Consider the following 57671-nt stretch of genomic DNA (forward strand, 5'->3'; position numbering starts at 1 on the left):
GCGAGCTTTGGCGTGAACGTCGCAGCACGCTGCAACATGGCTGGCGTTACCTGGCATTGGGCACCTTGGGCATGCTCATTTGTGGGGCCTGGGTCTACGAAGGCGCACAAACCACATCGGCCATGAACATCGCCCTGATTTATTCGGCCTCACCCGTGTTGATCGCGCTGGGTGCCGTGTTGTGGCTGGGTGAACGGTTTTCGTGGCGGCAAGGCCTGGGTGTGCTCATCGCCATGGCGGGGGTGTTCCATGTGGTGGTCAAAGGCCAATGGTTGTCGCTGAGCCAAGTGCAATGGGTGGCAGGCGACGGCTGGATTGTGATGGCCATGGTGTCCTGGGCTGGATTTGCCTTGCTGCAAAAAAAGTGGCCCACGCCTTTGGGATCAACAGCCCGCCTGGCTGCCATTTGTATGGGGGGTGTGGTGGTCTTGCTGCCCTTCAGCATCTGGGAGTACTGGCAGGCCGATCGCCCAGCCTGGAGCCTGCAGGCCACGGTGCTGGTGGTGGCTGCGGGCTTGTTGCCGGGCATTGGTGCCTATTGGGCTTATGGCTTTAGCCAAAAAGTCTTGGGCGCCAGCCGCGTGGCCGCCAGTCTGTACCTGGGCCCCTTGTATGGCGGCCTGGCCGCCTGGCTGGTGCTCGGTGAAGCCATGGGTTGGCACCACCTCATGGGCGCGGCGCTGATCTTGCCGGGGATTTACATGGCTTCGCGTCGCTGAGCTTTAGAGCTGGAAGCCTATTGCTTCAACGCCTGAAAATGCGCGTAGACTCCCGCACCACCAACTCCGCCTCTACCAAACGCGAAGGTGGATTTCTTTTGTTCAACAAGTCAAACATGGCTTTTGCAGCCGATGTCCCGATTTCATAAACAGACTGCCTGACAGAAGTCAGCGGTGGCAAGGAGAAAGCCGAATGAGGCAGGTCATCAAAACCCAGCAGTGAGACATCTTCGGGCACACGCAAACCCGCACGGTGCAAGGCCAAACGGGCTCCGTAGGCCATCTGGTCGTTGGCTGCGATCACGGCAGTGAACTGAACACTGGCGGACAACAAATCATTCATGGCCCGGAAACCACCAGACTCTTGGTAATCGCTGTAGACCACCAAACTGTCATCCAAAGCCATGTCTTTGCGCTGCGCCTCTTCGCGGTAGCCCTGTAAACGCTGCGTGGCGTCTGGATGATCTAAAGGCCCCGAAATGAACGCCACACGGCGGTGCCCCAAGGCATGCAAGTGACGCACAGCCAAACAAGCGCCCTCGGTGTTGTCAAAGTCAATGCTGAACAAATTGGGGGCACTCAGTCGACGGCCCGTGACCACAACGGGAATGTTGGCGGCCATGTCGACCAAGGTTTCATCGGACAATTTTCCCGTCAGCACAATGATGCCGTCCACCTTGCGCTCTTGCAGCATGAAAAGTCGGTTTTTCTCTTCATCTTCATTCCAGTGACCGCTGACAAACAAGGGCACATAGTTGGCCTTGTGCAACTCGTCCTCGATGCCGCGCAAGGCCTCACCGTAATAGGGGCTGTCGATGAACTGCGTGAGCACACCAATGCTCATGGTGCGGCCACCCGCCAAGCTCCGGGCCGCAGGATCGGGACGGAAACCCAACTCCTCGATGACCGCCTTGACCAACGCCTGCTTTTCTTCGCTCACCTGCGCAGTGCCGTTCAGGATCCGTGAGACGGTGCTGGGAGAGACACCTGCACGCTCGGCCACCATCGTCAGTGTGGCACGCGCAGCGCGTGGCGCAATGTGTTTTGGTTTCTTGACTGATGCGGCAATTGAGTCTGTTTTTTTAGGCATCATTTGGCTTACTGTGTGACTTTTCAATTATTTAATTATCATGCCAACGCTTCTTTGACCCAATAACTTGCTATTTATCTTCGTTTATTTTGACCAATAGACGCTGTCCAACTCTATGGGAACTTGACTGCTTGAAGTTTTCCCCGTCTTACCGAACCGGTCTGCGATCACAAATGGATTTGTCACTTTGGTCAAGTCCAGAACTGCCGCAGGTGAGTTTTCCATCCCAAATGCCTTAGCCCCTGATGCTTTGATCTGTTGGATTGGTATGGAAACCTGCTGCCATTGCCCATTGTTTTCATAGCCATACTGACCCGATTCGAGCACCAAATAAACATCGTACAAACTGCTGTCGGCTGCAGTACCCGTTAAAAAACCCACTTCAATTTTCCCAGGATAGGTTGTCTTGATGCTGAAGTTCAAACGAGCAGTTTCTGAATCAAATTGGCTCAAATCATCTGGATTTTCACTGATGGCGAATGTCATCCCCCAACCCCAAACCAAAGGCTTAGGTTTTATTTGTAGGCTGTTTGGGCCATCGTTGCTGCCTGCGTTATTGACGCTTACAGCTTCTGCTGTTGTTCCACTCTCCCAAGCATTCAGCACCGGCCCAACCCTTGGCCGAGCCTCGCCACTGGTTACAGCATCGGCATAGACGGTGTAACGATTTGAAGTGATCGTGCCGTTGTTTTCTACCGGCGTGTAATAAGTGGCCAACGCCAAATCGCAGCTTCCGGCTTCCGCTACAAAATCTGAACTTAACCCTTGCACAGCACATCTTGCTTGCCTGTTGACATTGAACAAGCCCCACTTGTCATCGGCACCTTTCCAAGGCTCGTCGAATGCCTCAAAGTAAACCAGCGTAGCTGGTCCTTCGCCACTCTGCTTCCAGGCTTTCAAACGATCTACATACATCTTTTGATTCACCGGGTGTGCTCTTTGAGTTTCATTTCCAGATGCAACGGCTTTCCATCCTGTCTCTCCCACTACCACCGGCATACGAGAAAGCCCGAGCGCATTGAGTTGGCTTTTCACCGCGTTGTATTCAAATTTTGCTCGTTTTATGGCCGCATCCATCATGGCTTGTGCTCTGTTCTCTGCGGCGACTTCCGTTTGCCTCCAGTTCCATAAGTTAGGGTTGTATACGGTATCAATCAATGGATAAGTGTGCATGGCCACAAAGTCTATGGATCTGATGACCTCTGTGGCATCTTGCTCACTTGATTGTTTGGCCAACACAGCCCAGTTTTCATCGGTTGTCACGGGCTGAGTGACAGCCGTTCTGACAGTTTGAATGTAGCGCGCCAACTGCGCGGCCTGCTGAGGGTGAGCGGTCCACGACACCAGCGTTTCATTGCCAACGCTTACTGCCAATACGGTGGACGTGTATGCCTTTGCCAAGGCGATGCCCCGTGCAATTTCGGCCTGATTGCTGCTGTCTGCATCCGTGGCAATCCACATGCCCAACATGACTTTCAGATCCAGATTTTTATCTCTGATCACCTCCAGAACCTGCTCGGCGACAGCATCCGAACTGTCAAACAAACGGATCAAACCAATACCAGCCTTGATCAGAAGGCTCAAGTCCTCCTCAATCATGGCTTTGGTGATGGTCTCGGTATCTCTGCTACTGGTTCTATAGGGCGAATACGCTACCGCCTCACGGACCTTGAACGCCTCCGGCAATGGCCTCAGTTGCTGCCCTGCGTCTGTGGTTTGGGGGATGCCACCACCGCCACACGCCACCAGACTGATGGCCAGCAACACCATACTGGCCGCCCGTTTTACACGGCTGATGCTTTTTTTTATTGCCGAAGATGCGTTCATTGTTTACTTTTTTAAAACGTGTAAACCAGGCCTGCACCCATCCAATTGCCAGATTTGGCAACGCGTGAATCCACCCCCGTAAATGCTGCATGACCTGGCATGCTCAAAGGTGCCAACCCCTTCTTGCCAAAGTTAACGATGCCCGCAAAACCATAAACGGCGAATCCAGGCTGAATCTCATAGCCAACGCCAACGGTGTTGAGCAGCATGGTGTTGGATTGACCACGCTCAACTGGATTTTTTGTTTTGGCTTTGCTCAGATAAACCATGCCCGTATTGACATTCCACTTTGGAGCAAATCTGTATACCGCGCCCAAACTGATGTCTGTTGAACTGGATGCGTAGGCCTTATTAGAGGGCTCCACACCATCGACGTTAAACATATCGTTCCACAAGGCGTTCGGGTGTACATAGCCGGTAATCACCGCTTTGGTACCACTCCAACGGTTATGACGAATGCCGCCATACAAGTCGGTCTTGGCATTGAGTTGGTATCGTGCCATCAGCATGGCAATGGATTGTTTGTTGCCATCAACCAAAAAAACTTGATTATTTTGGCCAACAAACGGTTCCGTGGTCGTTGCGGCCACAAATGGTGCATGTCCCCAGGCCACCGCTTGTCCATTGGTGCCTGTTTGTGCAATCGCATCCAAGGTCAATGGACCTTTGACGTATTTCGCATACAACTCAAAAAACTGAGGCTTGCGTACCTTGTAATTTGAATCGCCCGCGTCGTATGTCAACTCCACATGAAAGTCTCCTTGGGCCACATCCATCAAGGGCAATCCCAATCGGACTGCGCGCTGCAACAAACCATAACCCGCACCGCTCGAGGCCCATGAGTCTGCAATGCCTACATTCGTGCCATAGGGGTAATCCGCCACGCTCCAGCTTCTTGTTGGAAACGCACCCACCTGAATGCTGCCGTAATCTTCATGCGACAAGGTGGCATTTTTTTCGTACAGAATGCCCGGAATGTCCTCTTTGCCATCCCGCCAACGTTGGCTCAGTAAACCTTTAACCCTGAAGCCTTGGCCCAAGTCAAAGTCTTTGGTAGCCAGAAACGGTTGGAACAATGTGACTTTGCCACCCTTGCTGCCGAACTCTTTACCTTCTGCCAGGGCGTCTGCCCAAGGACGATGTCTTGACTCACCAAGATTCAGTTGACAGTCAGCGCATTGGTTACTGGCTCTGGAGACTTCTGCCTTAGCAAAGCCAGTCAGTGTGAAAGGACCAAAGTCCACTGCACCGGCGTTTTGGCCAGCCAACAACCCCAGGCTCAGTAGCCAATATGCATTAGTTTGGCGAAGTGATGGCGATTTTTTGAAGTCATGTTTCATTTTATATTTCCTTTGTGAAAGCGCTTTCAATAGCGTATCCGTACATTTTGTCCCTGTCAACGCAATTGTGTTTGGGTTTTCCCTAGTTTTTGCACCATCGTTTTGACGCACTTAATGGAAAACCCCTAAACAATTTGAAAGCGCTTTCATTATTATCGAAACCAATCGCAAGCCACACTTCCACGCCAATCATCCATGCAACATGTTCCTCGCTTTTTAATGCTCGCCATCTCAGGCTTGGTCTTGTCCACTTCTGTCATAGCTCAGGCCACTGCTCCTGTCGGCGCTGGTCAGGTGTTGCTGTCGCCACGCGCCACAGACAACAAACCTCCACCGGCCATCGGACTGACCGATGCCATGAAGGGGCAAGCTGTAGCGACCAACCAGTGGTATTCGGGATTGGTCTTTAGTCCCAAACCTGAAGTTCTGTTTGCACAGCCCTACACCATCAAAGCACCGGCCACGGGTTTTGAGTTGGCTTTACCCACGCGCCAAGTTCTTGCCACGGAGCGCAAAGACACCGAAATTCATTACCCCCACCGCTCCCCCTTGGTCATCTCCCCGGTCGCTTTCAAAGCCTCACAAGGCAAATTGGCCAAAGCGAGCGACTGGTCGATTGACATCGCCATGGGCACCAGCACAGACCGCTTCGACTTGACTGTTGCGCACGGCAGCCCCTATGTTTTTGGCCGCATCAGCCAAGGCCCGGTGGCCTTCGCAACCACCTCCCAAGCGCAACGCACACAGCTTTCTTCAGACCCTCGTGTGCTGACCTTGAGCAGTGGTGGTCAAACTTTTGCCATCTTCGGCCCCAACGGCGTGCGCTGGGAACAAAATGGCAATCAGTGGATGGCTCATTTGCCCGAAGGCAAAGGCTACTTCTCGGCGGCAGTTTTGCCAGATGTGTCGCCAGAAACGCTCGCGCTCTTTACACGCCACGCTTATGCATTCGTCACTCAAACACAAGTGAGCTGGCGTTATGGCGAAACAAACAACGCGCTCACAACCGATTACCAGGTCAGCACCCAGGTCATGGAAGGCACCGAAACGCAGACCCTGCAAGGCCTTTATCCACACCATTGGCACCAAAACGCCCAAGTCGCTGGAAAACTGATCGGCCAATACGACACCATTCGTGGGGCCATTCGCTTGCTGCCAAGCAACCAGTTTTCAACAGTTTTGACCTACCGGGGGTTTGTTCCATACTGGCCAAGCGTGAAAAACAACCCACGCAGCGATGAGCTTAAAGCTGTGATGAAAGCCGATGTGCGCAACGCCCGTCGAAACATGCTGCAAATTGGCAATGGCCCTTATTGGCAAGGCAAAGGTCTGCAACGCATCAGCAAAGTCATGGATGTGGCCGAACAACAGGGCGATGCCGATGCCGCTGCTCGCCTGCAAAGCCTGCTCAAAGGCCGCATAGAACAATGGTTTTCTGGCAAAGACCGCAACACTTACTTCCACCTGGACAAAACATTGGGCACTGTGCTGGCCTATCCAGAAGAGTATTTTGCAGTCGAGCAAATGAACGACCACCATTTTCATTACGGCTACTGGATTCGTACCATGGCTGACTTGGCGCTGCGCGATCCAGAATGGACATCTGACGCGCAGTGGGGCGCCATGACTGAGTTGCTGATCAAGGACATTGCCACGGCAGAGCGTGGTCGTGCAGACTTTCCTTTCCTTCGCACCTTTGACATCTATGAAGGCCACTCCTGGGCATCCGGCATTGGTCTGGGTGATCTTGGCAACAACCAGGAATCGTCTTCAGAGGCCATCAACGCTTGGTCTGCATTGATTTTGTGGGCCGAAATACGCGGGAACAAGGCCCTGCGCGATCTAGGCATCTACCTCTACACCACAGAAATCGAAGCCATCCGCCACTACTGGTTTGACGTGCACAACCTGGTTTTTGCACCCGAATACAAAAACAAAGAAGTCAGCATGTTGTTTGGTGGTGCCTACAAGCACAACACCTGGTGGACCGACGAGCCCCGGCAGATCAAAGGCATCAACTTGTTGCCGATCTCCACCTCATCCACCTACCTGGGTCTGGACCCCGAGCACACCCGCCGCAGCCTGGCCACCTTGCCAGAAGACACGCGCATCTATGAATCGCGCGGCAAACGTGCCAACCCCACCGACATGTGGCAAGACCTGTTTGCCAAATACATGGGGCTGACCGATCCCGCAGAGGGTCTGAAGATGTGGGACCGATGGGGTGCCGTGGAGTTGGGTGATACCCGCACCCACACCCTGCACTTTTTGCTCAGCCTCGAAACCATGGGCCCACCCGATTTCAGCGTGACCGCTGACCATGTGCTGCACTCGGTCTTCAAACGCGCAGACGGGCAAAGAACTTACCTCGCCTACAACACCAGCAAGACCCCACGCACTGTGAAATTCAGTGATGGCCAGGTGTTGGAGGTGCCACCTCGCAGTCTGGCTCAGTCCAGCAAAAAAGTTTCCCCTTAAACCAATGTTTTCTTCACGACAACATTTTCTTCACCAAATCTGAAACCGCTTTCATTTTTTACCACCCCAAGGAGACAGACATGACTAAATTCAACTCTCGACTTTCCGCTTGCGCTATTGCAGCGTCGGCTTTGCTCGCCGCCTGTGGCGGCGGCGGAACCACGCCAGGAACAGACAACAACACCTCTGCAGTGAGTGGCGACACAGGCACTTGCACGGCAGCACCTTGCATCAACTTTGGCGAATCGACCCTAGGCATGGTCGACTTTGGCGGATTAGGCATCGAAGTAGCCAATGATCCAGCAGATGCCAGCAACAAAGTTGCCAAACTGACCAAGGCCACGGACGATGAAAAATGGGCAGGCGTGACAGTCCATTTGGGTGGAACAGGCAACTCAGTGACACGCATAGATCCTGCACAGGGCATCACCTTGCGTGTTTATTCCCCAGCGGCTGGCCTCCCCATCATGGTGAAAATTGAAAATGCTTCTAATTCAGATGCCTTTGTTGAAGCAACCGCCTCCACCACAAAAGCAGGTGAGTGGGAAACATTGACCTTCACATACGCCGCGGCAAACACGGCCACCACTTATAACAAAGTCAACGTTTTCCCGGGCTTTGGTACGCAATTTGACGAGGTCTATTACATTGACGAATTGAAATACACAGCAAAAGCAACAACAACTCCGACAGAACCAACAACGGGCGGATTGACCCTTGTCAGTTTCGATGAGACACCAGCAGCTACCTTAGACGCGTTTGAAGGCGCCAGTTTTGCTGAAGACACCGATGGCACCAACAAGATAGCAAAATTTACCAAGCCTACAACTGCTCAGCCATGGGGCGGCGCAACTTTCACCTCATGTCCAACTGGCACTCTTGGAGCAATGCCTCCTATTCCCTTCACCAGCAACTTGCAAACCATCAGCGTTCGCGTGAAAGCACCCCGCGCAGGCGTGATGTTCTCTCTGGAAGTCAAAGACAAGTTCAATCCGGGTAACCTGGTGTTTGCGCAAACGAGCAACGTGGGCACCGACTGGGAAACTTTGTCCTTCAACTTCACCAACAAAACCTTTGGCAATGCCCTAGATACAAGCACGACTTATAACCTGCTCAGCATTTTCCCTAATTTCGATAAAGCGAACGAGAGCAGTGCAGCAAGAGAAACAACTGACAGCGTTTATTACTTTGATGATGTGAAATTGGTGGGCTCTACTGCGACTTTAGGAACTTGCCCTGCGGCACCTGTGTCAACCAGCCCAACAAATGCACCCGCTGCGCCGACGGAAAATGCAGCCAATGTCATCTCCATTTACAGCGACGCTTACACAGCAACGCCGGGGGTCGAGCTCAACCCCAATTGGGGACAAAACACAGTTCAATCTGTAGAAACCATCGCTGACAATGAAGTGATGAAGCTGGCAACGTTTAATTATCAAGGCATTGATTTTGATAGCAATCGGATTGACGTCAGCGGCAAAACATCGCTTCATGTAGACATGTGGTCTGCGGATGCCACTACTGTTAATGTTTTTCTAATTGGCCCAGGCGCAGGTAACGAGCAAGCCTACCCCGTAACATTGAACGCCAACGCATGGACAAGTGTGGACATTCCACTGTCCAGTTACAGCAACGTAACAGGAAAAAATGCCATACGTCAACTCAAACTCGTGTCCGATCCAGCGAACACGACCGTGTTTGTGGACAACGTTTACTTTAAGTAAGTAATCAGCAAAGCAAAAAGGGGGCTTGGCCCCCTTTTTTCATAGCTTTGTAGTCATTTTGTTCTTTTTTTCATAAAAATTCAAATTGGCACGAACTGATTTTATAAAGATTAAATTTCTTTATATATCTAAATATTTTTAATTTTGTGAAATTTATTTATGCATGCCCAAGCCTATATTTCAGACACATCAAAGTCCAAAGCATTTTTATCTTTGATCGGATTATCGATTTCGTTTTTTATTGCTGGATGTGGTGGTGGCTCTGACACAACAACCACTGGGAATAACAATAGCACCATAGAAGGCTTGCTGAGCAACTTTGATGAAGCAAGCCCGCTCGCATTCATGACCATTGGTGGCTCCAATGCACTGATCACAACAAGCCCTTCCGGTGGAACAGGGCAAAGTCTCCAGATCACCCGCAATGGTGGTGAAAAATATGCCGGCGCATGGCTACCGGTATCACCTATTCCCAGCAACCAAGGTCCTCAAAAAGTCTCTGCGCGTGTTTACTCACCCACCGCAGGCATTCAGATGGCCATCAAATTAGAGTACGGGCAAGACGGTTTTGGCACTGGCGATGTGTTGGCCAACGAAGTCGTTCAAGTGGGCTGGCAAACGCTGACATGGACCTTCAAATCTTTGGATGCCTCCAAGATTTACAACCGATTGGTGCTTCTGCCAAACTTAGGCAAATTGGGCAGCGGCCAAGTTTATTATTTTGACGATATGGCCGTTGAAGATGCCAGCCAAAACGACATGGCTGCTTTCACAGCGTCGCCTGGTGGCAACCCCAGCGCCTTGATGGGCTCTGGCGGGGCGCAGACCATGCCCAGAGAAGTCACCAATGATTTGCACGACTTTATTTCGGCTGGGGATGCTGTCTTCGCCGCTGACTACATTGGCACCTTGGACGGCAACAACCGCCATGCTTCTTGGGTCAACGCTTCTTCCAGAGGAGTGGCGAAAAACGGCAACATTGGATTCTTTCAAGATGCACTCTTGGATGGACCGAACGCGCAAATCACCACAACCACGGGTTGGGTTTCTGGCAGGATCGACGGGCCAGCCTCTGTGCCCAATTTCTTCCGTGTTTTTGTCTTTAAAAAGCCTGATTCTGCCTTCTCCAATTCTTACATGGGCATGTACGTCAATGCCCCAAACAATGGCCACATCGATGCGAGCAGTTTCGGAGGTATCAAGTTTAAATTGTGGGGACCAGCTGAGATGTACCAAAAATCTTTTTCACCCAACCTTCAAATGATCTTGTCTGGCCCTCGCATTCAAGGCTGCACAACACTGTCGGGTGGCACTGAGTTGATTCAGGATTTCTCGGCCAATCAGAAACTGGGGGCTGGTTCCAGTTACCAACTTGGACTGAATAATTTCAGAGTCAATGGACTTTGCGGAAATGACACGAATGAAACGGCGATCACGAATGTCCTTTCGCAACTCGCCCGCGTCGCAGTCAAAGTCTCAGGGGACAACTTCAATTTCCAAGAGCCTTTGCCGTCGGATTCATCGCAGTTTGCGACCGGGATTAACTTTGGTGGTGTTGCTTTCTCGAACTGACCGCTCAAAGTCTTTCGACACAATAAAAAAGGGCCATCGGCCCCTTTTTAGTTTTTCCGATAGACCCTCACGTAATCCACTTCCATGGCGGCTGGCAAATTGGCGTTGTCCACGGCACCGCCCAACACACCGCCAACAGCCACATTCAGCAGCAAGTATTGATCTTTGTTGAAAGGCCATTGCGCAAGGTTGCCATTGCCGGGGTTGTTGTAAGTAAAGTAATCCCGGCCATTCACGCCCACAACCACCTTGTCAGCGTCCCAGGTCATTTGATAGGTATTGAAGTCGGTGCAGGCTGTGGGCAAGTCGGTGGTTTGGCCAATGCTGTTGCCGCCGTTGTTGGCTTCCGTGTGCACGGTACCTAACACTTGGCGCTTGTGCGTGATTGAAAAACCTTTTTGCTCCATGATGTCAATCTCGCCATCCTGAGGCCATGCGCCCCCCGTACCCAACATCCATATTGCGGGCCAAGTACCCAAGGTGCAGGGTAATTTGGCACGGATTTCAAAACGGCCATAGGTCCAGCTGGCTTTGCCACGCGTCATGAGTCGGGCCGAGGTGTAGTTTTGGTTGCCGTAGTCCGATGCACTGGTCAATCGTTCTTGGCGGGCGGTGATGAGGAGTTTGCCATCGGCTACGCGGGCGTTTTCAAGGCGGTTTGCGCTGTAGTACTGCAGCTCCCCATTCCACCAACCGCGTTGGTTGTATTCCGTGTCATAAACCCATTTGCTGCCGTCAGGCAGGCCAGGCGTGTTGAACTCGTCTTGCCACACCAGGGTCCAACCGGGCAAGTTGGCGTCAACCGATGGAGCGGGTGTCTGTGACTCGGTGTTTAGCGGAGTTTGAAGCCCCCCACCGCAAGCGCTCAATGTGGCAAGGAAGGCCCCACACAACAAAGTGTTTGAGAATTTCAATGCACTTGATTTTGTAAATTTTGGAAAAGTAGAGGGCTTCACGTGATGACCGTTTTAATGGCAAGGAGCTTGCCAAAGAGATAAGCAAATCGCTGTTTGCGTTTTGCCGGATGCGCACGATTTCAGGCGCAGGTGAGGCGCTGTTTGTGTGCGTCAAACACCAGCACCTGCTCAGGGTCCAGTTGCAGGCCCACGGTTTCGCCCATGCGGTAGCTTGATTGCTGCTGACTGAGTTTGACGGTGACCAAGTCGGCATGCCACGGCAAGCGCACGTAAACGATAGTGGAGTCGCCCAGTTGCTCGGTGAACTCGATCACCCCTTGCAGGCCCGCACCAGGAGCACACAGGCGGATGGACTCTGGCCGAACAGCAAAGACCACGCCACCCAAAAGGTCGCTGGTTTTCCAACCCAGGTCAGCGCAGGCGATGCTGGTGGTGGCGTCAAATTGAACACGGTGGTTGAGGGCGTCCACGGTGTAGGGCAAAACGTTAATTTTAGGAGAGCCTAAAAACTGCGCCACAAAGGTGTTGGCCGGTGAGCGGTACAAGTCCATGGGGGTGCCGACTTGTTCAATGCGCCCTTGGTTGAACACCGCGATCCGGTTGCCCAGCGTCATGGCTTCGGTTTGGTCGTGCGTGACGTAGATCATGGTGGTTTTCAGGTCAGCATGCATTTTGGCCAGTTCGATGCGCATTTGCACACGCAGCGAAGCGTCCAAGTTGGACAGGGGCTCGTCAAACAAGAAAACTTTCGGTCTGCGCACGATGGCGCGACCAATGGCGACTCGTTGCCGTTGGCCACCGGACAACTGTTTCGGGTAGCGCTGCAACAAAGGTGTCAACTGCAGCCGTTCGGCCGTCTCGTTCACCAGTTTGGCCGTGTCGCTTTTAGAGGTGCCCGACATGCGCAGGCCAAAGCCCATGTTTTCTGCCACGGTCATGTGCGGGTACAGCGCATAGCTTTGGAACACCATGGCCGCACCACGCTCCGACGGCCCTTTGGCACTGACATCCTCACCGCCAATGCTGATCTGGCCGTCCGTCATGGTTTCCAGACCGGCAATCATGCGCAACATGGTTGATTTGCCGCAACCCGATGGGCCGACAAAGACCATGAATTCACCGTCTTGAACCTCTAAGTCCAGACCCGGAATAACCACGGTTTCACCAAAATGCTTGGTGACGCCTTTCAAATTGATCGCTGCCACTTTATTTCTCACTCAAAAATTTTTGATACCAAAGGGCACTGTTTTTGAGCGTCCGTTTTTGTGTATCGAAATCGACATGCACCAGACCGAATCGTTTGGCATAGCCACTGGCCCATTCGAAGTTGTCCATCAGGCTCCAAGCAAAGTAAGCACCAACCGGTACGCCTTTTGCCATTGCGTCGTGTGTCGCCGCAATGTGGTCACGGATATAGGCCAAACGCTGAGCATCATCGACCACGCCTTCGACACATTGGTCTTTGAATGCCGCGCCGTTTTCGGTTACCCAAAGGCACTCAGCCTGGTAGTCGGCATGAAGGCGACACAGCAGTTCGGTCAGTCCTTGAGGGTAGACCTCCCACCCCATGTCGGTAACTTGGTTGCCCGTGCTGGTCACATCCCATGGGTTGCCGCTCGATGAGAAATTGCGTGTGTAATAGTTCACACCCAGGAAATCATTTTTCTGAGCAATGGTGTCCATATCGCCCGCCATCACTTGAGGCGCATCATGGCCCAAATGGTCAATCACATCTTGCGGGTAAGTCGCTTTGAACAGCGCATCCATGTACAGGCGCAAATTCAAGCCATCGTCCAAGTGGGCTTTGGCCACATCCTTCGGGTCGTCACTGGCGGGGTAAATGGGCGACAGGTTCAGCACAATGCCCATGGGCGTTGTCAGGCCCAAACCGCGCATGGCTTGCAAAGCCATGCCGTGGCTCAGCAACAAATGGTGAACCGCCTGCATGGCCTGCGATCGCGATTGGATACCGGGGGCAAAAATGCCTTGCTCATAACCGAGGATCGCGATGACCCATGGCTCGTTGTGGGTGCAGATGCTGTGCACCCGATGACCAAAACGGCGTGCCACTTCGGTGGCGTAGCGCGTGAAATGCGCACAAACTTCTCGATTGGCCCAACCACCCTGGTCTTGTAACGCTTGAGGCAGGTCCCAATGGTTCAGGGTCACATGCAATTCAATGCCGCGTTGCGCCAGTGCCGTGATCAGCTTGTCATAAAAGGCAAAGCCCGCTTCATTCCACGCGCCTTGCCCATTGGGCTGAACCCGTGGCCACGAGATGGAGAACCGGTAGGCATTGACTCCTAATTGCGCTATCAATTCGACGTCCTCTGCCCACCGCTGATAGTGTTCGCAGGCAACGTGTCCATTGCTAGCATCTGCAATTTTTCCTTCGATGTTGCAAAAGGTATCCCAGATAGACGGACCTTTGCCATCGCTGTCATGTCCACCTTCAATTTGGAAGGACGATGTTGCAACGCCCCATTTGAAGTCTTTGGGAAACTGTGATCGTGTTGTAGGAGTAATACTCATTTTTTGTTTTGTGTTTAGCCGCGTACTGCGCCAGCGGTCAGGCCTTCAATCAATCGACGGGACGAGAAAATAAAGATGATCAGCAGTGGAATCACCGCCACGGCTGACCCCGCCATCAAGGCGCCCCACTCGGTGTCTACTGGGCTTTGCACACTGCGCAAGGCCAATGGAAAGGTGTACATCTCAGGCGATCGCATCACGACCAGTGGACCAATGAAGTTGTTCCAGGAGGCGATGAATGCAATCAGCCCCAAGGTGCCAAAAGCGGGCCCCAAAAGGGGCACCACCACACTCCAATAGATCCGGAATTCACCACAGTTGTCCATACGGGCTGCCTCAATCAGCTCTTTGGGTATGGCGGAGCTGATGTATTGACGCATCAAGAAAATGCCCATCGCAGGTGCAGCACCAGGCAAGTACAGGGCTCGAGGTTGGTCGATCCAACTCAGCGCGTCCATGATGAGGAACGTGGGAATCATGCCCAGAAATGACGGCACCAGCATGGTGCCCATGACCAACGCGAACAGGGCTTTCTTGTATCGGAACTCATAGACGGCGAATGCGAAACCCGCCATAGAGCAAAACAACAAGGTCAGTGCAGTGCCCATGAATCCTACATACAAGGACCATCCCAAATTTCGCCAAAATGGGATTTTCCCCATGAGGATCTTCATGTTTTCAAAAAAATGGTCCCCGAAAAACAATGGTGGCGGCACACTGAAAATTTCACTGCGTGGCTGCGTGGCAAACACAAACATGAAATAAAAGGGGCCGAGCATCAGCAGTGCGCCGACGAGCACAAAAAACCAGCCCACCACACCAAGAGACGATTTGCTGTCAGACATGGGCTGGGTCATGATTGCCCCTCCTTGCTTTTAAATGCCTTGTTCGTGATCAAGGTCATCACCAAAATGATCACAAAGAGCATCCATGAAATGGCACTGGCCAAACCAAAGTCATTGAAGTCAAACGCCGTGCGGTACATGTACATGGCGGTGGTCATGCCCGCGTATTCGGGTCCGCCTTTTCCACCCGTCAAAATGAAGGGCTCTTCAAAAAGCTGCAACCCACCAATCACGGTCAGGGTCACACCAAAAAACATGATGGGCTTGAGTTGTGGCAAAGTGATGAAGACAAATTGTTGCCAGCTTTTGGCCCCATCCATCCGGGCTGCTTCGTACAAGTCGCGTGGAATACTTTGCATGGCAGCCACATACAAAATCACGTTGAAGCCCAGGTATCGCCAAAAAACCACGGCCGACACCACGGGCTTGATGGCTTCTGGACTGCCCAACCAATCAATGTTCTCGGCGGGCAAAACTGCCGTGAGCAACGGCCATTTCGCCATCTCTGCCAGCGCTGCGTTGACCATGCCGTAATCGGTCGAAAACAAGGTGCTGAACATGATGGCGATGGCCACCGTGGATGTGATGTACGGCAAAAAATAGGCACCCATGGCGGCATTGCGCCAGCGACCCATTTTTTCATTGATCAAATAGGCCAGTGGTATGGCCACCAAGTGCTGTGGCATGCCCGACGCCAAAGCCATCCACAAGGTGTTGCCCAGCGATGTCCAAACCAATGGATCCTCGAACGCAAAAATCAGGTTTTCCAATCCCACATATTCCATTGAGGCCAATCCCTGAACGGGATCCCACATGTGAAACATGAGGATGAAGGAAAAGACGATCGGGAACAGCCCAAAAACCAGGAACAGCAATAGAAACGGACTGATCAGCACATAAGGTGCCAAGGCTGGTTTCAATATCGGTTTCATCAACGACTGGCCCTTCTTTGCACCAGCCGGTGTGCGTCTTTTAAGGCCTGATCAATGGGTTTGTTTTTATTCAAAACCAAGTCTAGTTCGGCGTTCACGATCTCTTCAGCAACGCTGTCGTTTTTAAAAACCATGGTGGGCTTGATTTGTGATGCTGTCTGTTTCCATTCGAGTCGGGCCTTTTGCCCCCCGAGGAAGCTCACCGGTTGGTTGAAGAATTCGCCGTTTTGTGCGTCGATCAATGCGGGGAACGCATTGAATTTTTCAAAAGCCATTTGCTGCTGGCGACTGTTCAAGGTGAGGTGCTGCACCAAACTCCAGGCGAGGTCTTTGTGAACAGCTTTCTTGGGGATGGCGTAAAAAGTCCCACCCCATGATGTTGCAATGCGTTCTGGCAAAGCCGTGGAGCGCCAGAGTCCACTGGTGTTGGGCGCTAACCAATTTTGCAAGTGGCCACCCAACCAAGCCCCCATCATTTGGACCGTGACTGTCCCTCGTTTGAGTGACTCACCCCATTCGTTGGACCACGCGTTGATCTTGCCATCCAGGCCCTGTGCTCTGATCTTTTGAGCAATCTCGAATCCTCGTTTGAACCTTGGCGATGACTCAATGACGGACTTGCCCTGTGCATCAAAGTACACCCCTTCACCTGCGGGTATGCCGGTCCTGATCACGATGTCTTTGACATCTCGCGCATGCGCGACCAAATGCGCGCCCGTACTTTGTTTGATCTTCAGACCACTTTCAACAAAGCTTTCCCAAGACTGGGTCAAATCAGATTCTTTGACCTTGGCTTTGGCCAACAAGTCATGGCGATAAAACATAGCCCCCGGCCCAATGTCGGTGGGAATGGCCACCTGCCCGTGACTGGCCGATCGCCCTTGGGCCATGGCGTACGGCACCATCTTCGATGCGTGTTGACTCAGTTTGTAGGGTGATTTATCCAGGTCCTCAAGACCACCGCTTTGCGCAAACCTGCCTAAATAACCATATTCAATGGTCATGACATCCGGCAGTCCAGTGGACGTAGCCAACGCTGTGGTCATGGCCGTGTGATGATCTGCGTATTCACGCCCAACCACTTTCACTTCCACATTGGGATTCTGTTTTTGCCACTCTTGCAGCGATGCTTTGACAATTTCATCCACAGCTGGAAAAGCTGCAACTGTAATGGTCGTTTTTTGGGCCATGACCGAGTGCCATGACACGGCACACACCACCAACAATGCTATTTTTTTCACGAAAGTCCCTTTTCTTGAAAGCGCTTTCATTGTTCAATACACCTGTCACCGTGTCAACCCATCCAAGGGTTTTTCCCAGTTCAGTGCCGAACCGCAATTTCAGCCATAACCAACCTCTTGCAGGACGGGTCTGCTTGATTCCCTTTGACTTTCCTTTTCCTTGAGGAAAAGGTGTCAACCTCTGGCAGGATGGGTCAACATCATGAAAAAGGCCGCCCAATGGGCGGCCTTTCTCAAGAGCAAGCCGTGTTTCAGCGCAAAGATTTCGCTCAGATGTAGTACATCCGGTCACGCACCAGTCGGGCGGCGCGGCGGTTCATCAAGGTTTCCAAGTCGCGCACCGGGGTTTGGGCTTCGCTGGCGCGGTCCATGGCCACTTGCAGGTCGCTCATCAGGCGCGGGTCAGATTGCGCCATGGACCACAAGCGCTCGTCGGCGCGGCTGCGGGCCACATGGGCCGACCAGGCGTCCAGGCCGCTCATCAGGTTTTGCGCCAAGTGACGCGTCAGGCCTCGCAGCACCACAATGGCCAGCACGGCCACGGCCCACAGCGCCAGCCAGGCGGCCACAACATGGGATTCAGCCCAGCTGTCGATCAGCTGATCAGCGCCCACAACCAGTGCCGCCACGCCTGCAGCGAGCAACAAGTTCGCGAGGGTTTTGCTGGACGAGCTGGCCGCCACAACGGCAGCGGGGCCCATCGGCAATTGGTTTAAAACAGATTTGACGGTGGTATTCATTTTTAATTCCCTTGTTTCGTTTTTTTGGTCTTTGACAGTAAAACTGCCAATCCAACAACCCGAATCATAGGGTTTTCACTAGTGTTGCTCAACTTTATATTCTTAATGTCCCTCATTCATAATGGTGATAGTTAAAGACTTTCTCATGCCCACCGCGATTCCCCACTCTTTTCGTACCCTCGACCTGAACTTGCTGCGGGTGTTTGACGAGGTCATGGCCGAGCGCAGCCTGACGCGGGCCGCGCACAACTTGTCACTGACCCAACCGGCCGTGAGCAACGCCTTGCGCCGCTTGCGCGAGGCCTTGGGCGATGAGCTGGTGCGCCGCCACGGCCACGGGATCGAGCCCACACCTCGGGCCTTGGCCCTGTGGCCCAGCGTGCGCGAGGCCTTGCGCCAATTGCAGGCGGCCATCGTGCCCAGCGCTTTCGAGCCGCAGCAGGCCAACAGCACCTTTGTGTTGGCCATGGCCGACGCCACCGCTGCCGAACTCATGGGCGGGCTGGCGCGCGAATTGGAGCTGCAGGCCCCCGGGGTGTCCTTGCGTGTGCTGCCCCTGACCACGCGCGACCCGCGCAAACTGCTGAGCGAAGACAGCGCCGACATCGCCTTGGGCTACTTTCCAGCGGTGCTGGCCGACCTCACGGCGCGCGCCCAGTCTGGCGAGGCCATTCCTTTTGAACACCAGCGCCTGTATTCGGGCGAATACGTGTGTGTGATGCGCAAAGGCCATCCGCTGGCCAAGCAGCCCATCAGCTTGGACGCCTACTGCGCAGCCCGGCATTTGCTGGTCAGCTTTTCCGGGCGGGCCTACGGCTTTGTGGACGAAGCCCTGGCCGCCATCGGACAGCAAAGGCGGATCGTGCTCACGGTGAACCAGTTTTTCACGGCCGGGCGGGTGGTGGTGAACTCCGATTTGCTCACCGTGCTGCCGCGCCACTTTGTACCCACCACCGGCATGGCCCATGAACTGGTGCTGCACGATTTGCCTTTTGACGTGCCGCCCGTGCAAGTGCATGCCATTTGGCACCGAAAACGCCATCAAGACAGCCCGCACCAATGGCTGCGCACACAACTGCAACAAGTAGCCCGGCAGGCATTTGACAACCCTGCGCCGACCAGCGACATCCCCACATGAACATCCAACTCCTATCCGACCTGCACCTGGAGTCCAACCCCGACTTCATGCCCAGCCCGGCCCCCGGTGCCGATGTGCTGGTGCTGGCGGGTGACATTGGCTCCTACCAAACTGGCTCGGCCCTCACTGCGGCAGGCGACGGCGACTTTGGACTGGCGCGGTTTTCGCCACTGGACAGCTGGCCCACCCCCGTTCTGTTTGTGCCTGGCAACCACGAGTACGACGGGCTGGACTTTGACTCGGCCCACGCCCGGCTGCGCCAAACCTGCGAGCGACTGGGCATCACCTGGCTGGAGCGCGAGGTGCAGCAAATGGGCGGCGTGCGCTTTGTGGGCACCACGCTGTGGACCGACTTTGACGCCCTGGGGCCGCTGGCCGGACAGCCCATCCCCGACCCGCTGACCGACGAAATTCCGGCGCACTTCAGCCACCCCAACAGCCAGTTCACGCGCCAACTCAAAGCCCGCGACAAGGCCTTTCGAGCGGCCAACTATTACCTGCGCAAAACCCTCACCACGCGCCAAGGTGAGCCTTGGCTGGCCGAAGGTCTGCGCGAGCAAGCCCTGCAATGCCAAGACTGGCTGAGCGCTGCGCTGAGCGTGCCTTTTGAGGGCCCTACCGTGGTCGTCACCCACTTTGCACCCAGCTTGGGCAGTGCCGACCCGCGCTACGGCAGGGTGCCGGGCACCGCCGGTTTTTGTAACGCACTCGACCACTTGCTGCCCCAGGCCCAGTTGTGGCTGCACGGCCATTTGCATTGCCCCAGCGACTACACCCAAAACGGCTGCCGCGTGGTGGCCAACCCGCTCGGTTATGCGCGCAAGAACGAGCAACTGATGTTCAAGCCGCAATGCGTGCTGGAGGTACGCGGATCTTGAGGCAACGCATCCATTCAAGTGGTCTGGTGCACAAGGGTCATCGAATCTCATGACCCAAGTCAAGACGGGGCTCTGTGGCTGCGATTAAAGTCAAAACTTGTTTGATCCGCAACAGGAGACCCCCATGAAAATCTTATTGGCCGTTGATGGCAGCGACTACACCAAAAAAATGCTGGCCTACCTGACGACGCACGACGAGCTCTTCAGCACCAACAACAGCTACACCCTGCTGACGGTGAACCCCCAACTACCACCCCGCGCACGGGCTGCTGTGGGCAAGGAAATGGTCAACAGCTACCACCGCGACGAAGCCGAAAAAGTGCTCAGTCCGGTCACCAAGTTTTTGCTGCGCCACGGCATCGACGCCAAGACCGTGTCCAAGGTGGGCCATGCGGGTGAGACCATTTCCAAAACCGCTGCCAGCGGCAAATTTGACTTGGTGGTGATGGGCTCGCACGGCCACGGCACCCTGGGCAACCTGGTCATGGGTTCGGTCGCCACCCAGGTGCTGGCGAACTGCAAGGTGCCTGTTCTGCTGGTGCGCTGAAACAGCGGTTTCAGCGGGCGTTCAGTCCCTCAAAGCAGGTGCTCATCACCAGATCGAGGATCTGCTCGTCGGTGTGCTGCTCGCCCATTTTCAAAAATTCCAACACCGGGTCGCAAGCACGGGCAAACAGGGTGTAGAGCACCGCGACAGCGGGCAAAGCCTTGTTGATCTGGCCTTGGGCCTGCGCCTCTTCGATCCAGCCGCCCAAAGCGTCGCTCACTTCCATCAAGCCGTCCATGTAGTCCTTGCTGGCCATCAAGGTGGCGCGCAAGGTGGAGTTCTGACTGGGCAGTGAGGGCATCAGGCCTTGCAGCTTGAGCGTCATGGTCCAGCGCGTCACGGCCTTGATCTTGTCCAGCGGGGCCTGCTGCGGGTCGGTGCTCTGGATCACCTCTTGAGCTCGGCGCATGGCGGTGACCATGGCGGCGCAAGCCAGCTCTTCCTTGCTGGTGAAGTGCTTGTACAAGCTGGCTTTGGCAATGCCCACCTCGGCAGCCACCTCGTCCACCGTCATCGCGTCAAAGCCCTTTTCGGCCAACAGCCGATTGACCGACTGAATGATGGCCGTCTCGCGGGCGGCGAGCATCTGGACTTTGAAAGATTTCTTGGGAGCGGTCACATGGGTGGAGTTCATGCGGCAATTCTAGCCGCGCAGCCCAAAAAAAGACCGCATGGTAACCCTTGGATACAGCCGGGTCTTTTCAAGACCCCGGCACAACGCCCGCCACGCCCTGCTGCACGGTCCAGCGATCCTGCAGCGCCAGTCGGGCATCGGGCTGGGCCGGGTGCGGGGTGGTCAGGAACTGCGCATCGAGGCGCTCAGGCCGGATGTCAATCAGGGTGTAGCCGCGCTCGTCCGATCGGGCATGGCGAATGTCCGGGTTATCGCGCTGGATTTGCGCCATGAGTTTGGGCGACATGCCCCGGGTGGACACCGACGTGGTGACCAACTCGCTGGCCACGACGGGCGAGCGCTCGTCGCAAGGCTGCACGCGCAACTGCGCTGCCACGTTGGCATGCACATCGCCGCCGAGCATGACCACATCGCTCAGGCGCGCATCGGCCACCGTCTGCAAGAGCCGTGCGCGTGCTTGCGGGTACCCGTCCCAGCCATCCGTAAAAGCACTGCGCCCCAAAGGGGTCTGAATGCCGCTGCTGGCCATCAAGGTGGACTGCGCCAGCAGTTTCCAGCGCCGCTGGCTTTGCGTCAGGCCCGCCGTGAGCCACTGCTCTTGCGCCTGGCCCAGCATGCTGCGCGCCGGGTCGGCCAGCGCATCGCAGCCCAAGACCACGCGCCCGCCGCCGCGCATCAGGTCGGGGCAAGCCTGGTGGTCGCGGTGCTGACGGCAGTCCAGCGTCCACAAGTCGGCCAGCGTGCCCCAGGCCATGCGGTCGTGGATGCGCATCTGGCTGGGCTGCTGCGGGTCGGGCCCCAGGCGCAGGGGCATGTGCTCAAAATAAGCCTGATACGCCGCCGCACGGCGCTGCAAGAACACCGCCGGGTCGGTGAAATTTCGGTCCAAGTCGTTGGCATAGTCGTTCACCACCTCGTGGTCATCCCAGGTCGTGAGCCAGGGGTGGGCCGCGTGGCAAGCTTGCAAGTCGGGGTCGCTCTTGTAGTGCGCATGGCGAGCGCGGTAGGCCTGCAGCGTGAAAGGCATACCGCTTTCGTGGGCGCGGATTTTGTATTGTTTATTGCTGCTTTCGTAGATGTAGTCACCCACAAAGAGCACCAAGTCCAGGTCTTGCGCGGCCATGTCGCGGTGCGCGGCGAAGTGGCCTTGCTCGTAATGCTGGCAAGACGCCAGTGCCAGGCGCAGGCGGCGCACGGCCTCGTTCAAAGCCGGGCTGGTGCGGGTGCGCCCAACGGGGCTCACGGCGTTGCCACTGGCAAATCGGTACCAGTAATGCCGGCCCGGCTGCAGGTTGTCGGCCAGCACATGCAGGCTGTGGCCCCGGCGGGCGTCGGTGCTCAAGCGCCATTGCCGCACCGGTTGACGCAAGGCTTCATCGGCAAACAGCTCACAGACCACAGGCGCGCCCGAGGCCTGTCGGTCGGCATCGGCTTCATCGATGTGCAAGCGCGTCCAAAGCACCACGCTGCTGGGCTGCGGCTGACCACTGGCCACGCCCAGGCTGAAAGGATAGACCCGCCAACGCGGCGACGCGCTTTGCGCCTGAACACCGGCCGTGAACCACGGCGCCAATGCAGCTGCCAGGGCTGCGCGGTGAAGGTCGCGTCGTGACCAAGGGTGTTTGGGGATGATGGACATCAGGCGGTGAGGGGTGAGGGGTGAGGGGTGAGGGTGAGGGTGAGGGTGAGGGGTGTGAATTATTGGCTGTCATCGCGAGGAACGAAGCGATCCATGGATTGCCGCGCTTCGCTCGCAATGACAGGCATGTGGGGCATCGGCGACTCACGCCGTACGTCCACGTCCACGCCAACGCACACCACACCACACCACAACAACCAAAGTAACCCCCAACTCTAAACCCTCAAGTGACAGATCATGTGAATGGAGGGCGTCACAATCGGCGGCATGAGTACCTCGACCCGCCCCCGAAAAGACCACCTGGATGCCCTGGCCGTGGGCATCTTGCTGGTGTGCTGCATGTTCTGGGGGTTTCAACAGGTGCTGGTCAAAGCCACAGTGAGTGAATTACCGCCCGTGTTCCAGTCTGCGGTGCGCGGCGTGGGGGCCACGCTGCTGCTTTGGTTGTGGTGCCAATGGCGCGGAGTGCGGCTGTTTGAGCGCGATGGCAGCTTGTGGGCGGGTTTGCTGGTGGGCTGCTTGTTTGCAGCCGAATTTGCCTTCATCTACATCGGCCTGCAGCACACCTCGGCCTCGCGGTTGACGGTGTTTTTGTACACCTCGCCCTTTTGGGTGGCTGCCTTGGTGCCTTTATTCATTCGCTCCGAACGCCTTCGGCCACTGCAGTGGTTGGGCATGGCCTGCGCCTTTGCGGCCGTGGTGTTTGCCCTGCGCGAAGGTTTCGGCGGCGGTGGGGCCACGGGTGACCTGATGGGTCTGGCGGCCGGTGCTTTGTGGGGCTTGACGACGGTGGCCATCCGGGCCGCCAACCTCACGCGACTGGCCGCTGAGAAACTGCTTTTTTACCAACTGGCCGTGAGCACCGTCGTGCTAGGCCTGCTGTCGCACGCCATGGACGAGCCTTGGGACGGCCACTGGAGCGGCTTTGCCATGGGCTCGGTGGCGGTGCAATCCACGGTGGGCGCATTCGCCAGTTACCTGGCCTGGATGTGGATGCTCGGCCACTACCCGGCCACCAAAATTTCGGCCTTTGTCTTCCTCACACCGCTGTTCGCCCTGATGTTTGGCATGCTCTGGTTGGGCGAAGCCGTGACCCTCACGCTGATCCTGTCCTTGACGCTGGTGGCTGTGGGCATCGTGCTGGTCAACCGCAAATGAAGCTGGCCCTGCCACGGTGGCGCTGCCTCTGTAGGAGCGGTCTCTGACCGCGATCACGTATGCACGAGCCCCGAATCGCGGTCAGAGACCGCTCCTACAAAAGACGATTCACCCATTGATAGAAAGACTCTCCATGACTTACCAAGCCCTGCAAATTGAAAAAGACGACGCCGGTTACCGCTGCACCCTGAAAACGCTGGATGACAGCGCCCTGCCCGAAGGCGATGTGACGGTGCAGGTGGACTTCTCCACCATCAACTACAAAGACGGCCTGGCCATCACCGGCAAATCACCCGTGGTGCGCAAATTCCCGCTCACCCCTGGCATTGACCTGTCGGGCACCGTGACCGAGAGCCAGCACCCGCTGTTCAAAGCGGGTGACCAAGTGGTGCTGAACGGCTGGGGCGTGGGCGAAAGCCACAGCGGCGGTCTGGCGCAAAAGGCGCGCCTCAAAGGCGACTGGCTGGTCAAACTGCCTGCCGCCTTCACCCCGCGCCAGGCCATGGCCATTGGCACCGCAGGCTACACCGCCATGCTGTGCGTGATGGCGCTGCAAAAGCACGGCGTGACACCCGACAAAGGCGATATTTTGGTCACAGGCGCGGGCGGCGGCGTGGGCAGCGTGGCGATCGCTTTGCTGGCCAAACTGGGCTACCGCGTGGTGGCCAGCACCGGCCGCCTGCAAGAAGCCGACTACCTGCGCCAGCTGGGCGCGGCCGACGTGATCGACCGGGCCGAGTTGTCTGCCCCCGGCAAGCCGCTGGCCAAAGAACGCTGGGCCGGTGTGGTTGACACCGTGGGCAGCCACACCCTGGCCAACGCCTGCGCCAGCACGAAATACGGTGGTGTTGTCACGGCCTGCGGCCTGGCGCAAGGCATGGACTTTCCGTCCAGCGTGGCACCCTTCATCTTGCGCGGCGTGACACTGGCCGGCATCGACAGCGTGATGGCCCCGCGTGCGGTGCGAGAAGCAGCTTGGGCGCGTCTGGCGCAAGACCTGGACACCGCCCAGCTGGAGCGCATGACGCGCGAAGTGGGTCTGGCCGACGCCATCGGCTTGGGCGCCGAGATTCTGGCGGGCCAGGTGCGCGGTCGGGTGGTGGTGAACGTCAACGCTTGATCACGACCTGCAAGTGCTCACCACCGAAGCACGGATCAGCGACAAGTCGAAGGGTCAACGCTCACTTGCCAAACAAGTGCGTCACTTTCTGCCACGCCAGCAGCAACCAGCCAGAGCGTTCCACGTCGGCCTGCGCCACCAGCAAGGTTTCCCCCACAGTCTTGCCGTTGGCTGTGGCGACCACTTTGCCGATCACGGCGCCTTTGGCGATGGGGGCTTCCAGGCCCGGCTTGAGTTCAAACTGGGTCTGCACTGACTGGCCGCGCGGCATGGTCAGCATCCACGGCTCGCCCAGCACGGCAGCCACCGTATCGGTCTTGCCAAAGCTGACCTTGGCGTTGGCGACCACCGCAGTGGCCTGAATGGGCGTGACTTTTTCAAACTGGTTGTAGCCCCAAGCGAGCAGCTCACGCGTCTGGTCAGCACGCGCTTGTGCGCTGTGCGTGTTGAGGATGACCGAAATCAAGCGCATCTCGTTGCGCTTGGCGGAGGTGACCAGACAATACCCGGCCTCCGAGGTGTGGCCGGTTTTCAGGCCGTCCACGCTGGGGTCGGTGTAAAGCAAGGCATTGCGGTTGCCTTGACTGATGCCGTTGTACTTGAACTCGCGCTCGGCGTAGATGGGGTAATACTCCGCGCCGTCGCGGATGATGGCCCGCGCCAGGATGGCCAGATCTTTCGCCGACGATTTGTGTGCCGGGTCGGGCAAGCCGGTGGGGTTGACGAAGTTCGTCTTGGTCATGCCCAGGCGTTGGGCTTCGGCGTTCATCAACTTGGCAAAGCCCGCTTCGGAGCCCGCCATGTGCTCGGCGATCGCCTTGGACGCGTCGTTACCGGACTGCACGATGATGCCGCGCAACAGGTCGATCACCGTGGCTTGGCTGTTGAGCGGCAAATACATGCAAGACTCGGCGCTGGTACCTCGGCACCACGCGTTTTCGCTCACGGTGACCAGGTCAGTGGGCTTGAGTTTGCCGGTGCGCAGTGCCTGCTCAACGATGTAGCTGGTCATCATTTTGGTGAGCGAAGCGGGCGGCAAAGCTTCGTCGGCGTTGGCCCAAGCCAACACTTGGCCAGAGTCGTAATCCATCAGCAACCAAGCTTTGGCAGGCAGGGCAGGCGCGTTGTCGGCCAATGCGATTTGGGCCGCCAAAGGAGGTAATGCGATGGCGGCGAGGGCCGCTTTTTTGCTGGCGCCAGCTTTCTTGCTGGCGCCAGCTTTCTTGTTGGCGCCAGCCTTTTTGTTGGCGGTGGCTTTTTTGCTGGATGCAGACTTCTTGCCGGCAACAGCCTTCTTGGCGGCAGTGGCCTTGCTCGCCGTGGTTTTACCTGAGGCTTGTTTGGCCGCGAAAGTTGCTGAGCTGGGCAGCAAAACACCAGCGGCGACGGCGAGGAGGACGGAAAGGAGGGGGGAGGTCTTGATGTGCATGGCTTTGAGGGTCTAAGCGTTGATTGTCGCTGAACCAAGAATCAAGCTGCCTGGGGTGCTGGGCGCAAAGTCGCCACGCTGCCAAATCCACGCCGCCCTGACCGAGCGCAACCAACTCGGCGCTGCGATGGTGATTCACGACACACGGCTGGCAATGAAGGGCAGGTTCAAATGGCCTGGCTGTCACGCAGCGCTTGCACCGCCGCATCGTCCAGCCCCAGCTCGCGCAAGATGGCGTCGGTGTGCTCGCCCACGGCGGGCACGGGGTCCATGCGGTAGTCGTATCGGTTGTTGCGCCCAGGCGGCAGCAAAGCAGGAATATGCCCCCCGGGCGAGCCCACCTGCTGCCAGCGCTCACGCGCCTTGAGCTGCGGGTGCGCCCACACACCCGCCATGTTGTTCATGCGGGCGTTGGCAATTTGGGCTTGGTCTAAGCGCGCTTCGACTTCGACCGTGCTCATGACGGCAAACACGGCCAGGATCAGTTGCTGCAGCTCGGCGCGGTTGGCGTTGCGCAGCGCATTGGTGCAAAAACGCACATCGCTGCACAGCGCAGCGTCGCCCAGCACCACCTCACAAAACACTTTCCATTCGCGTTCGTTTTGCAGGCCCAGCATCACCGTGCCGCCATCACCGACGGCAAAGGGGCCATAGGGATAAATGCTGGAATGTGATGCACCGGTTCGAGGGGGAGGCGCAGCGCCTTCAAAAGCGTAATACAGCGGATAGCCCATCCATTCGGCCAGTGCTTCCAGCATGGACACGTCGATGTAGCTGCCCACGCCCGTCTTGCCGCGCAAGAGCAGCGCCGACAGGATGTTGGTGTAGGCGTACATGCCGGCTGCGATGTCGGCCATCGAGTTGCCCGACTTGGATGGCGCATCGGGTGTGCCGGTCACCGACAACAAACCCGCTTCGCTTTGGATCAGCAGGTCATAAGCTTTTTTGTCGCGGTAGGGGCCATCTTCGCCGTAGCCCGAGATGTCGCACACGATCAACTTCGGGTGCTTGGGGCTGAGCGCCTCGAACGACAAACCCATGCGTGCGGCTGCACCAGGCGCGAGGTTTTGCACCAGCACGTCGGCACTTTGCAGCAGGCTGCTCAGCACGGCCATGGCGTCGGGGTTTTTCAGGTCCAGCGTCAGGCTTTCCTTGGAGCGGTTGGTCCACACAAAGTGTGAGGACTGGCCGCGCACCCGCGTGTCGTAGGCCCGCGCAAAGTCACCCACACCGGGGCGTTCAATCTTGATGACACGCGCGCCCAGGTCGGCCAATTGGCGGGTGCAAAAGGGCGCGGCAATTGCGTGTTCGAGAGAGACGACGGTGATGCCGTCCAAAGGTCTGGTCATATCTTTCTGGCCCTCAGATTTATTCAATGAAAGCATGCGGTTGGGTTGGCCCCTGTAGGAGCGGTCTCCGACCGCGAAGAAGCGGTGCTTGGTCGCGGTCGGAGACCGCACACCTACACACAGTGTTTCGCCGCTTCCTTCAAAACGAACGCGGCAGCCCGAGGATGTGCTCGGCCACATAGCTGAAGATCATGTTGGTCGACACCGGGGCGACTTGGTAAAGCCGGGTCTCGCGGAACTTGCGCTCAATGTCGTACTCGCAAGCAAAGCCAAAACCGCCGTGCGTTTGCAGGCAGACGTTGGCCGCTTCCCAGCTGGCCTTGGCCGCGAGGTACTTCGCCATGTTGGCTTCGGCCCCGGCGTTTTGCATCGCGTCGATTTTTTCGCAGGCCTTCCAGCGCATGAGGTTGGCGGCTTCCAGCTCAATGAAGGCGTCGGCAATCGGGAACTGCACACCCTGGTTTTGGCCGATAGGGCGACCAAACACCACGCGGTCTTTGGCGTATTGGGTGGCACGGTCGATGAACCAATAGCCGTCGCCAATGCACTCGGCCGCGATCAGCACGCGTTCGGCGTTCAGGCCATCGAGCAAGGTCTTGAAGCCCTTGCCTTCTTCGCCCAAGAGCGCGTCTTCGGGGATCTCCAGGTTGTCAAAAAACAGCTCGTTGGTCTCGTGGTTAACCATGTTCAAAATCGGCCGCACAGTCAGGCCGTTGCCAATGGCCTGCTTCAAATCAATCAGGAAACACGACAGGCCCTCAGACCGCTTGGCGACCTGGTCGGCAGGCGTGGTGCGGGCCAGCAAGATCATCAGGTCGCTGTGCTGGATGCGCGAGATCCAGACCTTTTGGCCGTTGATGACCCAGCGGCCATCTTTGCGCACGGCGGTGGTTTTGAGTTGGGTGGTGTCGCTGCCCGTGGTGGGCTCGGTCACGCCCATGGACTGGATGCGCAACGCGCCTGTGGCGATCTTGGGCAAGAGCGTGTTTTTCTGCGCGTCCGAGCCGCTGCGCACGATGGCATTCATCACATACATCTGGCCGTGGCACGCGCCCGAATTGCCACCCGAGCGGTTGATCTCTTCCATGATGACCGAGGCCTCGGCCATGGACAGGCCCGAGCCGCCGTATTCCTGAGGAATCAGCGCGGCCATCCAGCCCGCCTTGGTGAGGGCGTCGACAAACTCTTCTGGGTAAGCGCGTTTTTCGTCGACCTTGCGGTGGTACTCGTCAGGAAACTGGGCGCACAGGGCGCGCACGGCGTCGCGGATGTCTTGGTATTGATCGGGTGAGGTGTTCATGTCTTGGGAGCCGGTGAAAAGTTTCACGCCAAAAAGTGTCAGGCCAAGGTGGCTTGCGCTTGCATGGTGAGCCAGCCTTCATGGTCGCAGGCCCACAGCTCAACCGTTTTGCCATCAGCAGACGGCCGGCCGTTCAGCCGGAAGGGGTGCAGGTCAAAGGTGGGGCGCACGGCGCGGAACTGGAACGAAGCCAGGCGCGCAGCAGGCACTTGCCTGCGCACCAGGTCCACCAGCAAGGTGGCAATGAGTGGGCCGTGCACGATGAGGCCGGGATAGCCTTCTTCTTGCGTGACATAGCTGCGGTCGTAATGGATGCGGTGGCCGTTGAAGGTGAGCGCCGAATAGCGAAACAGCGACACCGGATCGGGCACAAACTCGCGCTGCCAAGGCGCGTCGGTCTCGGCTGCGGTGGGGGCGACTTCAGCCGCGCCGGGCACCGCTGCTGCGCGGTAAACGATGTCGTGGGTTTCGGTGAGGCACAGGCCTTGAGCGTTGCTCAAAGCGTGCTCAACTTCGACAAACAGCAGGTCGCCCGTGCGGCCTGCCTTGTGTTTGACCGAGGCGATGCGGGAATGCTTTTGCGCAGCGTCGCCCACACGCAGCGGGTTGTCGGTTTGCCACTTCAGGAGGCCACCGGCCCACATGCGGCGCGGCAACGGCACGGGCGGCAAAAAGCCCCCGCGCAGCGGGTGGCCGTCGGGCCCGATCTGGCTTTGTGGGGCCTGCGGCAAAAAGTACAGCCAGTGCCACAGCGGCGGCACTTCGCTGCCTGCGGCTTGGCGGGAGTCATCGCGGTCGAGCAGCGCACTTTGGCCACGCAGTGGGGCGGCCACGATGTCGTCAGCGAATGTTTCACTGCGGCCTTCCCAGCTGCGCAGGTGCGCAACCTGGTCGGCGTCTAAGGTGGTGGAGAGGTTCATGGGGTTAATCTTCGCCCAGAAGAGGATTGGCCGCTGTCTGATTTGCGCCAAGCCATGGCCGAGCTGACACCTTGGCACCACCCAGACCCGCTCAAAGTCTCATGCTGGACACAGATAACCAAGGTCTTGGGTCATCAAGTTGTCATTTGCGCCCACCAATATGGTGAAGTCATGGCATTCCATATCCTTCATGAAAACGGCATTGAATAAAGTCCTCATCGTTGGGAGCGCTCCCGATGCGATCAAGACCGCAGATTGGGACACGTCTTGCTTTTCGCATACCGTTGTGATCAACAACGCTTGGAAGGCTTGCCCGTCATGGAGTTGCTTGATTTACCCGGAAGACTTTCCCATCGATCGTCGACCTGGTGATGATGCGCTGTGCGGCAGGCGCATTGTCACGGCTCAAGAGTTTGTACCTGTCCAAAATGAGTTTGGTGGCTTTGTATATGCGGGAGGCACCATGTCATTCACCGCTGGTTACTGGGCTCTGGGGGCGCTCAAGCCCGACGTCATCGCTTACGTCGGCTGCGACATGGTCTATGAAACCCAGCCCGGAGAGTCGACCCATTTTTATGGCCTGGGCACGGCCGACCCGCTACGACCTGACGTCACCTTGCAAAGCTTAGAAGCCAAGTCTTTGCGGCTGCAGGCCTTGGCACACCAAAACGGCTGTTCCGTGGTCAACCTGTCTGAGCGCAAAAAATCCAGGCTGTGTTTTCCACGCCTGGCGTTGACGACTTTGGCAACGCTGACCCAGCGCCCCCATGTTGAAACGCCATCGCCCTGTGCGGTTGAATCGGCTTTGAACGCCGAATCCGACTTGGGCTATTGGGTTGAATCTGGACGCTACTGGGAAGAACAAGACAGGTTCGACAGGCAAAAGTTACGTGACATTGACGCACTTTGGCTGGCCACCGCACCTGGGTTGGCTTTGGCCTGAGAAGTTTCCAAAATTTCAGTCTCGATTTATTCTTCTTTCAACCTCACCTCAAAACCATGCCCTCAGCACTCAAGCTTGAAGCCGAATCGATCATGGCATCCGATGGCCTTCGCTACACCTTCAAGGGGGGCGGCTCACCGTTTCAAGATTCGGCCAACATGGGCACCATGAGTTGTTACCGGTGCGGGCTGCACAAGCCGCGCGCGCTGGGTACTTTTACACGCTTTTTGAACCAGCGCACCTTCATATGCCAAGAGTGCGCGGCCAAGTTCACCAAGCGTCACAACTGAACAGCGATCAAACCTCTACGCCGAGCAGACCCGGCAAACCCGTGGCCAGCCACGGGACCGATGCAATGGCCAACGTGCCCAAAAAAATCGCGAACAAAGCGGGCAAGACCGCCACAGCCACTTCACTCACTGGCTTTTTGAACATGGCCGACGAGAAGTAAATGTTCATGCCCGCCGGTGGACACAGAAAACCCATCTCCATGGCGGCCAAGAAAATGATGCCAAAGTGAATCGGGTCAATGCCATAACTCATGGCCACGGGCAAGAGCAAGGGCACCAAGACCACGATGGCAGCATAAATTTCCATGAGCGCACCGGCCAGCAGCAAAAACGCTGTCAGCGCCAACAAAAACAAGAACTTGTTGGGGATGGCAGTTTGCACGGCTTCAATAGCGGCATCTGGAATACCGGCATCGATTAAAAAATTGGTCAACGCCAAGGCCATGCCCAAAATCAACAGCACACCACCGATGATTTGAGCCGACTCGCTCAGGCATTTGCCAAGCAACCGCCAGCCCAATTCACGGTGTCCCCAAGCTTGGGTCAAGATGGCGTACAACGCGGTGACAGCCGCGCTCTCGGTGGGCGTGGCCAAACCACTGACCAAGGAGCCGATGGCCACCACGGGTGCGAGAATTTCCCATTTGGCTGCCCAGACAGATGGCCAAAGCAAAGGGCTTTGTAAGGGCTGCGCCGATGGTGCTGGGGCAATGGCATCTTGGTCTGCGCTGCTGGGTCGGCGCAAATACCCCCCAAACACCAACAAAAAAGCCACCATGACCAAGGCGGGTAACAAGCCCGCCAAGAACATGGTGTTGATGGGCACGCGGGCGATGATGGCGTACATGATGAGCGGCACAGAAGGCGCCAGCAAGACGCCCAAAGCACTGGCGCTGGTCACCAAACTGATACCCCGTTTCTCGGGGTAGCCGGTCTTGATCAGCAAGGGCAACAACAAGCCACCCAAAGCCAAGATGGTCACCCCGCTGCCTCCGGTGAAGGCCGTGAAACACGAACACAACAAGGCGGCAGCCAGCACCGTGCCCGTGGCGCCTTGCCCCAACAAGGCCACAAACAAAGTGCCCAGTCTTTGCGCGGCCCCCGTGCGTGCAAAAACCAAGCCCGCCAAGGTGAACAAGGGCAAAGCCGGCAAAGACGGATTCACGGTGATTTGATAGTGCGAGAGCGCGACCGACGCCAGAGGCATACCGTCTTGCCAAAACAATGCCAACGCCAAGCCACCCAGCACTGCAAAAATTGGCGCACCCGCCAACAAAGCCACCAGCAAAAGCATGAGGGCTGGCCACAAGGGCATGGCCGTGCCGTCAAACTGTGCGGCTCCCATCACCCCGAGCAAAGTGAGCAGCAAACCCGACAACCACTGAAGCGGCCAAGTGCTCACCCCAAAGGCGCAGCGCCGGCCCAACTTCAACCCCAACAAACCGAAACCCAAAGGCATGCTGGCCTGCACCCACCAAATGGGGATGCCATAGGCCAAAATTTGGGCTGCCCCGCGTTCACTGTCCACCAAACGCCAACCGCTGACAGCCAACATGCCGCAGAGCAAGGCCGATAAGCCGTAGGCGAAGACATGCGCCCAAGGCTTGGCCCCGTTGTGTGCGGCAGTGTCATGGCTGCGCACACCACCGCCCAGCGTGGTCAAGTGTCCATGGCGCTCGGCCGCCAATGCGCCCCACATGGTCAGCACCAAGCCCAGGTGCTGAACCAACACAGGGGCGTTGTCGATGCCGCTGCCCATCCAAGGACGCATCACAATTTCAACGACAGGAATCAACACCATCAGCGCCAACGCGGCCGACGACAACCATTCGTCAATGGGCCATGCGCTTTTTGGAGGGGTCTCTGAATGTGGCGTCACTTGGCCAAGCCTGCGCGAAAGGTTTTCAGGTGGGCCATGACCTCGTCAAAAGTCTCTGCAGGCACCATGGTGCCGCGAATGCGAGGGTAGAGTTTTTCGGCCAAGTCGTTCCATTCTTTCATTTGTGCGGCATTGGGTTTGTTGACCGTGAGGCCTCGCTTTTTCATCGCATCTACCGCTTCTTCGACCTCTTGCCGCGCTTTGGTGCGGATTTCTGCCCCCGCCTTGTCGCTGGCCGCACGCACCACTTTTTGAACCTCGGGCGACATGCCTTCCCACGCTTTGCGGGTCACCACCAAGGCACCCACAATCGGGGCCCAATTGATCTCCAGCATGTGAGGCGCTGTGTTGTAGACCTGCGTCGCCAAAGCAAAGTAGGGCGTTGAAGGGACCACGTTGATCATGCCCGTCTGGATGGCGGGCAAGATGTCGGTGGTTTCCAATGGCACGGGCGTGTAGCCCAGGCTTTTCATGATGTTTTGCTGGTCGGGCTCCGAGCCCCAGGCAAAAAACTTCATGCGCTTGTAGTCATCGGGCCTGAGCGCGGCTTCTTTGGAGAAGAAACGCACCCAGCCCGCATCGCCCCATGCCAGCACCACAAAACCTTTGTCCATGAACTTTTTTTCCATGGCCGGGCGCATTTTCTCGCGCACGTAATCCACTTCTTCCCAATTGCGAAACAAAAGTGGCATGGCTTGCAGTGCCGCAATCGAGGGCTCGATTTCACGCAAGCCCACCACCGACAGCAAAGCCCCTTGCAACTGGCCAATGCGCATGCGCCGCGCCATTTCGGCCTCGCCCCCTTGCGCACCGTCCGGGAACACCACGTACCGGGCCCCCGCGCCTTGCGCCGTGCGCCAGCTGTCAGCGATGTCGATCAGTTGTCGGTGATAAAGCGAGTTTTTCGGCACCAAAGACCCGATGCGCAACTGCTGGGTGTTGGCTTGCACTGTCGGTGCGCTCGCCATCACCAAAACTGCCAGCGATGCGCTCAGCCATTGCGCCCATGTTGTGCCTTGTACCCAACGCATTGTTCCTGCCATGCTCATGTCCAATTAAAAAAGATCGTCTGCGTTGTCCAGCAACCATTGCGCGCGCTGGCGCATGATTTGACTCGACAGGTCGGTGCGCCCGGCGCTCACGGCCAGTGCTTGTTTCAACAATGCTTCAAACGCTGGTCGGTCCCCCGCCGCTTGGGCGATGGCCTCGGCTTTGGCCACCAAGGGCCCCGGGCTTCGGTCACCGCTGGCTGCAAACGCTTGGTCAAAAAATGCGGTAGCTTTGGCGCTCGAGCCACCCGGGCGAGCGGCCTCAAAACTGCCCATCAAGCTGACCAAATCCCCTTGCCCATGGTTGGGCGTGGTGCGCCAAGCCAGCTCGGCCAGTCGCACGGCCAAAGGCAAATCGGCCACCGCATCGGGGTCGTCTTTGGACAGCGCGATGTACGCGCCCCAAGAAGCAGCCGCCCAATAAGCCACGCCCACTTGTTCGGCCCGGAGCTTGGGCCAAAGTGCGGATTGCGGTTGCGCCAAGGCGGCAGAAAATCCAGGGCTCGATTGGTTCAAAGCGGCCATGGCGTGGCGGTGCGCCCGCCCATACAAGCGCCGTGCACGTTCGTTGAGTTGCTGCGCAGCTTTGGCATCGGCGTAGGCCACACGTTCAGCCTCAAACGCCACGAAAGCGTAGGCATATTGCGTGAAACCTGAGGCCACCGATTCGGCCAACGGCAGATGTCCGGGCGTTTGACGCAACAAAGATTCGGATACTTTGAGATAGAAAGCGCTGGCTTCTCGCGCCAAACCGATGTCCTCTTCCTCGACTTGGCCTTGGGCTGTGAGAGCATCGGCAGCACTGTTGACGAGCAGCTGGCGCGGCATGCACGCGCTCAGCAGACTGGCCATCACAAGCACGCCCAGCAGATGCCATCGGACTGCACTCGGGTTGAAATGTTTGGCGGACATGGTCTGGAATGTGGCTCTGTGGTGCGTCTGGGCGGAGGACCGTTTCTGAGCCCAAACCAGTGATCCGTTTAAAACGATCAGTCTATGAAGGACGCGTGAATAATTCGTGACACGCAGCCTTCCGCGATAATCTCGCCACCTTTTTGCAACAGCCCGTAGTCTCTGCGGGCTATTTTTTCGGAGCCCCAACATGAGCACCTTCCAAACCACTGGCGCACGCGCCACAGGCCTGGCCACCATCGCCGCCGACGGCACCGTGCTGGACACCTGGTTCCCCGCCCCCGAACTGGCAGCCGATGTGGCCGCCAGCGGCAGCACCCGCCTGACACAAGCCGAAGCCGTTGCCGCTTTGGGCGCTGACGTGGCACAGGCCTTGGCCCCTTGCGCCGTGCGCAACGTGACCGTGGTCGCTGTGCGCACCGAGATCAAAAGCTTGGCCGATGGGCCCGCCGACACCCACGACGCTTACCTGCGCCTGCACCTGCTGAGCCACCGCCTGGTGTTGCCACACGGTGCCAACGTAACCGGCATTTTTGGCCTGCTGCCCAACGTGGCCTGGACCAACTTTGGACCCTGCGCCCTGGCCGATGTGCCCGCCGCCCGCCTCAAAGCCCGTGGCACAGGCCGCGTGCTGGAGATCAAGGGCGTGGACAAATTCCCCCAAATGACCGACTACGTGATTCCGTCTGGCGTGCGCATCGCCAATGCCGACCGCGTGCGCCTGGGCGCGCACCTGGCCAGCGGCACCACCGTCATGCACGAAGGTTTTTGCAACTTCAACGCGGGCACCTTGGGCGCCAGCATGGTCGAAGGCCGCATCAGCGCGGGTGTGGTGGTCGATGACGCCAGCGACATCGGCGGCGGCGCGTCCATCATGGGCACGCTGTCGGGTGGCGGCAAAGAAGTCATCAAGGTGGGCAAGCGCTGCTTACTGGGGGCGAATGCCGGCATCGGCATCTCGCTGGGCGACGACTGCATCGTCGAAGCCGGTTGTTACATCACCGGCGGCAGCCGCGTACAAATGCCCGATGGCTCGGTCATGAAGGCCAAAGAACTGTCCGGCAAAAACGGCATCCTGTTCCGCCGCGACTCACAGAGCGGCGCGCTGCACGCCATTCCGCGCAACAAGAGCTGGGGCGAATTGAACGCCGAGTTGCACAAGAACTGATTGACTTGCTCTTTTGAATACGAAAGGCGTGCCTGCGAAAGCGGGGAGGCCTTTTTTGTAGCGCATGCTCTGATGCAAATCTAAGGGTAAAGCCTCAGTCACCAAATTGGCAAAACTGGGTAGCATCGCCACCTGTATTTGTTTATAAAACATAACCAGGAGCACACCATGTCTCAACTGACCCCTCGCCGTGCCGTGTTGGCCATTTTGGGCGCTACGGCCTTTATCGGTGCCGCACAGGCCCAAAACGTAACCTTGCGTTTTCACCAGATGCTGCCGCCACAGGCCACCATCCCGGCCAAAGCCATCGTGCCTTGGGCCAAAAAGGTCGAAGCTGAGTCCGGTGGTCGCATCAAGGTGCAGATTTTCAACACCATGCAACTCGGCGGCACACCGCCCCAGTTGTTTGACCAGGCCAAGGACGGTATTGTTGACTTGACATGGACCGTGCTCGGCTACACCCCCGGCCGTTTCCCCAAGACCGAAGTGTTTGAAGTGCCTTTCCTGACCACCACAGGTGAAGCCTCCTCCAAAGCCTTGTGGGAGTACGTGCAAAAGAATGCCACCGATGAGTTCAAAGACGTGAAGCTGATCGCCGTGCACACCCATGGCCCTGGCCTCTTCCACACCAAGTCCCCCGTGACCGGGCTGGAGAGTCTGCAGGGCATGAAGATCCGTGGCGGCTCGCGCATCATCAACAACATGCTGACCAAGTTGGGCGCAACCCCAGTGGGCATGCCTGTGCCTGCCGTGACTGAAGCTTTGTCCAAGGGCGTGATCCAGGGCACCACCATCCCTTGGGAAGTGGGTCCAGCCCTGAAGGTTCATGAGTTGGTGAAGAACCACACGACCTTCTACGGCGCCAATGGTTTGTACAACTCCACCTTTGCGGTGTCGATGAACAAGGCGTCTTATGACAAATTGCCCGCTGACTTGAAGCAGGTGATCGACAAAAATTCGGGCTTGGAGACTGCCGCCTTTTTTGGACGTGCCATGGACGAGGGCGACAAAGTGGGTCGCGCCATTGCACAAAAAGCGGGCAACAACATTGTGGCCTTGGACGCAGCCGAGACCCAACGCTGGCGCCGTACGGCCAGCGTGGTGGCCGATGACTGGGTCAAAGAAGTGAGCGCCAAGGGAATCGACGGCAACAAATTGTTGTCCGATGCCCGCGAGCTGATCGCCAAACACAGCAAGTGATCACATGCGGTGCCCTCGGGCCCGCACACCACCCGCCGCTGGTCGGCGGGTTTTTTCTGTCCACTTTGGGGCGCGCCCCAAGCATCTCGGAGTCTTTGTCCATGATGACCTTCGTTCACCACATGGCCCGCTGGAGTGCCTTGATCGGCGGCGTGTTACTCACACTGCTGACATTGCTCGTGGTGATCAGCGTGATCGGGCGAAGCTTCAGTGGCATGGGCCTGGGGCCCGTGCCCGGCGACTACGAGCTGGTCGAGATGGGTGTGGGCGTGGCCATATTCTTTTTCATGCCCTGGTGCTACCTGCAAGGTGGTCACGCCACGGTGGACTTGTTGTATTCGCACATGTCGGCTGGACTGCAGCGCTTCATCCGCTTGATCAGCGATGTGCTGATGCTGGCGGTCTGGTTGCTGCTGACCTGGCGTTTGTGGGCGGGTCTGGTGGACAAGTACACCAACCAAGAAACCACCTTCATCTTGCAAATGCCTCTGTGGTGGGGTTTTGCTTTGTGCATGCTGGGCGCGGTGCTGGGCTGCATCACTTATTTGGGCCACATCCTGATGCAGTTGGGGCTGGCCAAGCCCGGTGAAGACCTTCAAGTTTCCGGCCCCATTGGCCACTGATTGCCAGCAGGAGTTTTGCCCATGAACACGATTGAACTGGCGCTGTGGTCTTTCCCAGTTTTGCTTCTGCTGATTTTTGTGCGCATCCCGATTGGCTTGTCGATGATGCTGTGTGGCCTGGGCGGGGCCTACCTGATTTTTGGCAACGTCACGCCCATCATCAACCAGCTCAAGCAGGTCACTTACAGCACCTTCTCCAGCTACTCGCTGTCGGTCATTCCGCTGTTTTTGCTGATGGGCCAATTTGCCGCTTTGGGCGGTTTGTCCAAAGCGCTGTTCAAAGCCGCTGAGGTCTGGATCGGTCACCGCAAAGGCGGTGTGGCCATGGCGGCGGTGGGGGCGTGTGCGGGCTTTGGCGCGATTTGCGGCTCCTCCCTGGCCACGGCGGCCACCATGGGCCAGGTCGCACTGCCGGAACTCAAACGCGCAGGTTATGCAGGCGGCATCTCCACCGCCTGCTTGGCTGCTGGCGGCACGCTGGGCATCTTGATCCCGCCCTCGGTGGTGCTGGTCATCTACGCCATCTTGACCGAGCAAAACATCGCGAAGCTCTTTTTGGCAGCGTTTGTTCCCGGCATTTTGGCGGCGGTGGGTTATGTGATCGTGATCTCCATTTATGCCCGGCTGCGACCACAAGACATGGGCACTTTGCCCCCCGCCCCCATGAAAGAGCGCCTGCAAGCCACCGCCCGCGTGTGGCCTGTGGTGCTGATTTTCTTGCTGGTCGTCGGTGGTATTTATGGCGGTATTTTCACCCCCACCGAAGGTGCAGCTGTGGGCGCGTTTGGCACCGGCATTGCGGCCTGGCTCAACGGCGGCCTGAACCGCAAAACGCTGGGCGGTGCTTTGCTGGGCACTGCCGTGGCCACGGCCATGATCTTCATGATCGTGCTGGGCGCCGGCGTCTACAACACCTTTTTGGCCCTGTCGCAATTGCCACAAGAAGCCGCAGCGGCTGTGGCCTCTTGGGGCGTGAGCCCCTTGCTGGTGCTGACGGCGATCTTGGTGCTTTATGTGATTTTGGGTTGCTTCATGGACTCGCTGTCCATGATCTTGCTGACCATTCCGGTGTTCTTCCCGATCGTGTCGGCCCTGGACTTTGGCCTGCCCCCCGATGAGCTGGCCATTTGGTTCGGCATCTTGGTGTTGATCGTGGTGGAGGTGGGCTTGATCACACCCCCGGTGGGCATGAACTTGTTTGTCATCAACTCGCTTGCCCGCGACACGCCCATCACCCAGACCTACCGCGCCATCATGCCTTTTGTGCTGAGTGATCTTTTGCGCACCGCCTTGCTGGTGGCCTTCCCTTCAATCACTTTGTTTGTGTTGAGGTTTTAAGCACCGGCCAGCTCGGCTGTTTTCACAACTTGGCCAAATGCCGCTTGGCCAGATCCACGTACCAGTCCAGACACCCCGGGTTGGCCATGGCATCCCTGTTAACGACCTTCTCCAAAGGCTGACCGAGCATGAGCTTCTTGATCGGCAGCTCCTGCTTTTTGCCCGACAGGGTGCGCGGGATCTCGGCGACCTGGAAGATCTCGTTCGGGATGAAGCGCGGGCTGAGGGCCACTTTGATGGCGTTGTTGAGCTTGGCCTTGAGCGCGTCGTCGAGCACCGTGCCCGAGCGCAGCACCACAAAGAGCGGCATGTAGCTTTCCTTTCCCAGGTACTCCAGATCCACCACCATCGAGTCCATGACTTCGGGCAGGGCCTCGACGGCGCTGTAGAGCTCGCTGGTGCCCATGCGCAGGCCGTAGCGGTTGATGGTCGCGTCGCTGCGGCCAAAGATCACGCAACCTTCGCCCATGCCTTGCGCGTTGCCGATGCGCAGCCAGTCGCCATGCCGCCAGACGCCGCCCATGCTGGCAGGGCCGTCGCCGCCGCCAGGCTTTCGGCCGTGGCCTGCGGGATACATCTCAAAATAACTGGCGAGATAGCGGGCGTTGTCCTTGTCGTTCCAGAAGTAAAGCGGCATCGACGGGATAGGCTGGGTGCAGACCAGCTCACCCACCTCGCCGATCACAGGCTCGCCCGCTTCGTTCCAGGCCTCGACCGCGCAGCCGAGTTCGCGGCATTGCATGACGCCGGGCTCTTGCGGCAGCTCGCGGTGGCCACCCACAAACGCGCCCGCAAAGTCGGTGCCCCCCGAGATGTTGCACCACCAGATGGCGTCGTGACTTCCCGATTTCTCGTCATCGGACATCTGGCCTTCATTGGACATCTGGCTGTCATTGGACATCTGGCCGTCATCGGACATCTGGCGGTCATTGCCCATCTGGCCGTCATCGCCCATCTGGCCGTCATCGCGAGGTACGAAGCGATCCATGGATTGCCGCGCTTCGCTCGCAATGACAGAGGTTTGCCACGCTTCACTCGTAATGACGGAGGATTGCCGCGCTTCGCTCGCAACGACAGAAGTTTGCCGCGCTTCACTCGTAATGACAGAAGATTGCCGCACTTGGCTCGCGATAACAGGCGTGTTGTTAGCGTTGCCCTCTGCTGGCGCTTGCATGAGCCGAACCTTTTGAAACTGCTCCAAGCCCCAACTTTGGGTCTCGGGCGACAAGGGAGACCCGGTCGTGCCCAGGGCGCGCACCCGCGACAAATTGCCACAACGCGAAATGTCCAAACCGGCTTTGTGGCAGTTGGCAAAGTAGGCCGCACCTGCGCCGAAAAAGGTGACTTTTTCTTCGGCAGCCATGCGCCACAAAATGCCCCAGTCGGGGTTGTCTTTGCTGCCGCCGGGGTTGCCGTCGTAAATCACACAGGTCACACCGTTGAGCAAGCCCGCCACCTGCGCGTTCCACATCACCCAGCCGGTAGAGCTGTACCAATGAAAACGCTCACCCCAACTGTTGGGGTGATAACTGCAGCCGATGTCGTTGTGCAAAATTTTGTTGGCCAGCGCTACGATCACGGTGCCGCCATGGCCATGCACGATGGGCTTGGGCAGGCCGGTGGTGCCGCTCGAATAGACGATCCACAGCGGATGGTCGAAGGGAAACCACATGGGTTCAAAAGCCTGCACGGCAGCATCGTCACGCGCGGTGATGGCCGACATCTGCACGCTGGCACCCACGGCGCAATGGGCCAGGTCGAGTGTGCCCAGGTTGTCGTGAATGACCACGTGCTGCACGCTGGGCAACGCGTCGCGCAGCTCCTGCACCACGCCCATGCGGTCAAAGTCGCGACCGCCGTAGCTCACGCCGTCCACTGCGATCAGCACCTTGGGTTCGATCTGCTTGAAGCGGTCGAGCACGGCGTTGGTGCCCATGTCGGGGGCGCAAATGCTCCAGACACCGCCCACGCTGGCGGTGGCCAAAAACGCCACCATGGCTTCGGGGATATTGGGCAAATACGCCGCCACACGGTCACCCGGTTGCACACCTTGGGCCTGCAAGTGCAAGGCCATGGCAGCAACCTGGCGGCGCAGCTCGGGCCAACTCATCTCGCGGCGCAGGCCTTTTTCGTTGTGGCTGATGACCGCCAAGAACCCCGCCTCGTGCGCGGGCTGCACATGGCGCAACACCTGGTGCGCGTAATTGGTCTGGGCACCGGGAAACCACTTGGCTCCCGGCATGACGTTGTTGGCCAACACGGCGGTGTGCGGCGTGGGCGACTGGAAATCAAAGTAATCCCAGATGCTTTGCCAGAAGGCGTCGAGCTCGGTCACCGACCATCGCCACAGGTCGTTGTAGGTCGCAAAGCTCAGGCCGCGCTCGTCGCGCAACCAGTTTTGGTACAGCCGGATTTGCGGCAAATGGGGTGCAGGAATAGCGGGGCTTGTCACATTGTTCATGGCTTGCAGCGTAGCAGCGCCTGCGCTGCGCTGTCACGCGCAAGAACCCTGAGACATGCACCTAGGTGACAGGCCGGGCTGCACTCAGTCGGGCGCCGTTTCGCAGCGGCCCTGGCCGGTGGCATGGCCTCGAAAATCGCTTTGCCATTGGCGCTCGACGAGGTCAATCTGAATGCGCTCGTTGTCGACCGCCGTCATCACGCCTTGGGGCGTGAGCGAAAAACCATGCGGCTCCAAGCCATCGATGCGCAAACTGCGGATGGCTTTTTTGTCCCAATCGATGCGCACCTCGCGCACCCAGGTGCTGCGCTGGGGCAGGTAGGCCACGGCGCAACTGAGCACCACCGAAGAAGGGGCCGCCACGGCAGGCCCTTGCGCGTACAGGCACAAGGCCGCCCAACCCACAGCACCCACAAACTTGCGCATGGTGTCAGGCCGCTGTGTCTTTGTTCATGCGCTGGCTTTTCCAATACACATCGTCTCCGCCATTCATACGGTTGAGCACACGGGCCAGCACGAACATCAAATCAGACAAACGGTTGAGGTATTGGCGCGGCGTGTCGTTCAGGGCTTCTTCGTTGCCCAAGGCCACACAAGCGCGCTCGGCCCGGCGCGCCACGGTGCGGCACACATGGGCCTGCGACGCACCCCTTGTGCCAGCAGGCAAGATGAACTCTTCGAGCTTGGGCAATTGCGCGTTGTATTGGTCAAGGGCCACGTCCAAAGCCGCCACGGCCTCATCTTTGAGCAGCTCAAAGCCAGGAATCGACAGCTCACCGCCCAGATTGAACAGCTGGTGCTGCACTTCAACCAGCACCTCGCGCACATCGGCAGGCATGTCTTCGCACAGCAGCACCCCAATGTTGGAGTTCAGCTCGTCCACCTCACCCATGGCGTGCACACGCAAGCTGTTTTTGGACACGCGCTGGTTGTTGCCCAAGCCGGTGGTGCCGTTGTCCCCGGTGCGGGTGGCGATTTGTGTGAGTCGGTTGCCCATGAGAAAAATCCTCGTTTTTGTTGGCGGTTGCGTGCGCGATCGGGTTCAAAGGGTCCACCCAGATGGTTTTGCACATGCCCCCTGTAGGAGCGGTCTCTGACCGCGATGGTGAGCCCAGCTCATGCTTTCGCGGTCGGAGACCGCTCCTACGAAGAAGGGCAATTGTCAGCCAACTGGCTGCCCCTTGTCTGACAAAGGACAGCAAGGCCATTGTTTGCGGCGTAAACTGCGTTTTCGCATGTTTGGCGGCCATGCCCCGCCACCACTGGAGACACCCCATGAACGCCCCCACCTCTGCCGCCCACCTGGCCCCTGAAATTGCGCAACGCACCGTGCCTGAAGCTTTTTTGGCCGCGTTGAAGGCCCACTTTGGCGACAACTGCTCCACCGCCCTCGTGGTGCGCGAGCAGCACGGGCGCGACGAATCGGCCTTCACCACGGTGCCCCCTCCTGCGGCGGTGGTGTTTGCCGAAAGCACACAAGACGTGGCCGATGCTGTCCAGCTGTGCGCCGAATACAAAGTGCCCGTCATCCCCTTTGGTGTGGGCTCTTCCCTTGAGGGTCATTTGCTGGCCGTGCAAGGCGGCATCAGCATCGACCTGATGCGCATGAACAAGGTGCTGTCCATCAACGCCGAAGACCTGACGGTGACGGTGCAGCCGGGTGTGACGCGCAAGCAACTGAACGAAGAGATCAAGTCCACCGGACTGTTCTTCCCGATCGACCCGGGTGCGGACGCGACCATTGGCGGCATGAGCGCCACCCGCGCCAGCGGCACCAACGCCGTGCGCTACGGCACCATGCGCGAAAACGTGCTGGCCATGGAAGTGGTCTCCTCTTCAGGCGAAATCATCCGCACCGGCACCCGCGCCAAAAAGTCGAGCGCCGGTTATGACCTGACGCGCCTGATGGTGGGCAGCGAAGGCACGCTGGGCGTGATCACCGAAGTCACTGTGCGCCTGTACCCCTTGCCAGAAGCCATCTCGGCCGCCATTTGCTCCTTCCCCAGCATCGAGGCTGCAGTGCGCACCGTCATCCAAACCATCCAGCTGGGCGTGCCGATCGCGCGGGTGGAATTGCTCGACCACAACAGCGTGCGCATGGTCAATGCTTACGCCAAGCTGGGCCTGCGCGAAGAGCCGATGCTGCTGATGGAATTCCACGGCTCGCCCGCGGGCGTCAAGGAACAAGCCGAAACCGTGCAAGAGATTGCCAGCGAATTTGGTGGCAATTCGTTTGAATGGGCCACCACCCCCGAAGAGCGCACGCGCCTGTGGACCGCACGGCACAACGCCTACTTTGCAGCCATCCAAAGCAAGCCCGGCTGCCGCGCCATCAGCACCGACACCTGCGTGCCCATCAGCCGCTTGGCCGATTGCCTGCTCGACTCCATCACCGAAACCGATGCCAGCGGCATCCCCTATTTCCTGGTGGGCCATGTCGGCGACGGCAACTTCCACTTTGGCTATTTGATCGACCCCAACAACCCCCAAGAGTGCGAAACGGCTGAGGCCTTGAACCAACAACTGGTCAGCCGCGCCCTGCGCCTGGGCGGCACCTGCACCGGCGAGCACGGCATTGGCCTGCACAAGATGGACTTCTTGCGCACCGAAACTGGCGAAGGCGCCGTCGACATGATGCGCACCATCAAGCGGGCGCTGGACCCGCACAACATCATGAATCCGGGAAAGATTTTCTCGATGTGATGACCCAGGCCGTTTGCGCAGGCAAGGCCGACTCAGGCCTTGCGCGCAGGCAGGGCCCAAAGTGCCACGATCCCCACCAGCAGACCCCAAAAAGCAGCGCCCACCCCCGCCATGCTCAGACCCGAGAGGGTCACCAGAAAAGTCAACAAGGCTGCATCACGGTGGCCCTCGTCTTTCATGGCCGTTGAAAGGCTCGACGCGATGGTGCTGACCAAGGCCAACCCCGCAACGGCCAACACCATGGCCTTGGGGAAAGCGGCCAGCAAACTGACAATGGATGCGCCGGCCAAGCCCAAAAGAATGTAAAAAAGTCCGGCCGCTGCCGAGGCCGTGTACCGGCGTGCGGGATCGGCATGCGCTTCACGGCCCATGCAAATGGCCGCTGTGATGGCGGCCAAATTCAGCGCATACCCCCCAAAAGGGGCCAGCAGCAAGGTGACCCACCCCGTGACACCGATCACGGGCGAAATCGGCGTGTTGTAACCGGCGCTGCGCTGCGCTGCCACGCCTGGCAGGTTTTGCGATGCCATGGTCACAATGAAAAGCGGTAAGGCCACACTGACCATGGCGCCCAGTCGCCACTCGGGAGACACCCACACCGGCGTTGCCCATGCCCAGACCATCTGCGCTGCATTCAATTGGCCCTGCAACGCAGCCACCACCATGCCGACAACAAGCACACCCGGCACCGCCCATCGGGGGAAAAAGCGACGCCCCAACAGATAGGCACCGGTCATGCAGAGAACCAAAACCGGCGCTTGACCAACCGCCCCCACAGCATCCAGAGTAAAGCGGGCCAAAACCCCCGCGAGCAAGGCACTGGCCAAAGCCAAGGGAATCCGTGCCATCCAACGCTCAAACAGACCGCTGTAACCCGCCACCATGATCAGCAAAGCGCTCACCATAAAAGCCCCTGTGGCTTCTGGCAAGGTGATGCCCTGCGTCACCGCCAACACCGCCGCACCCGGCGTTGACCAAGCCGTCAACACCGGTTGCCGGTACCAAAGGCTCATCACCAAACTGGTCCCCCCCATGCCCAAACCCAGTGCCCACATCCAGGAAGCTGTTTGCGCCTCGTTGGCACCCAAGGCCTGTGCAGCCGAAAAAACAATGGCCGCCGAACTGGTAAACCCCACCAGGACGGCCACAAAGCCCGCAACGACCGTCGACAGCGACGCATCACTCAGCCATTTTTTCAGCATGTGTTTCTCTCAGCATTCACGTTCATGTCACAAGGATTTTGATCCTCGCACCCCTCACCGCTAGGCGCAGCGTTCTGTGGCAAAGCTTCTGAGGTGGCGCATGGCACCGGGACTCAGACCCCGACAGCGGGCCGGCGGTTCAAAATCAAAGCTTCGACTTGGGTACACAACTGCACCGGGTCAAAAGGCTTGAGCATGACATCGTTCAGGCCTACGGCCTTGAAGCGCTCCAAGTCTTGCGGGTTGACGTTGGCCGTCAGCCCCAGCACCGGGGTGTTGCGTGTGGCTTCGTCGCGATCGCTGCGCAGCGCCTGCGTGGTTTCAATGCCATCCATCTTGGGCATCACCATGTCCATGAAAATCGCGTCAAAACGGCCCTTCTGAACCGCCGCCATGGCCTGCGTGCCATCTTCAGCCTCCACCACTTGGCTGTCTGGCCAATGGTTGGTCAGCACCTTTTTCACCAACAACCGGTTGATGGGGTGGTCGTCGACCACCAGAAAATTCAAGCGCTGCAGCCGGGTGTTGGTCAAAACACCAGCGCTGGCCACGGCTTGAGGTGGCGCAGCCTGTGCCGACAGTGGCAAGCTGAACCAGAAGGTCGAGCCTTGGCCCCAGGTGCTGTCAAATCCAATTTTTCCACCCAGCAGTTCAACCAAGCGCTGCGTGATCGACAGGCCCAAGCCCGTGCCACCATAGCGCGACTGGATGTCATCACTCGCTTGAATGTAGCGCTCAAAAATGCGCGATTTTTGGTCGTCAGCGATACCTATACCACTGTCTTGCACGCTGAACACAAGCTCTGTCCTTGCACCAGAATCGCCGGCCACATCTTTGACGGCCACACCAAGCGTGACATGGCCCAAGTGGGTGAACTTGATGGCATTGCCCAGCAAATTCACCAAAATTTGCATCAACCGATGGCGGTCTGTATGGACCCATTGCGGGACGTCGTGGGCGATATCGCAGCGGTAGTCCAGGTGCATGCTTTTGACACGCCAATTGAACAAATCAAACGCGTTGTGTACCGTGTTGTGCAAGTCAAATGTCTCGTACTGAACGCGTATCTTGCCCGCCTGCAATTGCGAATAGTCCAGCACATCGTTGATGACGGTCATCAGGTGGTCCGCCGATTGCCGTGTGTGGTTCAAAATTTTGAGGGCTTGTGGATTGTCTTGCGACCGGGCCAACAGCATGTCATTAAAGCCCAAAATGGCATTCATCGGTGTGCGCAATTCATGGCTGACCGTGGCAATGAACTGCTCGCGCAACGCGGAGGTCCGCTCCAGCTCTTGCTGGCGCTCTTGCAATTGCAGCTGTCGATTGCGACGTTCTTGATAGGCTTTGCGGTACAGACCATCGTACAAAAATACCACCGACAAAATCAGCAACATGGTGAACGTGTTGCTGGCAAAAGACGAGCGGGTTTGGCTCAGGCCAACTGTCGGGTTTGGGGGCAACCAACCCAACCAAGTGACGCACAGCATGGCGCTCAACATGGCCAAAATGGCCCCCACCCAAAACAGGCCTGCGCGCCTGTCAATGGCATAAAAAGGCACCAACGGTATCAAGGTGTACCAAGCCAGCCGGGGTGAAAAAATACCGCCAGACACCCACGCCGCATAAGTGACCTGAACCAAACCAGCCAACGCCCCCAAATGAACGACGGTCGACATCGGCATGCCCCAACTGAAAGCCACCACCAACAACAGCAAGACAAACGCAAACGCCAAGGGAATGGGAATGCCATGGTTATAGGGCGTCACCAAGGCCACCATCACCATGACCACCATCATGATCACGACCAAAGTGAACATGTACGGCAGTCGCCCAGGTCTGAAACGCGCAGGCAAGTAAGGCACGATGCGCTCCAACACATTGTCCAGAAAGAAGGGTTTCATCTGGTGTCACCATCCGCATGGGCGTGGACTTGCTGGGACAGCTGCGCTATCTGGGCCATAAACTGGGCCTCATCCAAGGGCTTGTTCAACACATCGTTCATGCCGGCCGCCAAACAACGGTCGCGGTCCTCGGGGTGCGTGCTGGCCGTGAGGCCCAAAACGGGCACATGGCATACCGGCGCAGCAAACGTGGTGCGCAATGTGTGTGTCACGGCCAAGCCATCCATCTCGGGCATGACCATGTCCATCAGCACCAAGTCAAAACGCTGATCCCGCAAACATTGCAAGGCCATGGTGCCGCTGACCGCTTCCGTGATCTGCACTTGCGGCAACAACTTGAGCAGCATCATTCGCGCCACCATCAAATTCACAGCGTTGTCGTCGACCAACAAGATGCGCCAGCCACTCAAGGTCGGCTGCGCACGAGGTGCGAGGTCGGGCTCCGTGCTGCCCAGCGGCAGGTCAAACCAAAACAAGGTGCCCTGCCCCAGCAGGCTGCTCACGCCAATGTGTCCGCCTTGCAAGCTGACCAAGCGTTCACAAATCGACAAGCCCAAACCCGCACCGCCATATTCCCGGTTGGTTTGCGCATCGGCATGCTCAAAACGGTTAAACACCTGCTGCTGGCGCTCTTGGGCAATGCCAATGCCCGTGTCTTCAACCTCAAACCGATAGCCCAGCACCTGCCGTTGGATGCGCACCTGCACTTGACCTTCATGGGTGAATTTGAACGCGTTGTCCAACAAGTTCTTCAGCACCTGTTGCAACCTTTGACGATCCCCTCGTACCCACTCACCTTGCACCTGATGGCACGCCAAACTCAAAGACAAGCCCTTCATGCTGGCTTGCGCCTCAAAGGTGTGCACCACCGATCGCACCGTTTCACACAGGTCAAAACGGTCGTCACGCACGGACAAGTGGCCCGCTTGCAGTTGCGAAAAATCCAAAATGTCATTGACCAAGCCCAAAAGTTGCTCGGTCGATGTACGGATGTGCCCCACGATCTCGACGTCTTCTGGCCGGTTTGAAAGTGCTGATTTCAAGAGGCCGTTGAGCCCCAAGATCGCATTCATGGGGGTGCGCAACTCATGGCCGACCGAGGCAATGAACTCGTCCTTGTGGGCCTGCGCCTGCCGCAAGGCCTGCGCTGTTTTTTCCAGCGCCAAGTTACTTTGGTCCAATTGCTCCACCTGGTGGCTGTGCATGCGTTCAGCCACCCAAACGACCACCATGGCCATGCCCACGACCAGCACTTTGTGACTCCAGGTCCAAGCCGCCAGTTCTGGCGCCATGCTCACTTGGCTGCCCATCCAACCTGCGTTCGTCAGCCCCATGAACGCCAAGTTGAACAACACCGCCACCAGCGTCCAAAAAATGGCCCCTGAGCGCTCCAGCAACAAGGTAGCGGGCAAGATCACCACCGTCATCCAGATCATCACCACGGCATTGATGCCGCCTGTCTGCGCAGCCACCCAAGCGATGTAGCCCAAAGTGACCAACAAAACCACATGCGTGATGAGATCGGTCGGCACGCGTTGGCGCAAAGCCACCAGCATGCTCAGATACACGCCCAAAGCCAGCAGATGGATGGTCGGGTCGTAGATCGATTGCGGCAGCAAGAAGTACAACACCGCCACGAACACCTGAACCCAGAGGAACCCCCGCAAAAACCAAACTCTTTGCAGGGTGTGGATTTTTTCTTCAAAACTTGACGGCGGCGCAACCCAGCGAAATTTACGCAAACTCTTGAACATGGCCATCATCCTCTGTGCAGCAGCCAATGCTCAACTTTGGCGCACATGTGCTCAGGCACAAAGGGTTTGAGCATCACGTCGTTCAAACCCTTGCTCTTGAATGCCTCCAGATCCACCGGGTTGACATTGGCGGTCAAACCCAAAATGACCACGTTTTGGGCTGGCATGGGCAATTGCTGGCGAATCCATTGCGTGGCCTCAATTCCATCCATGACGGGCATGACCATGTCCATCAAGACCAGGTCAAAGGCCTTTGTCTGCAACACGTCCAGCGCTTGTTGACCATCACCCGCCTCCTCGATGACGCTATCAGGCCAAGCGTTTTTCAACACCTGGCGGGCCAGCAAACGGTTCACGGGGTGGTCATCCACAATCAAAAACCGCCACGGCACTGAACGGGTATGAAGCAGCTGATTGGGCGTGTGCTCCTGAGTGCTGGGCGCGGCACTGGCCGCCAGCGGCAAATGAAACCAAAAACGAGAGCCTTGGCCGTGCTTGCTTTCGAAGTCGATCTCGCCTCCGAGCAGGTGGACCAAGGTGCGTGAAATCGCCAAGCCCAACCCGTTGCCGCCATACAGCGATTGGATGTCACCATTGGCTTGACTGAATCGGCTGAAAATTTGGGCCTGCCGGTCTTGCGGGATGCCAATACCGGTGTCTTGTACCGAAAATAAAACGCCTGGGTTTTGCCACTGCACACGCAAAACCACGCGGCCTTGATGGGTGAATTTGAGGGCATTGCCCAACAAATTGACCAGCACCTGCATCAGCCGGTGGCGATCTGTATGAACCCATTGCGGCAAACCCTCATCGATCTCCATGCGGTAGACCAAGTCCATGCTCTTGACGCGGGGTAAAAACAACTCGAACGCGTTTTCAATGGTCTTGCGCAACTCAAACGTCTCGGGCTGAATCACCAACTGGCCCGCCTGCAGCTGCGAGTAATCCAAGATGTCGTTGATGACCGTCATCAAGTGGTCTGCCGATTGGCGGGTGTGGTTGAGCACTTTGCGTGCCTCGGGCTTGTCGCCCAATCGTGCCAACAACAAGGCGTTGAAGCCCAATATCGCGTTCATCGGTGTGCGCAACTCGTGGCTGACCAGCGCAATGAAATGTTCACGCATTTGCGCGCTGTGCATCAACTCTTGTTGGCGTTCCTCCAGCTCACGCTGGTGGCTTTTGCCAAGCTCCAAGGCCTCCCTGTAGACATGGTCGTACATCAGAGGCACCACAATCAGCACACAGGTGACCAAGGCATAGGTCATGAATGAAGACAGCACATGGGCCATGCCCGTCTCAAAAGGCGTGATCCACCCCATGTGGTTAGCGGCAACAGTCAACAGCTGAAGTGCCAACACCACCGCCGTCCAGAAAATACCGGCCTTGCGCCCAATCACATAAAAGGGCGTGAGCGGCAACACCAACAACCAAGCCAAACGTGGCGAGTAAATACCACCGGCAACCCACACGCCATAAAGCAAAACACAGGCCCCCAAACCCGTTGCCAAATTGACGGCCAGATCCAGCGACATACCGCGATGGACACGCCACAACAAACCCATCAAAAAAGCAGCAAACAGGCTGAAGATGACCGACGCGTAGGGATAAGGGCTAAGGACGGCGTACGCCAACAACACCCCAATCACGGTCAGAGCAAAAAAGAAGGCATAGGGCATCTTGCCCTGCTGAAAACGCGCAGGCAATTGAGCCAGTATTCGTGGCAGCCAGTATTGAACCTTGGAACTGGCCTTCACGTTTTGACCTCCCGCGCCAAGCGGACATGCAGACTCACCGCACGCACCAAGGTCAAAGTGTCCATGGGCTTGTGGAGCACGTCTTTCATGCCCGCGGACAAACAGCGGTCGCGGTCCACCGGGTTGGTGTTGGCGGTCAAAGCCAAAATAGGCATTTCCTGGGCCATTCGCGGAAAATGCGCGCCAATGTGCTGGGTCAACTGCATGCCGTCCATGTCCGGCATGACCATGTCCACCAAGGCCACATCGAAGATTTGAGTTTCAAGCACTTGCAAAGCTTGGCGTCCACTTTCAACGGTGGTGATGAGCGCATGGGGCCAGCATTTTTTCAGCTGCAATTGCGCCACCATCAAGTTGACACGGTTGTCATCCACCACCAAAATTTTCAGCGCCTCATCTGATCCGCCATCGTCTGACGACGTTTCAGGTGCCGCTGCCTTGAGCGCGGCTTGCAAAGGGATTTCAAACCAAAACATGGCGCCACGACCCAGTTGGCTGACCACGCCAATTTGGCCCCCATGCAAGGCGGTCAGTTTTTCACACAGCGTCAAGCCCAAACCTGTTCCACCGTAGGCACGGTTGGTTTGCACGTCGGCGTGTTCAAACCGCCGAAAAATATAGGGTTGACGCTCGACCGCGATGCCGCGACCGGCATCATGGACTTCAACGCGCAATTGATCACCCTGCGGCATGAGCTTGACGGTGACCTGTCCTGCATGGGTGAACTTGATGGCGTTGTCGATCAAGTTGTTCAAAATTTGCAGCAAGCGCAGCCGATCGCCATGCAGCCGTGTCGGCAAGTCAGGGGCACTGTCGATGTGCAAGGTCAGCCCTTTGTTCTGAGCCTTGTCCCCATGTCGTTTTTTCAACTCTAGGAGCAGCGCGCTCAGATCGAAATCGGCTGGGTTCAAGCGCAATTGGCCTGCCTGCAGCTGCGAAAAATCCAAGATGTCATTGACCACCTGCAGCAAATGCTCGGTAGAGCGGCGAATGTGCCCCACCACCGCCAGCTGTTCGGGGTCATCGGCCAATTCTTTGCGCAAAACACCGTTGAACCCCAATATCGCATTCATGGGTGTGCGCAACTCATGCCCCACCGCCGCCACAAACTCATCCTTGTGGGCTTGCGCCTGGATCAGTGCTTGATGGGTCGCCAAAATGTCATCGTTGCGCTGTTTCAACTTGCGCAACTGCAGTTGCTGCAAATGCTCATAAATACGCACACCCATCATCAGGTTCAGCAGGGCCAACAAGTGGTTCAGCCAGGCCCAGGTCATCACCGAATGCGACAACTGAACATGGCTGCCGACCCATCCTTGCCAGGTCATCACGGTCAAGGCCAAGATGAGCATCAAAATCAACCCAATCCACACCATCGTGGCCCTGCGCCCCAACATCAACAGCACCGGCACCGACAAGACATTGAGCCAAACCACCGCCGTGGAGTTGATGCCACCGGTCTGCATGGCGGTGTAAAAAATCAACAAGACCGTGATCGCCGTCAGTGCGTGCACGATGGCTTCAAAAAGCAAGCGGACGCGCACCCCGACCATCAAAAGACCCGACAGGACACAGACCCACAAATTGGCTTGGGCCACCTGAGGCTCAGGGGTGAACAGGTAACCAAAAAATGTGGTGACCCCCACCAAGCACAGGTAGATGGTCAGCATTTCTTGACGCAAAAAACCATCTGGGCGAAACAAGGTGCGCCATAGTTGCCCTGACCAGCGCTGTCTTTGACCCATGGATTAAACCGTCAAGCGCGCAACTTCTCAATCAGGCCATTGAGCTCGTCCAGCGATCCGAACTGGATCGACAACTCACCCATTTCTTCCAGCTTGCCTTGGCGCTTGACGCGTTTTTTGACGCGCACTTCGACCTCGGCCATCAAAAGATCGGACAGTTCTTCTTCAACCCGCCGGATGTCGCGGGACTTTTCTTTTTTGGGCTTTTGCGCCACCAGGTTGAATTCGGCCGCCAGCTTTTTGGCCAGGCTTTCTGCCTCACGCACCGACAATTTTTTGGCGTGGATCTGGTTGGCTGCGGTGATCTGCGCGGCTTTGTCCAATGACAACAAGGCACGGGCATGGCCCATGTCCAAGTCACCCGCCATCAACATGGTCTGCACAGGCTCGGCCAAATTGAGCAGCCGCAGCAAATTGCTGGCCGCACTGCGTGAGCGGCCCACCGCTTGCGCAGCACTTTCGTGCGTCAGGCCAAATTCACGGATCAGGCGTTGCAGGCCTTGCGCTTCTTCCAGGGGGTTGAGGTCTTCTCGCTGGATGTTCTCGATCAGCGCCATGGCCGCTGCGGCCTCGTTGGGCACATCACGCACCAGCACCGGCACACGGTCCAAGCCCGCCAGTTTGCTGGCGCGAAAGCGCCGCTCACCGGCAATGATTTCGTATTTGCCTGCGTGAGGGCCGTCCTTCAGTTGGCGCACCAAAATCGGCTGCATGATGCCTTGGGCCTTGATGGACTCGGCCAACTCGTACAAGGCCCCCTCGTCCATGCGTGTGCGCGGTTGGTACATGCCCGCCACCATCTGATCCAGTGACAACTGGCTCGGTACTCCGCTTTCGACGCTCGCCGCCGTATCAGGAACTTCCTGCACTTTGGGGCCGAGCAGCGCCTCCAATCCACGGCCCAGGCCTTTGGGTTTTTTCGTGACCATGGTCAATCTTTCTTCATGTCTGTAACAGCTTGCGGCCTTGCGGCCAGCCGTTTAAATAGGAATCGGCACCAAACGGCGCCACTTGAACACTTTCGATCCAATTTGAACCCCAATTGGATGCCAAACCTTGTGCATGATCGGATGGATCGTTGATCGGGCCCACCACTGTGCTGGCAAAGGGCAAAGGGGCTCTCAACACAGGCACCCAACCGGGGCATGAATTTTTCATATCGTGAGATTCAACGTCGATCGGTGCGACCAACAAAGCCCCGCGAACGCGCGCTGTATGCAGGGAAAACGCCGCCCAAGCCGCCACCAGAAGACAGCCCAAACCCTGTGCCACCAAGAACAAATCTCCAGGGGTATCGATCACCACCTCGTCTAAGCGCGCCAGCCAATCGCCTCGGCGCGGACGCAGCCAATCGTCTTGTTCCACCAGCATGGCCCCATGGTGGCGCACCCAATGCATTTGCCAATGCTCAGGTCCGCTACCCTGCCAGTCCGGCAAAATCAATACCGTGGCGTCTTTCATACCGCCCTCACAAACTCGGTGCGCGTTTGACCATCTCGCGGGCAAACTCCACATAAGCCAAGCTGCCCTTGGCCGAAGGGTCAAACACCACACCAGGCAGACCATAACTGGGCGCTTCGGCCAAACGCACATTGCGCGGGATCACGGTGTCAAAGACCTTGTCGCCAAAATGCGCCTTGAGCTGGTCGCTGACTTGCATCTGAAGCGTGATGCGCGGGTCGAACATGACACGCAGCAAACCAATGATTTTGAGGTCCTTGTTCAAGTTGGCGTGCACCTGCTTGATGGTGTTGACCAAATCCGTCAAACCTTCCAAGGCAAAGTATTCGCACTGCATGGGCACGATCACACCATGGGCCGAGCACAGGCCGTTGAGCGTGAGCATGGACAAAGACGGTGGGCAATCGATCAGCACAAAATCGTATCGCGCATCAACAGCGACCAAGGCGGTTTTCAGGCGCTGATCACGGTGTTCGAGCTGCACCAGCTCCACCTCGGCGCCAGCCAGCTCGCGGTTGGCGCTGAGCACGTCGTAGCCACATTTTTCGGCACGCACCACGGACTCGGCAATCGATGCCGACTCCAGCAAGACGTCGTACACACTCAGCTCAAGCTGCCGCTTGTCAATGCCTGAACCCATGGTGGCATTGCCCTGGGGGTCCAGATCAATCAACAAAACACGTTGGCCCACCTTGGCCAAACCGGCAGCAAGGTTGACGGTGGTGGTGGTTTTGCCCACACCACCTTTTTGGTTGGCAATGCAAAAGATTTTGGCCATGAGAATCTGCCCCGGTTATTTGGAAATGGCCAACTTGATGCCAAAACCCACAAGAAAAACACCCGCCAATTTCTCGAACACACGCACGACCCGTGGATTCGTTCGCATGCGCTCAGCCAGGTGATAAGTCAGTAACGTCATGGCCAAGCCGTAAAGAAAGGTCAGACCCGCGATGGTTGCGGCCATGACGCCGAAACTGATCCAACCCAGATGGGTTTGAGGGTCCACAAACAGCGGGAAAAAAGCCATATAAAAAACAATGGCCTTGGGATTGAGCAGTGTGATCGCCAAAGCTTGCTGCAGGTATTGGCGAGGACGAATATTCATCACGGGTGCATCGCCGGGTTTGGCCGACAGCATCTTCCAGCCCAGCCAGGCCAAGTACACAGCGCCCAACCACTGGATGGCAGTGAAGGCGGTGGGATAGGTGACCAGCACCGCGGCCACACCCGCCACAGCCAGCCACATGAGCACCTGGTCGCCCAAGATAACGCCCAAGGTGGCCATCAGGCCACCAGCGACCCCGCCCTTGCTGGTGGAGGTGATCAAGGCGAGGTTGCCGGGTCCGGGAATGGCAAGAAACAAAATGATGGCCGCCACAAACGCACCATAGTCAGAGATGCCAAAGAACATGAACAGCTTTCAAAAAAGTGGTACGGCGACCCGGCCAAAACTCATTTGGCCACGACCATTTTGAGCCCGAAACCGATCAGGCACAGGCCTGCCAGTTTTTGCAAAAAGCCAGAAAACCGGGGGTTGGAGTGAATGCGTTCGGCCATATGGTGCGTCATCAGCACCACAGCAAAACAATAAACGAAGCCCAAGACCGCAATGGTCAAGGCCATCACAGCAAAAGTGATCCACCCCTGATGGTGGACGGGGTCAATGAACTGCGGGAAAAATGCGAAATAAAACATGATGGCCTTGGGGTTGAGCAAGGTGATGAACAGGGTTTCGCGAAAATAATGACCGGGCGTGATCTGAATGCTGGGCCCCTCACCCGGCTTGGCCATGATCATTTTGTAACCCAACCAAGCCAGATACGCCGCACCCAACCACTGCAAAGCCATGAACAAGGTCGGATAGGTTTTCAGCAAAGCCGCCACCCCGGCCACCGTCAACCACAGCAAAATCTGGTCCCCCACCAACAAGCCCAAGACCGAAGCCAAGCCCCCCGCCAAGCCCCCTTTGCTGGCCGAGCTGATCAACGCCAGATTACCCGGACCTGGCAAGAACAACAACAGGACAAAAGCTGCGGCAAACGCGCCGTAATCGGAAATACCGAACATGGGTTTCTTTATAGAAGGATGGCCTGAGTGTAAGTGATAGCTTGTTCAGCACATGCACAGCAAAACACCTGTTTCACGTGAAACACCCTTGCAAACACCTTGGATCCGCAACTCGCAAAAGCGCCGTTTTGCGAGAAACGCCAGAGTTTCATGCTCTGGCGTTCTCAAAGCCACATCAAGCTGTAGGCGCCAATTCAGGCTTCATCCACACCATGCACCGGTCCACAGCCAAACCAGGCACCGTCAATGGTTCCACGTGAAACACTTTCACACCCTCGGGCAAAGCGTCAATTTCCTCTTGCGGGTGTTTGCCTTTCATGGCCATCCACACACCATCTTCAGCCAGCGCCGAGCGTGACCAGGTCACAAAGTCAGGCAAAGAGGCAAAAGCACGGCAACAAACCACCTGATAAGGGTCGGTCAGGGATTCGACCCGTGCATGAATGCCGCGCAAATTGGGCAACTTCAGGCTCACCGCCACTTGCTGCACAAACGCGGCTTTCTTGGCCACTGTGTCCACACAGGTCACGTTGACCTCGGGCATGCAGATGGCCAACACCACCCCAGGTAAACCACCGCCCGAGCCCACATCCAGCACCCGAATGGCCTGCCCCTTCGTGTGGCGGGTCAAAGGCGCAATGGCCGTCAAGCTGTCGAGCAAATGGTGCGTCAGCATCTCTGCAGGGTCGCGGACAGCGGTGAGGTTGTAAACCTTGGTCCATTTCTGAATCAACACCATGTAGTCCAACAAGCGTTGCTGCTGATCGGGCGACAAATTCAGACCCAACGCCTGCACCCCAGCGCTCAGGCCTTGCGCAAGATTGGCACTCATGCGGTCTGACTTTCCTCTGCGTTTTGCATAAAGCCCTTGAAGCCACCCTTTTTCAAGTGGATCATCAACAGCGAAACGCTGGCCGGTGTGATGCCTGAGATGCGCGACGCCTGGCCCAATGTTTCGGGCCGGTGTTTGGCCAACTTTTGGCGCGCTTCAATGGACAGCGCCGACACCTGCATGTAGTCCAGACTCTCGGGCAGGCGCAAGTGTTCGTAAAACGCGGCCCGCTCCACCTCCCCTTTTTGACGGTCGATGTAGCCGGAATACTTGGCGGCGATCTCTACCTGCTCGATCACCGAGGGGCTCAAGTCACCCAG

The 57671-nt window shown here is 57.5% G+C and carries 50 protein-coding genes (2 of these 50 running past the window's edge); 16 read left to right on the forward strand and 34 right to left on the reverse strand.

All coding sequences use genetic code 11. From position 1 onward, the window contains the following. On the forward strand, window positions 1–719 hold the 3' portion of the coding sequence (locus tag B9Z50_RS14930; protein ID WP_108365684.1) for a DMT family transporter. The gene continues 184 nt to the left of window position 1, outside the view; the window shows 719 of its 903 coding nt (coding positions 185–903); its start codon lies off the left edge, out of view; the stop codon is at window positions 717–719. A gap of 25 nt (window positions 720–744) precedes the next feature. Here the strand turns inward: B9Z50_RS14930 and B9Z50_RS14935 are convergent, their stop codons facing one another. The 3 genes from B9Z50_RS14935 to B9Z50_RS14945 form a co-directional block, all read right to left on the reverse strand. Then, entirely contained in the window at window positions 745–1809 is a 1065-nt protein-coding gene (locus B9Z50_RS14935) for a LacI family DNA-binding transcriptional regulator (protein ID WP_108365685.1), read from the reverse strand. Between the two features lie 84 nt (window positions 1810–1893). Beyond that, window positions 1894–3636: a glycosyl hydrolase family 17 protein gene (locus tag B9Z50_RS14940; protein WP_108365552.1), complete on the reverse strand. Its 1743-nt coding sequence runs from the start codon at window positions 3634–3636 to the stop codon at window positions 1894–1896. 11 nt (window positions 3637–3647) lie between these two features. Next, window positions 3648–4976, reverse strand: a complete 1329-nt coding sequence (locus tag B9Z50_RS14945; protein WP_108365553.1) for a hypothetical protein — start codon at window positions 4974–4976, stop codon at window positions 3648–3650. Window positions 4977–5171: 195 nt separating this feature from the next. On the opposite strand from B9Z50_RS14945, the gene B9Z50_RS14950 reads away from it, so the two are divergent. From B9Z50_RS14950 to B9Z50_RS14960, 3 genes are all read left to right on the forward strand, one after another. After that, window positions 5172–7454 carry a glycosyl hydrolase gene (locus B9Z50_RS14950; protein ID WP_108365554.1) on the forward strand — a complete coding sequence of 761 codons (2283 nt, stop codon included), beginning with the start codon at window positions 5172–5174 and terminating at the stop codon, window positions 7452–7454. An 80-nt stretch (window positions 7455–7534) separates the two neighbouring features. Next, window positions 7535–9178 carry a hypothetical protein gene (locus tag B9Z50_RS14955; RefSeq protein ID WP_146183225.1) on the forward strand — a complete coding sequence of 548 codons (1644 nt, stop codon included), beginning with the start codon at window positions 7535–7537 and terminating at the stop codon, window positions 9176–9178. Window positions 9179–9337: 159 nt separating this feature from the next. Then, window positions 9338–10750 (forward strand): hypothetical protein, encoded by a 1413-nt coding sequence (locus B9Z50_RS14960; protein ID WP_146183226.1) that lies wholly within the window; start codon window positions 9338–9340, stop codon window positions 10748–10750. A 47-nt stretch (window positions 10751–10797) separates the two neighbouring features. On the opposite strand, the gene B9Z50_RS14965 is transcribed toward B9Z50_RS14960, so the two are convergent. The 7 genes from B9Z50_RS14965 to B9Z50_RS14995 all read right to left on the reverse strand — a co-directional run bounded on the left by B9Z50_RS14965 (window position 10798) and on the right by B9Z50_RS14995 (window position 17957). Then, on the reverse strand, window positions 10798–11541 hold the full coding sequence (locus tag B9Z50_RS14965) for a family 16 glycosylhydrolase (RefSeq protein WP_233249897.1): 744 nt from the start codon (window positions 11539–11541) through the stop codon (window positions 10798–10800). A 245-nt stretch (window positions 11542–11786) separates the two neighbouring features. After that, window positions 11787–12872, reverse strand: coding sequence for an ABC transporter ATP-binding protein (locus B9Z50_RS14970; RefSeq protein ID WP_108365557.1), 1086 nt, complete (start codon window positions 12870–12872; stop codon window positions 11787–11789). A gap of 1 nt (window position 12873) precedes the next feature. Continuing rightward, complete coding sequence (locus B9Z50_RS14975; RefSeq protein WP_108365558.1) at window positions 12874–14199, reverse strand: GH1 family beta-glucosidase; 1326 nt, start codon at window positions 14197–14199, stop codon at window positions 12874–12876. 14 nt (window positions 14200–14213) lie between these two features. Then, entirely contained in the window at window positions 14214–15056 is an 843-nt protein-coding gene (locus B9Z50_RS14980) for a carbohydrate ABC transporter permease (protein WP_233249898.1), read from the reverse strand. Further along, complete coding sequence (locus B9Z50_RS14985) at window positions 15053–15976, reverse strand: carbohydrate ABC transporter permease (RefSeq protein WP_108365559.1); 924 nt, start codon at window positions 15974–15976, stop codon at window positions 15053–15055. Before B9Z50_RS14985 ends, B9Z50_RS14980 begins: the two co-directional genes overlap by 4 nt. After that, a complete protein-coding gene (locus B9Z50_RS14990) occupies window positions 15976–17217 on the reverse strand; it encodes an ABC transporter substrate-binding protein (protein ID WP_199221763.1) in 1242 nt (413 codons plus the stop codon). Before B9Z50_RS14990 ends, B9Z50_RS14985 begins: the two co-directional genes overlap by 1 nt. 269 nt (window positions 17218–17486) lie before the next feature. After that, window positions 17487–17957: a hypothetical protein gene (locus B9Z50_RS14995; protein ID WP_146183227.1), complete on the reverse strand. Its 471-nt coding sequence runs from the start codon at window positions 17955–17957 to the stop codon at window positions 17487–17489. Window positions 17958–18102: 145 nt separating this feature from the next. Here B9Z50_RS14995 and B9Z50_RS15000 point away from each other — a divergent pair, with 145 nt between their 5' ends. The 3 genes from B9Z50_RS15000 to B9Z50_RS15010 all read left to right on the forward strand — a co-directional run bounded on the left by B9Z50_RS15000 (window position 18103) and on the right by B9Z50_RS15010 (window position 20520). Beyond that, the gene (locus tag B9Z50_RS15000) at window positions 18103–19095 is read left to right on the forward strand and encodes a LysR family transcriptional regulator (protein ID WP_199221764.1); all 993 of its coding nucleotides are present in this window, start codon (window positions 18103–18105) and stop codon (window positions 19093–19095) included. Next, window positions 19092–19973, forward strand: coding sequence for a metallophosphoesterase (locus tag B9Z50_RS15005; RefSeq protein WP_108365562.1), 882 nt, complete (start codon window positions 19092–19094; stop codon window positions 19971–19973). The genes B9Z50_RS15000 and B9Z50_RS15005 overlap by 4 nt, the downstream gene beginning before the upstream one ends. A gap of 124 nt (window positions 19974–20097) precedes the next feature. Then, window positions 20098–20520 carry a universal stress protein gene (locus B9Z50_RS15010; protein WP_108365563.1) on the forward strand — a complete coding sequence of 141 codons (423 nt, stop codon included), beginning with the start codon at window positions 20098–20100 and terminating at the stop codon, window positions 20518–20520. Window positions 20521–20530: 10 nt separating this feature from the next. On the opposite strand, the gene B9Z50_RS15015 is transcribed toward B9Z50_RS15010, so the two are convergent. Together B9Z50_RS15015 and B9Z50_RS15020 are read right to left on the reverse strand one after the other, a co-directional pair. Beyond that, on the reverse strand, window positions 20531–21154 hold the full coding sequence (locus B9Z50_RS15015; protein WP_108365564.1) for a TetR/AcrR family transcriptional regulator: 624 nt from the start codon (window positions 21152–21154) through the stop codon (window positions 20531–20533). A 67-nt stretch (window positions 21155–21221) separates the two neighbouring features. Continuing rightward, window positions 21222–22793, reverse strand: a complete 1572-nt coding sequence (locus B9Z50_RS15020; protein WP_108365565.1) for an alkaline phosphatase — start codon at window positions 22791–22793, stop codon at window positions 21222–21224. Window positions 22794–23060: 267 nt separating this feature from the next. On the opposite strand from B9Z50_RS15020, the gene B9Z50_RS15025 reads away from it, so the two are divergent. Continuing rightward, window positions 23061–23951, forward strand: coding sequence for a DMT family transporter (locus tag B9Z50_RS15025; RefSeq protein WP_108365689.1), 891 nt, complete (start codon window positions 23061–23063; stop codon window positions 23949–23951). Between the two features lie 133 nt (window positions 23952–24084). Further along, on the forward strand, window positions 24085–25071 hold the full coding sequence (locus B9Z50_RS15030) for an MDR family oxidoreductase (protein WP_108365566.1): 987 nt from the start codon (window positions 24085–24087) through the stop codon (window positions 25069–25071). Window positions 25072–25132: 61 nt separating this feature from the next. Here the strand turns inward: B9Z50_RS15030 and B9Z50_RS15035 are convergent, their stop codons facing one another. From B9Z50_RS15035 to B9Z50_RS15050, 4 genes are all read right to left on the reverse strand, one after another. Further along, the gene (locus B9Z50_RS15035; protein ID WP_108365567.1) at window positions 25133–26500 is read right to left on the reverse strand and encodes a D-alanyl-D-alanine carboxypeptidase family protein; all 1368 of its coding nucleotides are present in this window, start codon (window positions 26498–26500) and stop codon (window positions 25133–25135) included. A gap of 167 nt (window positions 26501–26667) precedes the next feature. Continuing rightward, a complete protein-coding gene (locus tag B9Z50_RS15040; protein WP_108365568.1) occupies window positions 26668–27849 on the reverse strand; it encodes a CaiB/BaiF CoA-transferase family protein in 1182 nt (393 codons plus the stop codon). A gap of 139 nt (window positions 27850–27988) precedes the next feature. Beyond that, a complete protein-coding gene (locus B9Z50_RS15045) occupies window positions 27989–29149 on the reverse strand; it encodes an acyl-CoA dehydrogenase family protein (RefSeq protein WP_108365569.1) in 1161 nt (386 codons plus the stop codon). Between the two features lie 38 nt (window positions 29150–29187). Continuing rightward, window positions 29188–30069 carry a MaoC family dehydratase N-terminal domain-containing protein gene (locus B9Z50_RS15050; RefSeq protein ID WP_108365570.1) on the reverse strand — a complete coding sequence of 294 codons (882 nt, stop codon included), beginning with the start codon at window positions 30067–30069 and terminating at the stop codon, window positions 29188–29190. A gap of 463 nt (window positions 30070–30532) precedes the next feature. On the opposite strand from B9Z50_RS15050, the gene B9Z50_RS17805 reads away from it, so the two are divergent. After that, window positions 30533–31012 (forward strand): hypothetical protein, encoded by a 480-nt coding sequence (locus B9Z50_RS17805; RefSeq protein ID WP_199221765.1) that lies wholly within the window; start codon window positions 30533–30535, stop codon window positions 31010–31012. Window positions 31013–31068: 56 nt separating this feature from the next. Beyond that, window positions 31069–31302 carry a hypothetical protein gene (locus B9Z50_RS15060; RefSeq protein ID WP_108365572.1) on the forward strand — a complete coding sequence of 78 codons (234 nt, stop codon included), beginning with the start codon at window positions 31069–31071 and terminating at the stop codon, window positions 31300–31302. 7 nt (window positions 31303–31309) lie between these two features. On the opposite strand, the gene B9Z50_RS15065 is transcribed toward B9Z50_RS15060, so the two are convergent. Genes B9Z50_RS15065 through B9Z50_RS15075 form a run of 3 tightly spaced genes read right to left on the reverse strand, consistent with a single transcriptional unit; the run spans window position 31310 to window position 35142 of the window. Beyond that, window positions 31310–33181 carry a TRAP transporter large permease subunit gene (locus B9Z50_RS15065; protein ID WP_255418386.1) on the reverse strand — a complete coding sequence of 624 codons (1872 nt, stop codon included), beginning with the start codon at window positions 33179–33181 and terminating at the stop codon, window positions 31310–31312. Next, window positions 33178–34224 carry a TRAP transporter substrate-binding protein DctP gene (dctP, locus tag B9Z50_RS15070; protein ID WP_108365691.1) on the reverse strand — a complete coding sequence of 349 codons (1047 nt, stop codon included), beginning with the start codon at window positions 34222–34224 and terminating at the stop codon, window positions 33178–33180. Before dctP ends, B9Z50_RS15065 begins: the two co-directional genes overlap by 4 nt. 12 nt (window positions 34225–34236) lie before the next feature. Further along, window positions 34237–35142, reverse strand: a complete 906-nt coding sequence (locus tag B9Z50_RS15075; RefSeq protein WP_108365573.1) for a TRAP transporter TatT component family protein — start codon at window positions 35140–35142, stop codon at window positions 34237–34239. 190 nt (window positions 35143–35332) lie between these two features. On the opposite strand from B9Z50_RS15075, the gene dapD reads away from it, so the two are divergent. The 4 genes from dapD to B9Z50_RS15095 all read left to right on the forward strand — a co-directional run bounded on the left by dapD (window position 35333) and on the right by B9Z50_RS15095 (window position 39471). After that, the gene (gene dapD, locus B9Z50_RS15080; protein WP_108365574.1) at window positions 35333–36310 is read left to right on the forward strand and encodes a 2,3,4,5-tetrahydropyridine-2,6-dicarboxylate N-succinyltransferase; all 978 of its coding nucleotides are present in this window, start codon (window positions 35333–35335) and stop codon (window positions 36308–36310) included. 168 nt (window positions 36311–36478) lie between these two features. Then, on the forward strand, window positions 36479–37510 hold the full coding sequence (locus B9Z50_RS15085) for a TRAP transporter substrate-binding protein (RefSeq protein WP_108365575.1): 1032 nt from the start codon (window positions 36479–36481) through the stop codon (window positions 37508–37510). A gap of 101 nt (window positions 37511–37611) precedes the next feature. Continuing rightward, a complete protein-coding gene (locus B9Z50_RS15090; RefSeq protein WP_108365576.1) occupies window positions 37612–38133 on the forward strand; it encodes a TRAP transporter small permease in 522 nt (173 codons plus the stop codon). 21 nt (window positions 38134–38154) lie between these two features. Continuing rightward, the gene (locus B9Z50_RS15095; protein ID WP_108365577.1) at window positions 38155–39471 is read left to right on the forward strand and encodes a TRAP transporter large permease; all 1317 of its coding nucleotides are present in this window, start codon (window positions 38155–38157) and stop codon (window positions 39469–39471) included. A 22-nt stretch (window positions 39472–39493) separates the two neighbouring features. Here B9Z50_RS15095 and B9Z50_RS15100 read toward each other — a convergent pair whose 3' ends face one another. The 3 genes from B9Z50_RS15100 to B9Z50_RS15110 form a co-directional block, all read right to left on the reverse strand. Next, complete coding sequence (locus tag B9Z50_RS15100; RefSeq protein ID WP_108365578.1) at window positions 39494–41932, reverse strand: acetoacetate--CoA ligase; 2439 nt, start codon at window positions 41930–41932, stop codon at window positions 39494–39496. 84 nt (window positions 41933–42016) lie between these two features. Further along, the gene (locus B9Z50_RS15105) at window positions 42017–42358 is read right to left on the reverse strand and encodes a hypothetical protein (RefSeq protein WP_108365579.1); all 342 of its coding nucleotides are present in this window, start codon (window positions 42356–42358) and stop codon (window positions 42017–42019) included. Window positions 42359–42362: 4 nt separating this feature from the next. Then, entirely contained in the window at window positions 42363–42929 is a 567-nt protein-coding gene (locus tag B9Z50_RS15110) for a cob(I)yrinic acid a,c-diamide adenosyltransferase (RefSeq protein WP_108365580.1), read from the reverse strand. 278 nt (window positions 42930–43207) lie between these two features. On the opposite strand from B9Z50_RS15110, the gene B9Z50_RS15115 reads away from it, so the two are divergent. After that, window positions 43208–44635: an FAD-binding oxidoreductase gene (locus B9Z50_RS15115; RefSeq protein WP_108365581.1), complete on the forward strand. Its 1428-nt coding sequence runs from the start codon at window positions 43208–43210 to the stop codon at window positions 44633–44635. Between the two features lie 32 nt (window positions 44636–44667). Here B9Z50_RS15115 and B9Z50_RS15120 read toward each other — a convergent pair whose 3' ends face one another. The 12 genes from B9Z50_RS15120 to mnmG all read right to left on the reverse strand — a co-directional run. Further along, window positions 44668–45837 carry a benzoate/H(+) symporter BenE family transporter gene (locus tag B9Z50_RS15120; protein ID WP_108365582.1) on the reverse strand — a complete coding sequence of 390 codons (1170 nt, stop codon included), beginning with the start codon at window positions 45835–45837 and terminating at the stop codon, window positions 44668–44670. Between the two features lie 113 nt (window positions 45838–45950). Next, window positions 45951–47738 carry an ATP-binding protein gene (locus B9Z50_RS15125; RefSeq protein ID WP_108365583.1) on the reverse strand — a complete coding sequence of 596 codons (1788 nt, stop codon included), beginning with the start codon at window positions 47736–47738 and terminating at the stop codon, window positions 45951–45953. Beyond that, window positions 47735–49492 carry an ATP-binding protein gene (locus B9Z50_RS15130; RefSeq protein ID WP_158270693.1) on the reverse strand — a complete coding sequence of 586 codons (1758 nt, stop codon included), beginning with the start codon at window positions 49490–49492 and terminating at the stop codon, window positions 47735–47737. The genes B9Z50_RS15125 and B9Z50_RS15130 overlap by 4 nt, the downstream gene beginning before the upstream one ends. A 5-nt stretch (window positions 49493–49497) precedes the next feature. Then, complete coding sequence (locus B9Z50_RS15135) at window positions 49498–51246, reverse strand: ATP-binding protein (protein ID WP_108365585.1); 1749 nt, start codon at window positions 51244–51246, stop codon at window positions 49498–49500. Further along, a complete protein-coding gene (locus B9Z50_RS15140; RefSeq protein WP_108365586.1) occupies window positions 51243–52991 on the reverse strand; it encodes a hybrid sensor histidine kinase/response regulator in 1749 nt (582 codons plus the stop codon). Before B9Z50_RS15140 ends, B9Z50_RS15135 begins: the two co-directional genes overlap by 4 nt. 11 nt (window positions 52992–53002) lie before the next feature. Further along, window positions 53003–53920, reverse strand: a complete 918-nt coding sequence (locus B9Z50_RS15145) for a ParB/RepB/Spo0J family partition protein (RefSeq protein ID WP_108365587.1) — start codon at window positions 53918–53920, stop codon at window positions 53003–53005. Between the two features lie 13 nt (window positions 53921–53933). Next, complete coding sequence (locus B9Z50_RS15150; RefSeq protein ID WP_108365588.1) at window positions 53934–54452, reverse strand: alpha/beta hydrolase; 519 nt, start codon at window positions 54450–54452, stop codon at window positions 53934–53936. Between the two features lie 7 nt (window positions 54453–54459). Next, window positions 54460–55230, reverse strand: a complete 771-nt coding sequence (locus B9Z50_RS15155; RefSeq protein ID WP_108365589.1) for a ParA family protein — start codon at window positions 55228–55230, stop codon at window positions 54460–54462. A 15-nt stretch (window positions 55231–55245) separates the two neighbouring features. Beyond that, window positions 55246–55863 (reverse strand): LysE family translocator, encoded by a 618-nt coding sequence (locus B9Z50_RS15160; protein ID WP_108365590.1) that lies wholly within the window; start codon window positions 55861–55863, stop codon window positions 55246–55248. 41 nt (window positions 55864–55904) lie between these two features. Continuing rightward, complete coding sequence (locus tag B9Z50_RS15165) at window positions 55905–56519, reverse strand: LysE family transporter (RefSeq protein WP_108365591.1); 615 nt, start codon at window positions 56517–56519, stop codon at window positions 55905–55907. A 175-nt stretch (window positions 56520–56694) separates the two neighbouring features. Then, window positions 56695–57351 (reverse strand): 16S rRNA (guanine(527)-N(7))-methyltransferase RsmG, encoded by a 657-nt coding sequence (gene rsmG / locus B9Z50_RS15170; protein WP_108365592.1) that lies wholly within the window; start codon window positions 57349–57351, stop codon window positions 56695–56697. Further along, on the reverse strand, window positions 57348–57671 hold the 3' end of the coding sequence (gene mnmG / locus B9Z50_RS15175) for a tRNA uridine-5-carboxymethylaminomethyl(34) synthesis enzyme MnmG (protein ID WP_108365593.1). Its footprint extends 1647 nt past the window's final position; the window shows 324 of its 1971 coding nt (coding positions 1648–1971); its start codon lies off the right edge, out of view; it ends in the stop codon at window positions 57348–57350. The genes rsmG and mnmG overlap by 4 nt, the downstream gene beginning before the upstream one ends.

It is taken from the genome of Limnohabitans sp. Bal53 (assembly GCF_003063355.1).
Classification (GTDB): domain Bacteria; phylum Pseudomonadota; class Gammaproteobacteria; order Burkholderiales; family Burkholderiaceae_C; genus Limnohabitans_A.

Bases quoted from the DNA above. Each gene is read 5' to 3' on its own strand.
- B9Z50_RS15020 (WP_108365565.1), bottom strand. From the start codon at position 22,793: ATGTCCATCATCCCCAAACACCCTTGGTCACGACGCGACCTTCACCGC.
- B9Z50_RS15100 (WP_108365578.1), bottom strand. From the start codon at position 41,932: ATGAACAATGTGACAAGCCCCGCTATTCCTGCACCCCATTTGCCGCAA.
- B9Z50_RS14985 (WP_108365559.1), bottom strand. From the start codon at position 15,976: ATGAAACCGATATTGAAACCAGCCTTGGCACCTTATGTGCTGATCAGT.
- rsmG (WP_108365592.1), bottom strand. From the start codon at position 57,351: ATGAGTGCCAATCTTGCGCAAGGCCTGAGCGCTGGGGTGCAGGCGTTG.
- B9Z50_RS15090 (WP_108365576.1), top strand. From the start codon at position 37,612: ATGATGACCTTCGTTCACCACATGGCCCGCTGGAGTGCCTTGATCGGC.
- B9Z50_RS15075 (WP_108365573.1), bottom strand. From the start codon at position 35,142: ATGTCCGCCAAACATTTCAACCCGAGTGCAGTCCGATGGCATCTGCTG.
- B9Z50_RS14935 (WP_108365685.1), bottom strand. From the start codon at position 1,809: ATGCCTAAAAAAACAGACTCAATTGCCGCATCAGTCAAGAAACCAAAA.
- B9Z50_RS14975 (WP_108365558.1), bottom strand. From the start codon at position 14,199: ATGAGTATTACTCCTACAACACGATCACAGTTTCCCAAAGACTTCAAA.
- B9Z50_RS15060 (WP_108365572.1), top strand. From the start codon at position 31,069: ATGCCCTCAGCACTCAAGCTTGAAGCCGAATCGATCATGGCATCCGAT.
- B9Z50_RS15145 (WP_108365587.1), bottom strand. From the start codon at position 53,920: ATGGTCACGAAAAAACCCAAAGGCCTGGGCCGTGGATTGGAGGCGCTG.
- B9Z50_RS15160 (WP_108365590.1), bottom strand. From the start codon at position 55,863: ATGTTCTTTGGCATCTCTGACTATGGTGCGTTTGTGGCGGCCATCATT.
- B9Z50_RS15115 (WP_108365581.1), top strand. From the start codon at position 43,208: ATGAACGCCCCCACCTCTGCCGCCCACCTGGCCCCTGAAATTGCGCAA.
- B9Z50_RS15130 (WP_158270693.1), bottom strand. From the start codon at position 49,492: ATGTTCAAGAGTTTGCGTAAATTTCGCTGGGTTGCGCCGCCGTCAAGT.
- B9Z50_RS15155 (WP_108365589.1), bottom strand. From the start codon at position 55,230: ATGGCCAAAATCTTTTGCATTGCCAACCAAAAAGGTGGTGTGGGCAAA.
- B9Z50_RS15000 (WP_199221764.1), top strand. From the start codon at position 18,103: ATGCCCACCGCGATTCCCCACTCTTTTCGTACCCTCGACCTGAACTTG.
- B9Z50_RS15165 (WP_108365591.1), bottom strand. From the start codon at position 56,519: ATGTTCGGTATTTCCGATTACGGCGCGTTTGCCGCAGCTTTTGTCCTG.
- B9Z50_RS14950 (WP_108365554.1), top strand. From the start codon at position 5,172: ATGCAACATGTTCCTCGCTTTTTAATGCTCGCCATCTCAGGCTTGGTC.
- B9Z50_RS15050 (WP_108365570.1), bottom strand. From the start codon at position 30,069: ATGAACCTCTCCACCACCTTAGACGCCGACCAGGTTGCGCACCTGCGC.
- B9Z50_RS15125 (WP_108365583.1), bottom strand. From the start codon at position 47,738: ATGAAACCCTTCTTTCTGGACAATGTGTTGGAGCGCATCGTGCCTTAC.
- B9Z50_RS15005 (WP_108365562.1), top strand. From the start codon at position 19,092: ATGAACATCCAACTCCTATCCGACCTGCACCTGGAGTCCAACCCCGAC.
- B9Z50_RS15150 (WP_108365588.1), bottom strand. From the start codon at position 54,452: ATGAAAGACGCCACGGTATTGATTTTGCCGGACTGGCAGGGTAGCGGA.
- B9Z50_RS15030 (WP_108365566.1), top strand. From the start codon at position 24,085: ATGACTTACCAAGCCCTGCAAATTGAAAAAGACGACGCCGGTTACCGC.
- B9Z50_RS14960 (WP_146183226.1), top strand. From the start codon at position 9,338: ATGCATGCCCAAGCCTATATTTCAGACACATCAAAGTCCAAAGCATTT.
- B9Z50_RS15035 (WP_108365567.1), bottom strand. From the start codon at position 26,500: ATGCACATCAAGACCTCCCCCCTCCTTTCCGTCCTCCTCGCCGTCGCC.
- B9Z50_RS15095 (WP_108365577.1), top strand. From the start codon at position 38,155: ATGAACACGATTGAACTGGCGCTGTGGTCTTTCCCAGTTTTGCTTCTG.
- B9Z50_RS15105 (WP_108365579.1), bottom strand. From the start codon at position 42,358: ATGCGCAAGTTTGTGGGTGCTGTGGGTTGGGCGGCCTTGTGCCTGTAC.
- B9Z50_RS14995 (WP_146183227.1), bottom strand. From the start codon at position 17,957: ATGAATACCACCGTCAAATCTGTTTTAAACCAATTGCCGATGGGCCCC.
- B9Z50_RS15045 (WP_108365569.1), bottom strand. From the start codon at position 29,149: ATGAACACCTCACCCGATCAATACCAAGACATCCGCGACGCCGTGCGC.
- B9Z50_RS15010 (WP_108365563.1), top strand. From the start codon at position 20,098: ATGAAAATCTTATTGGCCGTTGATGGCAGCGACTACACCAAAAAAATG.
- B9Z50_RS14980 (WP_233249898.1), bottom strand. From the start codon at position 15,056: ATGACCCAGCCCATGTCTGACAGCAAATCGTCTCTTGGTGTGGTGGGC.
- B9Z50_RS14940 (WP_108365552.1), bottom strand. From the start codon at position 3,636: ATGAACGCATCTTCGGCAATAAAAAAAAGCATCAGCCGTGTAAAACGG.
- B9Z50_RS15040 (WP_108365568.1), bottom strand. From the start codon at position 27,849: ATGACCAGACCTTTGGACGGCATCACCGTCGTCTCTCTCGAACACGCA.
- B9Z50_RS15085 (WP_108365575.1), top strand. From the start codon at position 36,479: ATGTCTCAACTGACCCCTCGCCGTGCCGTGTTGGCCATTTTGGGCGCT.
- dapD (WP_108365574.1), top strand. From the start codon at position 35,333: ATGAGCACCTTCCAAACCACTGGCGCACGCGCCACAGGCCTGGCCACC.
- B9Z50_RS15120 (WP_108365582.1), bottom strand. From the start codon at position 45,837: ATGCTGAAAAAATGGCTGAGTGATGCGTCGCTGTCGACGGTCGTTGCG.
- dctP (WP_108365691.1), bottom strand. From the start codon at position 34,224: ATGGCAGGAACAATGCGTTGGGTACAAGGCACAACATGGGCGCAATGG.
- B9Z50_RS15025 (WP_108365689.1), top strand. From the start codon at position 23,061: ATGAGTACCTCGACCCGCCCCCGAAAAGACCACCTGGATGCCCTGGCC.
- B9Z50_RS14955 (WP_146183225.1), top strand. From the start codon at position 7,535: ATGACTAAATTCAACTCTCGACTTTCCGCTTGCGCTATTGCAGCGTCG.
- B9Z50_RS15140 (WP_108365586.1), bottom strand. From the start codon at position 52,991: ATGGGTCAAAGACAGCGCTGGTCAGGGCAACTATGGCGCACCTTGTTT.
- B9Z50_RS14945 (WP_108365553.1), bottom strand. From the start codon at position 4,976: ATGAAACATGACTTCAAAAAATCGCCATCACTTCGCCAAACTAATGCA.
- B9Z50_RS15015 (WP_108365564.1), bottom strand. From the start codon at position 21,154: ATGAACTCCACCCATGTGACCGCTCCCAAGAAATCTTTCAAAGTCCAG.
- B9Z50_RS17805 (WP_199221765.1), top strand. From the start codon at position 30,533: ATGTCATTCACCGCTGGTTACTGGGCTCTGGGGGCGCTCAAGCCCGAC.
- B9Z50_RS15110 (WP_108365580.1), bottom strand. From the start codon at position 42,929: ATGGGCAACCGACTCACACAAATCGCCACCCGCACCGGGGACAACGGC.